The organism is Frankia sp. ACN1ag (assembly GCF_001414035.1).
In the GTDB taxonomy this organism is placed as follows: Bacteria; Actinomycetota; Actinomycetes; order Frankiales; family Frankiaceae; genus Frankia; species Frankia torreyi.
The window spans coordinates 1-57,671 of sequence record NZ_LJPA01000038.1; the positions used below are offsets into that span (position 1 = coordinate 1).

Genomic DNA, 57,671 nt, shown 5'->3' on the forward strand with positions numbered 1-57,671 from the left:
TGCCGAAGGCGGAGACGGCGGCGCGCCGGGGTCGGTCGGGGGTGGTGGGCCAGTCGGCGGGTTCGGTGAGCAGGGTGACGGTGCCGGGGGACCAGTCGACGTGGGGGGTGGGCGCGTCCACGTGCAGCGTCGCGGGCAGGCGGCCGTGCCGCAGCGCCTCCAGCAGCTTGATCACGCCGGTGACGCCGGCGGCGGCCTGGGTGTGGCCGATGTTGGATTTGAGGCTGCCGAGCCGGAGGGGGCGGTCGGCGGGGCGGTCGGCNCCGTAGGTGGCGAGGATGGCCTGGGCTTCGATGGGGTCGCCGAGGGTGGTGCCGGTGCCGTGGGCCTCGACGGCGTCGACGTCGGCGGGGGTGAGGCCGGCGGCGGCCAGGGCCGCGCGGATGACCCGCTGCTGGGACGGCCCGTTCGGCGCGGTCAGCCCGTTGGAGGCGCCGTCGGAGTTCACCGCGCTGCCGCGGACCACCGCGAGCACGCGGTGACCCAGCCGGCGGGCGTCGGACAACCGCTCGAGCACCACCACGCCGACGCCTTCGGCCCAGGCGGTGCCGTCGGCGGCGGCGGCGAACGGCTTGCACCGCCCGTCCGGGGCCAGCCCGCGCTGGCGGGAGAACTCNNNGAACATGCCCGGCGNNGNCATGACGGTGACNCCGCCCGCCAGGGCCAGGGTGCANTCCCCGCCGCGCAGCGCCTGGGCGGCGAGGTGGATCGAGACCAGCGACGACGAGCAGGCGGTGTCCACCGTCACCGCCGGGCCCTCCAACCCCAGGGTGTAGGCGATCCGGCCGGAGACGACCGAGGTCAGGCTGCCGGTGAGCACGTAGCCCCCGTAGCCGTCCGGCGCCTCGACGAGCCGCGGGCCGTAGTCGTGCGGGGTGACGCCCGCGAACACGCCGGTGGCGGTCCCCCGCAGCGTGACCGGGTCGATCCCGGCCCGCTCCAGGGCCTCCCAGGACGTCTCCAGCAGCAGCCGCTGCTGAGGGTCCATCGCGGTCGCCTCCCGCGGGGAGATCCCGAAGAAGTCCGCGTCGAACTCGGCGGCGTCGGGCAGGAACCCGCCGTGGCGGGTGTAGGAGGTGCCCGGCCGGGTGAGGTCCGGATCGTGCAGGGCGGTGAGGTCCCAGCCGCGGTCGGTCGGGAACGGCCCGATCGCGTCCACCCGGGCTTCCAGCAGATCCCAGAGCTGCTCCGGTGAGCGCGCGCCGCCCGGCCAGCGGCCCGCGGCCGCCACGATCGCGATCGGCTCGTCGCCCGATCGGCCCGGACCGTCCGGCCCGGTCGCTCCGACGACCGCGGCCGGCTGGTCGGTGCCGGTCAGCGCCGCGCGCAGGTATCCGGCGAGGCGTCGCGGGGTCGGGTAGTCGAAGGTCAGCGTGGTCGGCAGCGCGACCCCGGTCGCCGCCGCCAGCCGGTCGCGGAACTCCACGGCGCTCACCGAGTCGAACCCGAGGTCGGCGAAGGTCCGGTCCGCCTGCACGCTGCCGGCGGTGTGACCCAGCACGATCGCCAGGCTCGCGCCGATCACGTCGATCAGCACCCGGTCGGCCTCCGGCGCGGGCAGCCCGGCCAGCCGGCGGGCGAGCGCGGAGCTCGGGGCCGCGCCGCCGGCCGCCGGCGGTGTGCCGGGTCCGGCGTTCGCGTCCGTCGGCCGCGTGCCGGGTCCGGCGTTCGCGTCCGTCGGCCGCTCGGGCACGTCCACCTCGAAGGTCCGACGCTGGAACGGGTAGGTGGGCAACGGGACGCGCCGCGCCCGCGCCGGGTACGCCGCGGCCAGGTCCACCGCGCCCCCGGCGACGTGGACCTCGGCCAGCGAGCGGAGGAACCGGTGCAGCCCACCGTCGTCTCGGCGCAGCGTCCCGACCACCGCGGCCGGTGCCGCGCCGCCGCCCGAGGCCGAACGCGCCGCGTCCTCGACGATCGCCCGGATGCCGCCGGTCAGCACCGGATGCGGGCTGACCTCGACGAACGTCCGGTGGCCGGCGGCCAGCGCGGCGCGCACCGCCGCGTCGAAGCGCACCGTCCCGCGCAGGTTCGCGTACCAGTAGCCGGCGTCGAGCCGAGACGTGTCCACCGCCTCGCCCGTGACCGTCGAGTAGAACGTGACGTCGCCCGATCGCGGCGTGATGCCCGCCAGCAGGTCCAGCAGCGGTGCCTCGACGGCCGCCACCTGCGGCGAGTGCGAGGCATAGTCCACCGGGATGCGCCGCACGTCCACGCCGTCCGCGGCGTAGCCGGCGATGAGTTCGTCCAGTGCGGCCGGGTCGCCGGAGACGACGGTCGACGACGGGCCGTTCACCGCCGCCACCGCCAGCACGGCGTCCGGGCCGCCGAGGCGCTCGAGCACGGCCGCCGCCGGCAGCGGGATCGACGCCATCGCCCCGGTCCCGGCGAGCTCCCCCAGCACCCGGCTGCGCCGGGCCACCACGGCCGCCGCGTCGGCCAGCGTGAGCGCGCCGGCCAGGTGGGCGGCGGCGATCTCGCCCTGGGAGTGCCCGATCACCGCGTCCGGCCGCACCCCGTACGAGCGCCACACCGCCGCCAGCGCCGTCATGACGGCGAACAGCGCCGGCTGCACCACGTCCACCCGGTCCAGCGGCGGCGCGCCCGTGGCCCCGGCTAGCACGTCGGGNAGCGACCAGTCGACGTGGGGGGCGAGCGCCTCGGCGCAGGCGGCGATCCGCTCCGCGAACACCGGCGAGGTGGCGAGCAGCTCGCGGGCCATGCCGGCCCACTGCGACCCCTGCCCGGGCAGGACGAGCACGACCCCGCCGCGGTCGGCGGCGCCGTCGGGCGGGCCCGTGACGAGCGCGGCGTCCTGCTCGCCGTCGCGCAGCCGGCGCAGGGCGGTGAGGAACTCCGCCGGGCTGGTGGCGACCACGACCGCCCGCCGTTCGAAGGCCGTGCGGGTGGTGACCAGGGAGTGGCCGACGTCGACCGGGTCGAACGCCGGCCGCGGCGCGGCGGGGGCGGCCCCGTTCGTGCCGTCCACCGGCTCGGACCGGTCGGCCGGCGGCTCGTGATCGGCTGGCGGCTCGTGGGCGGCCGGCAGTTCGTGGGCGGTCAGCAGGTCGTACAAACGCCCGGCCTGCGCGCGCAGCGCGGCCTCGTCGCGGCCCGACACCGGCCACGGCAGCGCCTGCGCTGCCTCGCCCGGACCCGCCCCGTCCGCGATCTCGGCCGGCGGGGTCTCGGCCGGCGGGGTCTCGGCCGGCGGGGTCTCGGCCGGCGGGGGCTCGGCGACGATGAGGTGGCAGTTCGTCCCGCCCATCCCGAACGAGCTCACGCCGGCGACCAGCGGCCGGTCCCCGGCCGGCCAGGAGCCGTGGTCGGTGTGCACCCGCAGCCGCAGCTCGTCGAACGCGATGTCGGGGTTGGGGGTGGCGAAGTTGAGGCTCGGCGGCAGCTCCCGGTGCGAGATCGCCAGCACCGTCTTGAGCAGGCCGACGATGCCGCTGGCACCTTCGAGATGACCGACGTTCGTCTTTGCCGAGCCGACGTGCAGCGGCGCGTCGGCGGGCCGTCCGGCGCCGAACGCGCGACCCAGCGCGGTGGCCTCGATCGGGTCCCCGACCGGCGTGCCCGTCCCGTGCAGTTCCACGTACTGGATGTCGCGGGGCTCGACGCCCGCCGCCCGCGCGGCCTGGCGCAGGACCCGAGCCTGGCCATCCTCGCTGGGCAGGGTCAGTCCGTCGGTGGCGCCGTCGCTGTTGACCGCGCCGCCGCGGATCACCGCGTGGATCGTGTCACCGTCCGCGAGGGCGGAGGAGAGCCGCTTGAGCAGCACGATGCCGCCGCCCTCGCCGCGCACGTACCCGCTCGCCCGCGCGTCGAAGGTATAGCAGCGGCCGTCCGGGGACAGCGCACCGAACCGGTCGGCGGCGTCGGTGCTGTCCGGCACGAGGTTGAGCTGTACGCCGCCGGCGAGCGCGAGGTCGCACTCGCCCCGGCGCAGGCTGTCCGCCGCGAGATGCACGGCCACCAGCGACGACGCCTGGGCGGCGTCCACCGTCAGACTCGGGCCGCGCAGGTCCAGGGTGTAGGAGACCCGGTTGGCGATGATCCCCCGGCTCTGCCCGGTGAGGGTGTGCCGGGTGACGGCGCCCGGGCCGGCGCGCAGCACCCGGGTGGCGTAGTCGCTCGTGATCGCGCCGACGAAGACCCCGGTGCGGCTGCCGGCCAGCGTCGCCGGGCGCAGGCCGGCCTCCTCGACCGCCTCCCAGGCGAGCTCCAGCACCAGCCGCTGCTGCGGATCGAGCTGCGCGGCCTCCCGCGGCGCGATGCCGAAGAACTCCGGCTCGAATCCGTAGACGTCGTCGAGGTGAGCGCCGAAGGCGGCGCCGAGCCGGCGGGGAACAGCCGGGTCGCGGTCGACCGCGTCGCCGCCGGCGCGCAGCAGGCGCCAGAACGCCGCCGGGTCGGGCGCCGCGGGCAGTCGGCACGCCAGGCCCACCACCGCAATCGGGTCTCCCGCTCCCCGGGGGGTGTCGTCAGCGTTCGCGGACACGGCTGATCCACTGCTCATCGCTGGGGCGCTCCTCGTCGTGAACGTTCAGACCCCCGACGCGCCGCCCTCGGACGGCACATTTCTCGGAACGTCTGCCAGCGTAGGAGCACGGACTAACAACTGACTTTAGATCCGCTAAAGGTAATTTCCGTCGTACGGTTACGGGAATTTTCGGGCTACTGAGGGAACGGCTTCCGCGGTGTCGTGACAATCATTCACGGAAGGACCTGTCGGCCGGTTTTCCGGCGGCTTCACGAATACCCGCCCGGCCGCCGCGGAATGCGTCCGTTCCCGCCGCGTCCGTCCCCGTCGTGGAATGCGTCCGTTCCCGCTGCGGCCGACCGGTCGCGCGGCTCGTGGTTGCCGCCGGGTGGGGCGGCCGGCGCCGTGCCGACCGCCCCACCCAGGTGGGTCGGGGACCTACTCGCTCAGGGCCCCCACCGTGTCCAGGACGTCACCGCCGGCCGTGCCGCCCAGCACGTACACCCGGCCGTCACCGCCGGTGGTCGCGGCGGCGTCCGCCCGCTTGGCGGCCGCACCCGTGGGGCCGGCGGTCCACTGGTCGTCGTCCGGGGAGTAGACCTGCACCGCGTCGGTGACGTCGCCACCCGCGTCCCGGCCGCCGACGACGTACACCCGTCCGTCCGGCCCGGTGGCGCCGGCGGCCTGGGTCACCCCGGTCGGCAGGTCGGACACCTGGGTCCAGGATCCGCTGCCACCCGTGCCGGGCGTGTAGGCGTACACGCCGGATGAGGCGCGGCCGGTCGGGCCGCCACCCGCCGCGCTGCCACCGGCGGCGAGGATGCGGCCGTCGGGCAGAGCGGTGAGGACCGGTGCCGTGACGGGGGTCGGCGGCGCATCCGCCGTGGTCCAGCTCGCGGCGTCGGGGTCGTAGATCGCCAGCGTGTCGCCGTCGAGGACGTAGATCTTCCCGTCGGTCGCGCGGGTCGCCCGCGGCTCACCCATCGGCTTGGGCAGCGCCGTCCCGCTCGTCCAGGTGCCGCTGGACGGCGTGTAGACCTCGACGGTGTCCGTCGGGTCGTTCCCGGCACCGGATCGGCCACCGATCGCGTAGATCCGGCCGTCGGTGCCGGTCGCCGCGGCGAGATGCGTCCGCGGGGTCGGCAGGCCGGCCGCGTCCGTCCAGGCCTTCTTGCCCGGATCGAAGACCTGGACGGTGCCCACCGGCGCGGCGGCCGCGCCGGGCGCCGCACTCGGCGAGCCGGTGCCGGTCGGCGACCCGCTCGGCGTGGCCGACGACGGGGTGCTCGGCGTCACCGACGACCCGCCGGTGGGCGAGGAGGTGTCGGTGGACGAGGAGGTGGCGGTGGGCGAGTCGGTGGAGGGCGGTGCGCCGTTGCCGCCGGGCGCGTTCGGCGCGTTGGACAACGGGCCGAACGTCGGTTCTCCGGTCAACGCGCCCGGGATGATCGTCGAGGTGGTGGTCGGACCGCCCGCGGGCGCCGTCGGCGACCCCGTCCGGGTCGAGGTCGGCGTTGAGGTCGGCGTCGAGGTCGACCCAGACGAGGTCGAGGTCGAGGTCGGGGAGGGAGTCGAGGTCGGGGAAGCAGAGGCGCTCGACGGGGAGGCGCTCTGGGTGGGCGAGCCGGTGGCCGAACCCGACGCGCCGCCGGCGCCGCCCGCGACCCCGGCGGTCTCCTGGCCGCCGATCGCATAGATCCGCCCGTCGCAGCCGGTGGTGGCGGCGAGGTGGGCGCGGGGAGCGGGCAGGGCGGTGACGGTCTGCCAGCTACCCAGCGGACCGGCCGTCGACGGGTAGGACGGGCAGCCGCCGCCCGCGGGGCTCGAAGCGGCGGAGCTTGAAGCGGCGGAGCTTGAAGCACCGGGGCTCGTGGTGGCGGCGCTCGCGGTGGCGGGGCTGCCCGTCGGCCCCGGGCCGCCCGGGGCGCCGGTCGGTGTCGCGGCGGCGCCCGTGCCGAGCAGGCCGGGCGAGGCGAGCGCCGCCGTCAGGGTGGCGGCCAGGACGAAGGTGCGTGACGGGCACCGACGTGACGTGCGGGACCAACTCATGGGTTCCCCCTCTTCAAGCCCGCGTCCGCGGACCCGACCGGCGGGTGGATCGCGTGGATGGATGGCGTCGCGGGGCCGGACGGCCCGAGCGACCGGCTGACCGGGCTTGTCGTGGCCGTGGGAACCAGCCGGGTGGGCAGGGGCGTCCGTGCACAGAACAGGCTACGGATTGTGTTCCCTCTGTTTCAGAATGTAAGCTGCCCGTCGCGGGTGGTTGTGGTGAGGCCGCCTCGGGCCGCCCGAGGCCCGCCGCCCGCGGCCGCATAGCCTCTCCCCGTGCCCAGCCAGCCGCCGCCCGTCCCGTCGAGAGTGACTGTCCTGCACGCCCGCGTGCTCGCCCGGCTGACCGGCGCGGCCGAGGCCCGGCGCAGCGAGCGCTTCTTCGCCGACCAGGGGCGGGTCGTGGCCGCTCTCGTCGGCCTGTCCGTGCTCGGGTCGGCGGCGGTCGCCGCGGGGCCGTTCATCCTGCGCCACCTCATCGACACCTCGCTGCCGACCGGCCGGGTGCGCGACCTCGCCGTCCCCGTCCTGCTGCTGTGCGCCGTGCTGGTGTTCGAGTCGACCGTGCTGTCCCTGCGGATGGCGCTCATCGCCCGGCTCGGCGGGGTCGTCTCCGTGCGCATCCGCCAGACCGTCAACGCCCACCTGCAGCGGCTGCCGTTCGCCTTCTTCCCCCGCAGCCAGCAGGGCGAGGTGATGACGGTGATGTCCTCGGATGTCCTGGCCGCCCAGAACGCGATCTCCGCGACCGTGCAGGCGGTCATCTGCCGGCTCGCGGACATCGTCGTCGGCACCGCCGTCGTCTTCGCGCTGGACTGGCGGCTCAGCCTCGCGGTAATGGTGTTCGCCCCGGCCACCCTGGTGATCATCCGGTCCGGGCGGCGCCGCCTGGCCGCGCTGTCGCAGCGCCAGCGGGAACTCGACGGCCAGCTCATGGCGCAGGTGTCCGACACCGCGTCGGTATCCGGGGCGCTGCACGTGCGGCTGTTCGACCGGGTCGACTACGAGCTGCAGCGGTTCGACGCGGCCGGCGCCGAGTTGCTCGCCGCCGCCCGGGAACAGGCCCGGCTCACCTCCCGGGTCCGGTTCCTGGTCAATCTCGGCATCGTCGCGACGATGACCGCCGTGGTCACTCTCGGCGCCTGGCTGGTCTCCTCCGAGCGGACGACGCTCGGCACGGTCGCCGCCCTCGGCGGCGCGTTGCTGGTGTCGTTCGGCCCGCTGTCCTCCGCCGTCGACCTGCGCTCCGAGCTGGCCGGCGCCGGGGCCTCCTTCCGTCGGATCTTCGCCCTGCTCGACGTGCCCGAGGACGAGGCCGCAACGATGCTCGCCGGGCCGCCGACCGCCATCGCCGTGCCCCGGCCGCTGGCCCCGGCCCCGAGCTCGGGCGTGGGTGCGGCCGCGGTACCGGTGGGCCTCGACCTGGCGCTCGACGAGGTGTGGTTCGCCTACGACCAGGCCGTGCCGGAGCCCGCGCGGGCGGCGGACGCCGCGGCGCGCGAGCGCCCCGGCCCCGACGACCCGTCCTGGAACCTGCGGGGGGTGACACTGCGGGTCGCGGCTGGGACGACCACGGCCGTCGTCGGCGCCAGCGGCGCGGGCAAGACGACGATCGCCTACCTCGCCAGCGGGGTGCACCGCCCGCAGCGAGGCCGGGTCCTGCTCGGCGGCGTGCCGCTCGACGCGATCCCGCCGGCCCGGCTGCACGCGGCGATCGGCGTGGTCCCGCAGGATCCGCACCTGTTCCACGNCACGATCGCGGCGAACCTCCGCTACGGCCGGCTGGACGCGACCGACGACGAGCTGCGGGCCGCCCTCGACGCGGCCAGCCTGTCCGCCCTGCTCGACCGGCTGCCCGAGGGGCTGGCGACCCGGGTCGGCGCGCGGGGCTACCGGCTGTCCGGCGGCGAGCGCCAGCGGCTCGCCATCGCCCGCGTCCTGCTGCAGTCGCCGCAGGTGCTGGTTCTCGACGAGGCGACGTCCGCGCTGGACACCGTCTCCGAGGCCGCGGTCCGCACGGCGCTGGACCGGCTCGCCGTCGGCCGGACCTGCCTGGTGATCGCCCACCGGCTGTCGACGGTGATCGACGCCGACCGCATCTACGTCATGGACCACGGCCGCGTCGTCGAGGACGGCACCCACCGCGACCTGCTTGCCGACGGCGGTGCCTACGCCCGCCTCTACCGGCCGAGCGCCGTGTGACCGGCCGGGCCGGGATCGACGGTGCGGTCGACGATGCTGTCCCGTGCCGGGTCGTGGGACGGCGGGCCCCGCGCGGGGCAGGATGGCCAGAAGCGTCGTGGGCGGAACGTGGTTTAACGCCCGCGGGAGGAGCATTCCGGTAGTGGATCCGGTGCGGCCGTCGCCGTCGTGGCACTCCGCCGACCCGGACCGCGACCGGCAGGTCGAGAGGAGACACCCGCATGACCTCCACTGCCGGGAAAGCCACTGCCGCCGGTGGCATGGATGCCGCCGGTGGCACGGACGCCGCCGGTGGCATCGACGCCGGTGAAACCAACGCCGCCGGGCCCACCGCGCACGGCGGCTACTCGCACCGCCAGATCATGGTCATCCTCTCCGGCCTGCTGCTGGGGATGTTCCTCGCGGCGCTGGACCAGACGGTCGTCTCCACGGCGATCTACCGGATCGGCGAGAGCCTGCACGGGCTGACCGCGCAGGCGTGGGTCACCACCGCCTTCCTGATCACCTCGACGATCGCCACCCCGCTGTACGGCAAGCTGTCCGACCTGTATGGGCGCAAACCGTTCTTCCTGTTCGCGATCGCCGTGTTCATCACCGGCTCGGCGCTGTGTACCTTCGCGACGTCGATGTACATGCTCGCCGCGTTCCGGGCGGTGCAGGGCATCGGGGCCGGCGGCCTGTTCTCGCTCGCCCTGGCGATCGTCGGCGACATCATCCCGCCGCGGGAGCGGGCGAAGTACCAGGGCTACTTCATGGCGGTGTTCGGCACGTCCAGCGTCCTCGGACCCGTCGTCGGCGGCGCGCTGGCCGGCCAGGACACGCTGCTCGGCGTCGCCGGCTGGCGGTGGATCTTCCTGATCAACGTGCCGATCGGCATCGGCGCGCTCGTCGTCGTCGCGCGGGTCCTGCACATCTCCCACGAGCGCCGCGAGCACCGCATCGACTACCCCGGCGCCCTGACGCTCATCGTCGCCCTGGTGCCGCTGCTCATCGTCGCCGAGCAGGGCCGCGAGTGGGGCTGGGGCGCGGGCTCCTCGCTGGCCTGCTACGCGATCGGGCTGGTCGGCATCGCCGCGTTCGTGGTCGCGGAGCGGCGCGCGAAGGACGATGCCCTGCTGCCGCCCCGGCTGTTCCGCAACGGGGTCTTCGCCGTCGGATCAGCCCAGTCGGCGATCATCGGGATCGGCATGTTCGGCGGGATCACCCTGATCCCCCTCTACCTGCAGCTCGTCAAGGGGAACTCGCCGACCAAGGCCGGCCTGCTCACCCTCCCGCTGGTCCTGGGCATCATGCTGCTCTCGCTCGTGGCGGGACAGATCACCGCGCGGACCGGCCGTTACAAGATCCTGCCCGTGATCGGCTCGGCGCTGCTCGTCGTCGGGATGCTGTTGCTGTGGCGGCTGTCGGCCGACAGCAGCCTCGTCTACGTCGATCTGGCGATGTTCGTCGTCGGCGCCGGGCTGGGCCTGAACATGCAGACGATCGTCCTGGCGATGCAGAACGCCGTGCCGCCGCGGGACATCGGGGTGGCGACCTCCTCGACGACGTTCTTCCGGCAGCTCGGCGGCACCCTCGGCGTGGCGGTGTTCCTGTCGATCGTGTACTCGATCGTCGGCTCCCGGATCACCTCCGCGTACGCGGACGCGCGCGGCACGGCGGCGTTCGACGCGGCCGCGCGCAGCCATCCCGACCAGCTCAAGGTGCTCGGGTCGGCGTCCTCGGGTGGCTCGGGCAGCCTCAACGACACCTCGTTCCTCCACGGACTCGACCCGGTGCTGACCCACCCGTTCAAGGCCGGCTTCACCGAGGCGATCACAGTCGCCTTCCTGGTCGGTGCCGCCGTGCTGGTCCTCGCCTTCGTGCTGTCCCTGCTGCTCAAGGAGGTGCCGCTGCGAGAGACCGGCGCGGCCTTCGCCGACCAGCCGGCCGCGCCGGACGGGACCGCCTCCCCGGCCCCGAGCGGCACCGGTCCCGAGGCCGCGGCGGCCGGTCCCGAAGCTGCGGCGGCCGGTCCTGAGGCCGCGGCGGCTGGTCCCGCGCGGTCCGACGGTCCGCGCGTCGGCGGCTAGCCCGCTTACAAGTGGCCGCGGCGGACCATCAGCGCCAGCACGCAGGCCGAGGGTGCCATCGGTAGCCACACGGTGACCAGCCGGTAGCCCAGGACCGCGGCGAGCGCGACGGCGGGGGACTGCCCGGCGGCGATGATCGCCGCGGTGAGGGCCGCGTCCAGCGAGCCGAAGCCGCCCGGCGAGGGGACCAGGGCCGAGGCGGCGCTGGCGGCGAAGTACAGCGCGAAGACCGCCCCGACGCCGAGCGGGAGGTGCAGCGCGCGCATGATCGCCCACAGGGTCGCGGCGTGTAGCAGGGGGATGGCCGCCGAGCCGCCCCACAGCAGGGCCGCCCGGCTCGGCGAGCGGATCGTGGAGCGCATCGACCGTAGCTGGTCGACGACTCGTGCCCACACCCCGTGCGCCACCCGGCGGGCCGCCGGTACCAGCCAGCCCAGCAGCGCGGCGACGGCGACGGCCGCCGCGGCCACCGCGACGCCCAGGGCCACCGGGCCGCCGTCCGGCAGCCGGGTGGAGTCCACCGGCAGGAATCCGCCGGCCAGCAGGACGGCCAGCACGGCGAGATGGGTGGTGACCCCGGCGGTGGCGTCGAGGCCGACCGCCGTCAGGGACTCCCGCAGGGAGAAGCCGTGCCGGTGCAGGAAACGCAGCTTCACCGCGCCGACCCCGAACCCGGCGGGCAGCACGTGATTGGCCACGCTGCCCGCCACTTGGGCGGCGAGCAGCCGGCGGACCGGCAGCGACCGCGGCACCGTCCCCTGCTGGCAGGCCGCGCCCGCGACCCAGGTGAGCTGGGCGACGGCGACCGCGCCCACCAGCCAGAACGGATGGGCGCTGGCCAGCGCGTCGATGCCGGTCCGCACGGTCGACCACGACCGCACCAGCCACACCGCCGCCACCAGCGGCGCCGCGCAGGCCAGCAGCGGGCGAACCAGCCAGAACCGGCCGCGGCGGGGCGCGACGGCCACCGCCACGGCGCCGCTCGGGCCGGCGAGGACGAGGTCCCCGCCCGGCACCACGGGCGCGGCTGCCCCGGTCCGGGCGATGACCGCCGCTGGGGCGGCGTCGAGGGTCGCCAGGGGCAGCGCCCCGCCGCCCACTGCCGCCGCCTCCGGTGCCTGGCGCATCACGGTCCTCCCGTCCTGGCGTCGGCGTGGCTCTGGCCCATGTCGACCCGGTCTGCCCCGGTGCCGTCCGGGATGACGCCATCCGGAGCGATGCTCCCCGACATGTTCTCGTCGAGGGCTCCGCGACGCGCCCGTGACAGTTCACCCGAGTGTCGCGTGACCGCGTCGAGATCGGAACCCGAGCCGCCCGCGAGCAGCCCGGCGAGGCGTCCGGCGAGCCCGCCCCAGCTCCAGGCCTCGCGCATCCATTCCCGCCCGGCCAGGCCCATCCGAGCGGCCCGGTCGGGGTCGTCGAGCAGCTCCACGACGGCCCGGGCCACGGCGGCGGTGTTCCGGCCGTCGACGACCTCGCCCGTGCGGCCGGGCAGGACGACGTCGGGCGCGCCGCCCTGGGCGCCGGTGATGACGGGCAGCCCGCTGGCCGCCCCCTCCAGGGAGGACAGGCCGAGTCCCTCCAGGTCCAGGCCGAGCCAGCGGGTGCGAGACGGCATGGCGAACACGTCGGCGGCGTCGAGGTAGGCGGGCAGCTCCTCCTCACCGACCGCGCCGGCGAAATGCACCTCGTCGGCCACCCCCACCTGTCCGGCGAGGCGGCGCAGCCGGCCCTCGGCGGGTCCCTGCCCGACGAGCAGCAGCCGGGCCCCCGGATGGCGGCGCCGCACGGTGGTCCAGCCGCGGATGAGGGTGTCCTGCCCCTTGCGCGGCACCATTCGGGCCACGCAGATCACGACCGGGCGGTCCGACCAGCCCAGGGCCCGGCGGATGTCGGCCCCGCCGGCGCCCGGCCGGAAGCGGCGGGTGTCGACGCCGCCGGTCAGCCGCGCGAGGGTGGTGCCCGGCGGGGAGACGGCGACCAGCCGGCGCCGGGTGAACGCGGTGAGGTACGTCAACACGTCGGCGCGGGCGGCGACGGTGCGCACGAGCGACCAGCCCACCGGCAGCCGGGACCAGGCGACCTCGTGCCCGTGGCTGGACGCCACCACCCTGGTGACGCCCGCCTCGCGCAGCGTCGGGCCGAGCACCCCGTACGGCGCGGCGGTGGGGAACCAGACGGCGTCACAGCCCTCGCTGCGCACCAGCGAGCGCAGCAGGCGCCGGGACCGCGGCGAGGTGAGGATCCGCTCACCGGCCCGGACCACGGGGAAGGGCAGTGTGCGGTCGAACTCCTCGGCGCCGGGCGCCGCCGGCGCGACGACGACGACCCGGTCGGCGGGCAGGCCGGCGGTCAGGTGACAGGCGAACGTCTGGATGCCGCCGAGGACCGGGGGGAACTTGTCCGCCACCACCAGCGTCCGCGGCAGGTCGACGGCACCCGCGGGGCCGGTCGACCGGGAGCCGGGCGGCGCCGCGGGTGCGGGCACGATGCCCGCCGGCGGCGCGGACTCGTCCGGCCCCGCCGGGCGGGGAGTCCGCCTCACGCGGCGTCCGGCCAGCGCAGTTGTGCGGCATGCGGCGGGGGGTGGCAGGCGTCGTCCCGTTCGACGGGCAACGACGGCAGTCGGCGACCATCCATGAGGGGAGATGATTGCAGGCGGCCGGTGTGAGCTGGATGAGTGCCGCGAATGGGATGCGCCCCGCGGCGGTGGGCTGGCGGGCTGTGGCGTGGCGTGGCAGGTCGGGCGGTGGTGGACGGGCTCGCGTGGACGGGCTCGCTCAGCGCACCGCGAAGCCGGCGTCGATCGGCAGCGCGACGCCGGTGACGTACTTCGCGGCGTCCGAGACCAGCCAGGCCACCGTGTCGGAGATGTCCTCGGGCTGGAGGATCTCGATGGGCAGCGCGTTCTGCATCGCGGCGGTGGCGTTGTCCGACTCGGCGAGCAGCTTCGCCATCGACTCGTTCATCGTCATTCCGGTGGCGACGCCGGTCGGGTGGATGGTGTTCACCCGGATCCAGTGCTTGGCCAGGTCGTTCGCGAGTACCTGCATGAGCCCGACCAGGCCGCGCTTGGCCGCCGTGTACGCCTGCGGGCCCGCGTCCGGACTGCCCGTCCCCTTCAGGCCCGCGCTGGAACTGGTCAGGACGATCGCCCCACCGCGGCCGCCCTCGATCAACGCCGGTAAGGCGGCCCGCACCGTCTTGAAGACGCCGGTGAGATTCGTGTCGATGACGTCCTGCCACTCGGTGAACGGGTCCTTTTCCGGCGACAGCCGGATGATGCCGGCGTTCGCGATGACGATGTCCACCCGGCCGAACTCGGTGAACCCCTCCTGGAAAGCGGCGGAGAGCCCGGCGAAGTCCCGCACGTCCGCCTGGCGGGCGACGATCCGCCCGCCCAGCTTCTCGACGAGCTCCACGGTTTCGGCGAGATCGGCCGCCGAGGCGTTCGGATAGTCCATCGACGCGATGTCGGCGCAGATGTCCACGCCGATGATGTCGGCCCCTTCGCGGGCCAGCCGCACCGCGTGCGCCCGCCCCTGCCCGCGGGCGACTCCGGTGATGAAGGCGGTCCTGCCGTCGAGTGTGCCCATCCGGCACTCCTTCCGGAAACTGAATTCCTGGCATCGGTGTAGCGCAGGTCACAAACGTTATTGCGGACACTGATCGTCCGCAAGGGCTGCCGCCGGCCGCCGCGCGATGATGGACCCCGGACGGCGGGTGACACCGCTGGCGGACGGCGACACCGCCGGCGGACGGGGACACCGCCGGCGGACGGGGACGAGGAGACCGATGGTGCAGACGACGACGGGGCAGGCCGTGCGCGGGCGGCCCCGGGATCCGGACCTGCAGGCGCGGGTCCTCGACGCGGCGTTGGCCGAGTACGCTCGGTCCGGCTGGGCGGGCTTCACCATGCACGCCGTCGCCGGGCGCGCCGGGGTCGGCAAGTCGTCGATGTACCTGCGGTGGCCGACCAAGGAACAGCTCCTGGTCGACGCGATCGACGCCTACACTCGCCCGCTCGTCGTTGACCACGACACCGGCTCGCTGCGCGGGGACGTGCTCGCCCTGGCGTCGAGCCTGCTGGCCCACTTCCTCGACCCGATGGGCTGGGTGACGGTGCGCATCGCCGTGGACGCCGCCGTCGAGTCCTTCGATCTGGGCGGCTTCCACGAACGGATCGTCACGAAGCACAACGACGCGGCCCAGCGCATCGTCGACCGGGCGATCGGCCGCGGCGAGCTGCCGGCGGGGGTCGACGGCCGGCCGCTGCTCGAGGGCCTGTTCGGTGGCGTGCTCATGCACGCGCTGGCGATGCCGCCCCACGAGCACGCCGCCGCCCGGGGCGCCCTCGCCGCGCACGTCACGCCGCTGGTCGACCTGCTGCTGCGCGGAGTCGGCCCGGCCGCGACCCCCACGGGGGGCTGACCCAGAACAAGGCCGCGGCGCCGCGACGCGGGCACCAGGCCGTTGGCGATCTCGGCGACCACACGGCGGTGCACCGGCGTGACGAGCAGGAACCCGTCCCCGCCGACGCTCCGACCTCACCCCCGGCGGGACCACCTGACCCGGACCGGGCGGTGCCGGTTGTGCGGCCGCACCGTCCGGGTAGGCACAGAGACAGGGCAGGACAGGGCGGGGCCAGCCGCGGCCCGGGCGCATCGGCTCGTGGGCTGTCGGCCATGCGGCGCGGAAGGAGCACGACGATGGTGGGCACGCTTACCGTCACGGAACGTCGCAGGTGGCTGGACTGGGCGCTGGACATCTTCGACACGCAGGTGCGGGCCGTGCCACCCGGGTCCTGGGCGGCGCCGACACCGTGCGGACAGTGGGACGTGCGGGCGCTGGTCAACCACCTCACCGTCGAACATCTGTGGGTTCCGCCGATGCTGGCCGGTCTCACCCGGGAGGACATCGGCACCCGGTTCGACGGGGACCAGCTCGGGGACGATCCGGGCGCGCGCTGGACGGTGACGGCCCGCCGCAGCCGGGACGCCTGGGACCGGCCGGAGGCCTGGGCGTCTATCCCGATGTTGTCGTTCGGACCCACCCCGGCGGACGAATACGCCTTCCAGCTCACCGCCGACCTGCTCATTCATGCCTGGGACCTGGCCCGGGCGATCGACGCCTCGGGCCGGCTGCCCGGCGACACCACGTCGGCGCGGACCGTCGGCAACAACCGCGAGCTCGTGCGCTGGGTCCACGACAGCCTGCGCCGCCAGATCGACGCCTGGCGAGTCGTCGGCATCTTCGCCACACCGGTCTCGGTGCCGGACGACGCCGACGAGTGGACCCGGCTGATCGCCCTCACCGGCCGCTCACCGCACTGGCAGCCCGGCCTCGACGCCGGCCAGCCTCTCGACGCCGGGCAGCCTCTCGACGCCGGTCAGCACCTCGACGGTGGTCAGCACAGGGGGTAGATGAGGATCGGTGCTCCCGCCCCGCCGGCCGCAGCGGTGGGCGGAGCCGAACAGCTACGCAGCGGGGCCGGGGTCGTCGGCGTGGGGGAGACGCCGCCGCCGGGCACCGGGTGTTTGACGGCCCCGGACGGTGCCGTCGGCGCCGGTTGCGGCGACGCCGCGAGGTCCGACGCCGCGAGGTCCGAGGACGGCCGCGTCGCTACCCCCGCGCCGTCGTCCGCGCCGAGGCGACCGATGGCCGCGGACAACGCCCTCGCCGACCCGGCCGAGCCGCCGCCGTCGCGCCCCCAGCTCACCTGCACACCGGACACCGCGATCAGGCCGCCGACCGCGAACGCGGCCACCGCGCTCATCACGACGACCAGCACGACGAGCAGCCGCAGGGTGCCGCGGTCCGGTGAGCCCGCCGCAGCGCTCATCCGCGCCCCCGGCGACCCGAAGCGCGGGCGGCCCGCGCCGCCGGTCCCGCGCCGGCGGGAAGGCGCCGGCATCGGGTGGCGATCTCGGCGTCCCTGCGCATGGGCCGACCGTAGCGGATCGAGCCGGTTGCGGTGGGACGGTGCGGCGCACGCTGCGGATGTCGGGCGAAAGACGATCCGTCGGATCGGTGCCGATTGATGGTTAGTCCGCGAAATTCGGGGAGACAAAGCCGATATCAGCGCCGCTCGTTCCTCGTCCGCTCCCTGCGACTGCCCCTTTCCGGAGGTATCTGATGGGCCTGCGATACACCCGCCGACCGCGGTACGGACCGTTTCACCTCAACGTCAGCGAGCGGGGGGTGTCCTCGGTCACGCTGAAGCTCGGGCGCGTCTCCTGGCGGGTCTGGTCGCGCAACCGCCGCGGCGGCCTGTCCAGCGTCGACCTGCCGGGGCCGTTCTCCTACCGGCGGGAGGGCCGCAGCCGCCGGCGGGCCGAGGGCTGATCCCGGCGGGCGCACCCTCAGTCGGCGGCGACCCGCGCGGTCGGGGCGGTCTTCGCGGTCGGGGCCACGATCGGGACGGGTTGCCGTTCGGCCAGCAGGATCGCGAGGTCGTCGTGCAGGGCCCCGCCGGCATGGGTTCCCACGGCGGCGATGAGCCGATCCAGAGCCTCGTCCTGGCCGCCGCCCCGTAGCAGGTCCAGGCGATCGTCCAGCGGGAAGAAGCGCCCCTGGGCGTCCCTGGCCTCGATCAGCCCGTCGGTGAACAGCAGTAGCCGGTCACCGATCTCCCAGTGCGCCGTCGTGACGGTGAACCGCTCGGCCAGCCCGAGCGGGGGGCTGGGCGAGCGCAGTTCCAGCGTCGCCGATCCGTCCGCCGAGACGAGCCGCGGCGGGTGATGGCCCGCCGAGCACATACCCAGCCGCCCGTCGGGATGGATGTCCAGGACGAGCGCGGTGACGAAGTCCTCGGGCCCGGCTTCGCGCCCCACCGCCCGGGCGCACGCCGCCGCCACCTGCTCGGGATCCAGCCAGGTCACCGCGGCCTCGCGGAAGGCGCCGAGCACCACCGAGGCCAGCCGGACCGCCGGCAGCCCCTTGCCCCGAACATCTCCGATGATCACTCGGATGCCGTTCGCGGTCGGCACGACCTCGTAGAGATCTCCGCCGACGGACGCCTCCTGCGCCGCCGACAGGTAGCGGGCGGCGAAGCCGGCCCCGTCGAGCTGGCCCGGGACCGCCGGCAGCAGCGCCCGCTGCGCGACCTCGGCGACGGCCTGGACGCGGTGCAGCTTCGAGCGCTGCCGGTCCCGGTACACGCAGATGTAGACCGCGATCGCGGACTGGACCAGGACCAGGATGATCGCGGCGATGTGCGGCTGCGTGCCGAAGCGGTGGTCCCAGAGCCCGGAGAGGATCGCCACGATCACCGTCAGTCCNCCGATGCCGGCGGTGATCAACGGTGGGCAGGCGGCGGCGAGGATCAGCGGCCCCAGGCCGAAGTACCCGGTCAGCGCGACGCCGGGTCCCAGGTCGACGACGAGCGCCAGCGTGAGCACGGCCGCCCCGGCGACGATCAGGCGCAGGTTCTCCGGCCCACCCACCGCATCGGCTCCTGCGGGCGCGGCAGGGTTCGTCCGGGCAGTTCGCATGGCTCATTCTCCCGAGCAGACCAGGCGTTCGACCACACACCCTCGCAACCCGGCCGTCGGGTGACGGAAACCTGCCCAGAAGGTCAGGCCGTAGGGACGGCGCGTTCGCCCGGGTGATGCAGGTGCCAGCGTTCGCTGTCCTCGAGCTGCGCGGCCAGGGAGATCAGCAGGGCCTCGCTGCCCGCGGGCCCCATGAGCTGGGCGCCGACCGGCAGACCGGCGGCGGTGCGCCCGGCGGGCACGTTGACGGCCGGCCAGCCCAGCACGTTCCACGGCCAGGCGAACGGGCAGGCCGCCACGATCGCCTGGTCGGTGGCCCAGTTGGTCTCCCGGTTGAGCTCGCCTACGCGCGGCGGGGGGGTCGCCGTCGTCGGCGCGAGCACCACGTCGATCCGGCGGAAGATCCGGCCGATGTTGAGCCGGGCCAGCGGCTCGGCCGCGCGGGTCAACGCCAGGAACGGGCGCAGCGCCCGGCCGGTCCGGGCGTTGGCCACGGTCCGTGGGTCCAGCAGGGACGGGTCCGGGACCCGTCCGGCCCAGTCGCGGATGCCGTCCATGGACCGCGGCAGGAAGATCGTCCCGAGCAGGCCGTAGGGCGGCTCCACCGGGACGACGTCGTGCCCGAGCCGGGCGAGCACCTCGGCCATCCGTTCCACCGCGGCGCGCACCGCCGGATCGAGGCTCGCCGGCATCCCGCTGTAGGGGCGGTGCAGCGACACCCCGATCCGCAGCCGGGGCGGGGGATGCCCGGCCGCGGACCGGAACGGCTCGACCGGCGCCGGCGCGGAGTCCCGGTCGACGGGCAGGCTGCCGGCCAGGACATCGAGCAGCAGGGCGCCGTCGGCGACGGTCCTGGTCAGCGGGCCGTAGACGGTGAGGCCGTTGAACTGCTCGCGCACGGGCGCGCTGGAGATGCGACCGCGCTGTGGCTTGATCCCGACGAGATGCGTCCAGGCGGCCGGGATGCGCACCGATCCGGCGCCGTCCGAACCGATCGCGCCGGGCACCAGGCCCGCGGCCACCGCTGCCGCCGCGCCGCCGGAGGAGCCGCCGGGGGAGTGGTCCAGATCCCACGGGTTGCGGGTCACCCCGAACGCCGGGCCCTCGGTGAACGGCCACTGCCCGAACTCGGGCGTGTTCGTCTTGCCGACGATGACAGCCCCGGCGGCCTTCAACCGCCGCACCATCTCGCTGTCCCGAGCGGCCGGGGGGAACTCGCCCGCGGCGCCGAACGCCGTCGGCAGACCGGCGATGTCCGTGTCATCCTTGATCGCGATCGGCACGCCGAGCAGGGGGCGGTGCCGGTCGGCCGCCGGTCCGCCGGGGCCGTGGGCCGATCCGCCCCGGCCACCGGCCGACCCGGCGGCGAGCTCCACGTCGGCCGCTGCCGCCTCCGCGAGTGCCTCGCGTACCCGTACCCGGCGGAAGGCGTTGAGCGTGGACTGGGTTGCCTCGATCCGGTCCAGCGCGGCCTCGACGAGCTCGTGGGAGGTCACCTCGCCCCGCGCGAGGCGGGCTGCGAGGGCGGCGACGCCGTCCAGCGGGCCGTCCCGCTCCGGATCGACGAGCATCCCAGGCGCGTCCGACATCAGCCACCCCCCTGCCGCATCGGGCCTTGCTGCCCGCACCGTAACCGACCGCGGACCGCTCGCCCCGCCTCTCGCGCGATACCTCCCATTGTCCGCCGTCGTTACCGGTTTGGCAGAGGCATGGGGAAGGGAAGGGTTTAGTGCACGTCACGTGAGATTCGGGTCATATCGCGCGTTGTCGGACACGTGATGCGAGGGACGCCGTATCACGCACGCCACATCGTGTTATCAACATCGGGGACGGGGTACCGCCGACGGGAGAACGGATCGTGAACATCTCGCGGCGCTACCACGGGTATCCCGGTGGCCACCACCGGGTTGTCTCCCGCGGCCGCCGCGGCCCACCCGCCGGACCGCCCGACCGGATGGACCGCCCGCCGGTCGGCCGAACCATGGCCCGGTAAGGCGGCTCGACCCCTCTCGGGGCCGGCCGGGCCGCGCGGGCGGCGGCGACGGTGCGTCGACGCGGTAACTCGCCGCGCCGAGACCGCCAGGGCCGCGGGGATCCGCAGGCTGTCGAGATCGGAAGACCTCGAGACGAAGTAAGACGATGAGGGAGGAACCACCCGATGTCAGTGGACCCGAACGCGGCCACGCCGGACCCCGCGCCGATCACGCCGCCGAAAGGCGCGGCACCGTCAGCCCCTGGCGGGGCCCGGCCGTCCTCGCCCGAGCCGGAACGGCCGACCAGCGCGCCCGCGCTGAACGGTCACAGCCCCGCCGCTGCGCCTTCCCCCGCCGCCGCGCCTTCCCCCGCTGCCCCGCCTTCCCCCGCCGCCGCGCCTTCCCCCGCGTCCGATGGGGAGGGAGGATCCGGGCCGGGGGAGGCGTCGAGCACCCGGGAGCGGGTGGCGGTGGGCGCGGCCGAGGTGCGCGAGCGCGTCAGCGGCGCGGCCGCGACCCTCGCTCCGCACGTCGCCGCCGCAACCGAGCGGACCCGTGGCGCGGCGGAGAAGGCTGCTGGGACCGTGCGGGAGAAGGTCGCCGAGAACCCCCGGTTGGCCGCCGCGACGGAGCGGACGATCGGCGCTCGCGACCGGGCCGTCGGAACCGTCCGGGAGCGGCTCGCCCAGCACCCGCAGGTGAACGCCACGGCCGAGAAGACCCTCGCCACCAGCGGTAAGGCGGCCCGTTCCGCCGGGCAGCGGGCCCGGAACAACCCGCGGGCCACCGGTGGCGTGCTGGCCGGCACCGCGCTGGTGCTCCTGGTCCGCCGGGCCCGCCGGCGCCGCCGCCGCAGCGCCGACTGAGCACCGCCTGCCCGGGGTGGCTGGGTCGCCCCGTCCCTGCCCTCTTCCTCCGGTCTGTTCCCTCCGGACCGGAAAAGAGTGCGCATACCGGTGTTTATGCCGATCGGGTGCGGGGACACAGGACTCAACCACCTTGGCAGGGAGAATAAAATGGTCACATTCGTCGTCGTCATGATTCTGCTCGGTCTGGTCGCCGGCGCCGTCGCTCGCGTGGTGCTGCCCGGACCCGATCCGATCGGCATTCTCGGCACCATTGTCGTGGGCATCATCGGTTCTTTCGTCGGCGGTTTCCTGGGCTACGTCCTGTTCAACAAGGATGTCGGTGAGGGCGCGCTCCAGCCGTCCGGGATCATCGGCTCCATCATCGGTGCCATCCTGGTGCTGCTGATCTGGCGCAACGTCGGCGGCCACAGCAACAGCCGGTCGCGTGGTCGTAGCCGCCGCTACGCCCGTCGGTGACCGCACTGACCGTCGGTCACGGCGACACCCATCGGTGATCTCCGGGACTGCCGAGAAGCCGACGGCCGCGAGGTCGGCCGGCGCGGGCCCAGCCCGCCCCGCGCCGACCTCGCCCGCCGACCTCGCCCGCCGACCTCGCCCGCCGACCTCGCCCGCCGACCTCGCCCGCCGACCTTGCCCGCCGACCTTGCCCGCCGACCTCGCCCCCGACGTCCCTCCCGCGCCAGTGCACAGCCATCCCGACTTCGCCGCCGGCCCCTCGGTCCCGGCGGCTTTTTGCTGTTCCGGGGCCGGCCGGCGCGGGTGACCCGACGCGCGCCTGGGCGCGTCGCGGGTGGACCGGGCGGGATCATCTCGGGATGGCCGGCGGTTTCACGCGCCCGGCAGGGCGAAGATCGCCGCAAGGTGGACCGGCTCCACGAACCTGCCGTCCGGGGAGGATGTGCGCAGCGCCTCGGTGATCTCCTTCTCGAAGGAAGCTCGCCGGTCTCCCAGGAGCCGCCCGATGGGGAAGGACGTCGAGTACAGATACTGATCTTTAATTCACCGGGTCGGACTGGAGCGGATCCCGCCCGGTTCCGGTTCCGCGGAATCCGAAAATGACCGTACCCCGTGGCCGTGGTGGTGATCACAGATCGTGACGGCGGCTGTGGGGTGTTCAGGGTGGATGCAGGGGAGAGCGCCTACCTGGTCGCTCTGGTGGGTTCCGCGTCCGATCTGTCCCTACACAAGGACCGGATGGCACCGTTCCCCTGCACACCCCTGCCCCCGGCCCCCCTCGCCGGCCACGCGACGTGAGCGTTGACCCGACCCGGACCCGGACCGGACCGGACCGGCAAAGAACCGTGCGGACGCGACAGCNGCGACCGTGACGGTCGCGTCCCGGCAGCACACGNGGACAGCACCAGCACCAGCGGAAGCGCAGCCGAACCGTGCGCCCGCCCGGTGACGGAAGCGTGATGACCGTGGCGCGGTTCCGCGGAACACCTCGATCATCAGCCGAGGGCGGGTCGAGGGCGGGTCGAGGGCGGGTCAGGGGCGGGATTGTGCGCCGGCCGGCAGCCGTCCGCGGGCCGGTCTGGCACCATCCTGATCTGCCCGGAGGGCACGTCGCCGTCACCGGATCGACTGCGGAGCCATCATCATGATCCATCCACCGGCACCGCACGTTAAAGATCAGTAGCCGACGATCTGGTCAGCCGTCCACTTTCGCTCGAACTCGAAGACGATCCTTTCCACGTGCCGGAACGGGGATCGGCGCAGGACGCTCTCGTGGGACTCCGCGGGTGGCACGAAGACGCCGCTGCCGGCGCGACGCACGGTCCCGAGAAACCTCGCCTGGACCTCCTCGATCGCCCGCTGCCAGTCGGTGGCGGGCCGGACGAGGCAGTTGTCGTTGACGATGACGAGTCCGCCGCCCGGGGTGACGATGTCGGCGAGCGTTGCCAGAACACGGTCCCGGTCCATCCAGTGGAATGACCGGCCCATGGTGACGAGGCGAAACCGGCCGATTTCCGGGGGAAGGTTCTCTGCGCGCGCTTCCACCCATCTCGCGTTACGGACGTCCGCCAGGCTCGCCGCTCGTGCCGCCTCCGCGAGCATTTCGGGCTCGGGATCGACACCGAAAAGCCTGCGGGTAGCCAGGTCGGTGGCGAGCGTAGTACGCGGCGGTTCCAGTAAAAAGATCGCCGATCAGGCCGCCAACCTAGCGGCCGTCCGCGGGTACGTCTTTCCCTTCCACGAGGTTCCGCGGAAACCGCGCCACCGGCCCCGTGCCCGGCCCTGGCCCCGTGCCCGGGTCCGCGGTCGCCGGTGGTGGTGTCCGGTGGCAGCGGCTTACCGCGAGCAGATCACCGATCGTCTGCGTCCCTCCCGGGGCCGGGGTCGTCGCCGGGGTGGTCCGGGTCGGGCGTGTGGTCGGTGGTCTCACTGAAGTCGCGAGCCCGCTGGGCGGAGTCCGCGCTCGCGCCGGAGAACAGCCGCGCGTCGTCGGCGGCGTCGGCGCGCGGGGGCTGGGGGCCGTCCGGGGCGTCGCCGGCCTCACCCGGGCCGGTCGAGCCGTCGGGGGTGCGGGGCGTCGGGGGGAGATGACTGCCGTCGCCGTCCCTGGTGGACAGGGTGATCGTGGTGATCGGCTCCCAGCCGCGGCGGGCGCCGTCGCGCTTGCGGAGCCGGTCGCGGGGCATCCCGTCGCGGTCCTCCCGCTCGCGCACCAGGGTGCCGATGGCGCCCCCGTCGCGGTCGCCGGCTCCGTTCTGGTGGCTGTTGGCACCGTAAGGGCCGGCACCATTGTGCTGGTCTGCGCTGTACCGGCTGGCGTCGCGGCGGTCGTCGGTGAGGTGGCCAGGGTCGGCGAGGGGGCCGGAGCCTGGACCGGTGAGGTGGGCGGTGGCGTCGAACTCGATGCGGGTTCGCGGCAGTGCCCGGTGATGGTTGCGCTGCAGCCACAGCACGAGGGCCTCCCGCACGTGGCAGCGCAGATCGAAGGTGGTCGGGCCGTCCTTGCCGCTGACCAGCACCCGGATCCGGATGTGGTCGCCGACGGCGTCGGTCACCTGCAGCACGCAGACCCGCTGGTCCCACAGGTCGGTGGCCGCCAGGACCCGGTGCATCTCGGCGCGCATCTCCTCGAGCGGGACCTCCCAGTCGAGATCCAGCTCCACCGCGCCGAGCACGGCGGACTCCTTGCGGGTCCAGTTCTGGAACGGCGTCGTGGTGAAGTACGTCGACGGCAGGATCATCCGCCGGTCGTCCCAGATGTGGACGACGACGTAGGTCAGCGTGATCTCCTCGATCCGGCCCCACTCCTCCTCGACGACGACCACGTCGTCGACCCGGATGGCGTCGGTGAACGCGAGCTGCAGGCCCGCGAAGACGTTGGCCAGCGAGGTCTGGGCCGCCAGGCCCGCGACGATGCCGACGACGCCGGCGCTGGCGAAGATGCTGGCCCCGGCGACGCGCACGCTCGGGATCGTCATGAGCATCGACGCACCGGCGATGATCGAGATGATGGCGACGGTGATCCGCCGCATCAGCGTGACCTGGGTGCGCACCCGCCGGGCGTGCCGGTTGTCGACGACGTCCACCCGGTAGCGGGCGAGCGCGAGCTCCTCGAAGACGAACGCGAGGACGGCGACGCACCAACCGATCCCGGCGATCAGCAGGATGTCGCAGACGTGGATCGCCGGCTGCGTCCAGTCCTGTTCGTGGGTGGCGTTGAGGCCGATGAGCAGCGCGAGCAGGATCAGGGTCAGCCGGACGGGCCGCCGGCCGCGGTGCGCGAGATCGGCGACGATCTGGGAATGCCGGCCGATACGCAGCGCGACCCGGTGCAGCAGTATGGCGGCGGCCGCGGCGACGATGACCGCACCGACCAGGACCGTCAGCACGGCGATCGTCGACTGCATGTTGGAGAAGGACAGATCGGGCGCGGCGCTTACACGCACAGGCAGGCTCCTCGTCCCTGGGGGGCATGGTTCCCCGGGTGCCCTGCCCCTGATCCGGCGGCTCATGAAGTGATCCGCGCCATAGTCAGGCGGAGGTGTTAACCGCCCGAGGGCATTCGCGTCGGTCCAGGTANCCCGGGATACCACTTCGAGGTAACGGATCGCGGATCGTGTGCGGCTGTGTGNGCTGCGGACGATGATGGAGGCGGAGCGCACGGATCACACGGATCGTGGACGCGATGGAGCCAGGCCGGCGACCGCGCCGGCGGACGGCGCCGGGCCGCGCCACGCTCACCGGAGGCGGGCATGGGTTCCTTCCCGACCATCATCAGGCAGGTACAGGAAAAGGATCTGGCGGCCCTCGCCGCGCTGGATGAGATGATCTTCGGCCATCTTGCCTATCCCTACTTCGTCCTGAGACAGATCTTCGACGTGCACCGCGGCGAACTGCTCGTGCTGGAACAGGCGGGCGGGATGCGCGGGTACTCCGTCGCGGTCCGCTCGACGACCCGCGGCCTGGCCTGGTTCCTGGGGCTGGGGGTCGAACCGGACAGTCGGGGTCGGGGTTTCGGCCGGCGGCTCGCCGACGCCTCTCTCGACCGCCTGCGTGCGCAGGGTCTCGATCGCGTCCGGCTCACCGTGGACGGCGAGAACGCCGCCGCGGTGCGTCTCTACCGCCGGCTGGGCTTCGTGCGGCTCGGCGAGATCGCCGACTACCTCGGCCCCGACGAACCCCGCCAACTCCTGGAACTGGCGCTCAACCCCGTGGACCGGGACAGGCACACGGCACCCGCGGTGGGAGGTCAACGCGACCCACTCGATCCGCGAGCCGAGAAGTTCCGGAGCAATGCAGAACCGATAGTCGAGTAAGTCGCCCGGCAGATCGCTACCGATAGTCGCGCGGAGCGCGCCCGCCGCCCGCCGTGAGCAGTGCGGCCTAGGTGTGGGGTTGACCGGAGCTGGGGGTGGTTGTGGTTGTCGCCCGCGCAATCGGGAAAAATATCCTCCTGATCGGATCCGGGCATCGTGGCCGACCTCGCGTGCTGGTGTGTCGGTCGCCGTCGCGTCCGTTCGGAGTGGGACCGTCCGACCGTGGGATGTGACGGGGAGCAGGTATGTCCGCCACCGGCGCGAACTCGGCGGGTCGCCACCCCCGCCGACCTTCGGACCTTTTTGGCCGTGCTTGTTCGGCCGTGCTCGGTATTTGATAGCTTGAATCCAAGAGGTGTATATCATGTCGGAGCCGCAGATGGCCCAGGTCGATTCCCGTCACCGGCTCGGTACTCGGCCGACCGGTCGCGGCGCCGGCGGGGAGGCGCTTGAGCGGCTGCCCTCCTCCGTCGGTGCGCCGCGCAACGCCGACTTCCCCTGGGACGAGTTCGACACGGCCTCCTACCTGCGCCACAACTATCGCAGCCTCCGTTCGGACGACCGGCAGATCCTCGAACTGGTCCGGGACTTCTTCGCGGACTCGCTGCCGGCCGGCGGGGCCCGCGGGCTCGACGTGGGATCCGGACCGAACCTGTACCCGGCGCTGGCCATGCTGCCGTTGTGTCGCACGATCACGCTGTTTGAGCCGTCCGCCAGCAACGTGGCCTGGTTGCGGGACGAGATCGGCGACTACGGGCGCTCGTGGGATCCGTTCTGGGAGTTGTTGTGTGAACGGTCGCGCTACCAGGAGGTGGGCGATCCGCGCCAGGCGCTCGCCGACCGCGTGTCGGTGCAGCAGGGCAGCGTGTTCAAGCTGCCCAGGCGCGGGTGGGACGTCGGCACCATGTTCTTCGTCGCCGAGTCCATCTCGGAGCGACCGGAGGAGTTCGAGGACGCGGTGCGGCGGTTCGTCGGGGCATTGCGCGTAGGCGCCCCGTTCGCCGCGGCCTTCATGGAGAACTCGGACGGATACGACGTCGGCGGACGCCGCTTTCCGGCCGTCGCCGTCGAGGAGGGCTACATCCGGAGGATTCTCGAGACGGCAGCCACCGACCTGCGACTGGAGCGGATCGGCATCGGCAGCGACGTCCTGCGGGCCGGGTACACCGGGATGATCGTAGCCTGCGGCCGGGTGCGTGCCGCATGAGCCGGGGCCGGCGGTCCCGGGACCGGAGGTGAAAGGTGCGCATCCGACCTCGGCAGTCGCTTCTCGAGCTGTGGCGGGCGACGGTCGACTATTCCTACCGCGACGGGGTGTGGACACCCGCCGGGCGGGCCGAGCCGAATTCGACCAGTGATGCCGAGCAACTGCTGTGCCTGATGTATCCGGCCTCCCAGATCGCCGCCTTCAAACTCGACCGGCCGGACGAGACGGCCCGGGACCTGCGTGAGGCACTCGCCCAGCTCGGGGACGCGGTCGAGATTCCGCGTCGGCTGATCATGGCGATGCGCGCCTACATGGAGCGGTACACGGCCGGCGCCAACACGCCGGTCTTCGCGGGCGGCAGCTACCTGGAGCCGCGGGTGGAAGGCGAACTACTCACCCCGGAGCAGCGGCGGCTGGATGTCGTCGACTCCTTCTCGATGTCCATCACTCTTTCGCTGGCCACGCTGGGCTTTCTCAACGTGTTCGAGAAGGTCGTGCGGCGCCCGGCGCTGCTGGCCCAGATCGCCGAGCTGGAGGAGATGGCCAGCCGTCGGCTCACGGCGGCGATGGTCGGCCTGCTGCGCAGCTTCACGGTGCACTCGTTCGCACCGGACTCGCCCGCGGGCCGCGTGCTGTGCCAGACGGTCAACCAGCGCGGACTGCCGCCCAAGAAGATCGTCGCCGAGCTGCACGAGGCGCTCGCCCAGGTCCGCGCGGGCCTCGCCGAGGTCACCCTCGGTTCCGGCGGCGCCGAGGAGCTCGACAACGAGGAGCATCTGTTCGAGTGCGGCTGGTCCTGGGGGATCATCAGGGACGCGCCGGAGGTGCCCACCGCGGAGCCGCTGGACCAGCCGGTCGGTGTCGCCGTCCGGCGACCGTTCCTGTACTTCACGGTCGTCGCGCTCGACGGCATCCTCGATCTGTTCTCCGAACGGACCCGCATCCTCGACCTGCTGACCGAGGAGCAGCAGGGGTTCATGCGCGCCCTGCAGATCCGCTGGGACCTGACCCAGCAGTACTGGTCCATCCTCGCCGGGTTCGGCGGGGAGCGTTGGCCGCTGGAGGACATCCCCTGGCGGACGACCGACGGGCGTGAGTCGGACTACTACAGCCTGCTCGTCACCTCCGTCACGGTCGAGGCGCTCGTCCAACGCCGGGCCGTCGACCTCGACCTGGCCCGGGTGGGCCGGGTGCTCGAGGAGCTGTCGGCCCGGGGCCGCGTCACGCGCCGCGCGCTCGAGGAGGACCCGGCGGTCGAGATGCACGTCCCGGGGGTGCGGCTGAACCTCTACGGCGCCGAGGACCTCCCCTCCGGACAGCGGGGCCCCGAGGTCGTCTGGCCGGTGGCCGACTTCGCCACGGCCCTGCTGAAGCGGACCATCCGCGTCGCCTCGCTCGCGGGCGGGACGGAGCTGCGGGATCGGCTGCTGCGCCTGACGGACGACGTCTGGGACCATCTGCATCTGCGCCGGCTGACCAGCGGCCCCGCGGCCGGGCTCTGGGACGACGCGAGCGCCGCCTTCCCGCAGCTCAAGCCGGAGGATCAGGCACCCTCGTGGTACCTCACCGAGCGGGTGATGGAGTGCCTCGTGGTCGCGGCCACCATGATCAACGAGGCGCCGCTGCGCAACGACCGACTGATGGTCATGACCCAGGATCTCGCCATCGAGGCCGATCACCTCTACAGCCAGGAACTGCTGCGCGGCGCCACGGACGCGGGCCCCGTGGGCAGGCGGCTCGACCACCTGGGTCGGCGTCTCGAACGGGCCCGCGCCGTCGCCGACAGCAGGCCCGGGACGGCGATCGCGATCCTGTTCGAGGTGCTGGGCGAGCTCGACGAGCTCGTCGCGGCGCGCCGATCCAGGCAGGGCGATCCCGAATGATCCTGTTCGCGACCTCGGACAAGGGCGGCACCGGTCGATCGGTGACGAGCTGCAACGTGGCGCTGCGCTGCGCGTTGCAGGGCAGCGACGTCTGCTATCTCGACTTCGACTTCGGCTCGCCGACCGCGGGCGCGATCCTGCATGTGGACTCGACCACCCGCGGCATCACCGGCGGCCGCGGCCTGCACAGCTATCTGGAGGGCTCGGTCGCCGCACCGGCCGAGCTCGATCTGTGGCGGCACATCGAACGGGCCGAGCTGCGGCCCCGGCCGGCGGGCGCGGGACGGCTGGTGCTGCTGCCCGGAGACGAGGGCGGCGGCGAGTTCCCGACCGACGACGAGATGACGGACCGATGCCAGCGGCTGCTGCGGCGCCTGGCGGAGGAGTTCGAACTCGTCATCGTCGATCTCAGCGCCGGGCGTTCCTACGCGCTGCAGCTCGTCCTCGAGGTCACCGCACGGCCCGCCCTGCAGGCGGTCGTCACCCGCTGGCTGGTCTTCCACCGCTGGACCCGGCAGCACATCGTCGCGGCTGCGGGCCTCGCCTACGGTGAGCACGGCATCGTGGACACCGGCGCGGCCAAGGGGCATCACCGAGACCGGCTGCACGACTCCGTCCGGTTCGTCCGTACCGCCGTTCCCGACCCTGATTCGTCGCAGTTCGCCGGTCTGCTGCCCACCCAGGCGGCATGGTTGCAGGAGACCGATGCGGAGCTGCAGAAGCTCGCCGCGCGACGACGGATCGGGCGCAGCGTCCTGCTCGGCTCGGTCCCGCTGGATCCCGTCCTGCAGTGGCGTGAACAGCTCATCCTCGACAGTGATGTCTGGACGCTGCGGATCGCGAACCCGGAGACCAGCACGGCCCTCGACGACCTCGCCAAGAACGTCCTGGACGACGAGTCCTGGGAAGGGCTGTGACGGGCGTGGGGCGTGACGGGCGTGGGGCGTGACGGGCATGGGGGCGTGACGGGCGTGGGGGCGTGACGGGCGTGGGGGCGTGACGGGCGTGGAGGTTGTCGTCGGGGAGACGAGCGCCACCGATCGGACGGTGGAGATACCCCTGTCCCACCTGTCCGTCGAACTCGGCCACCTGTACATGGAGGAACTGGTCGACGGCAGCGTCGACCTGCCCGCCTACTTCGGCCGGATAGCGACGTGGACCGGCCCGGACCAGTTGGCGGACCTCGCCCGCGTCCCGCGGTCCCGGCTGCGGGCGAGCACCTGCGTCCTCGTCGACGACTACGCCGCCGCGCCGCTCGGGCCCGACGTCGTGGTGCCCCGGCTGATCGCGGCCGCCCGCTGCGCGGGACTGACCATCGACTACATCGCGCGTGAATCGGGCTGCGCCGCGCCGATGGACGGTGCCGCTGCGCTGGCCGGGCCCCGGCCGGCCGCCTCCCTCGCCGATCTGGTCGAGGGTCTGATCGTGGCCGACCCGGCGGCGGGCTTCAACGGCAACCGGCCGCCCGTGCACGAGAACGGCTGGCTGTGCAACGGCGTCCGATCGCCGGCCGGGGGCGCCCGGCAGGCCATGCGGGCACCCGTGGCCTGGCAGCCGCCGGTGGAGAACCGGGCGCACCGGCATTCGATCTTCCTCGACGTGGAGATCTGGCGGGAGCAGGGGGCCGGCCGGCGGTGGTCGTGCCCGTTCCTCGCCACCGTGTGGCAGCTTCTCCGACTCGGCCAGCTACGCGTCCTCGGTCGACCCGCCGCGACCCCGGTCGGCATCGATCCGGACGACCTGCCGGCCACTTGGGCGCAGTTCCCGACGATCGCCCAGTTACCGGGCCACGCGGCCCCGTTTACCGCGTACCGCACCCTGTCCGTGCTCGACGGCCGGTTCCTCCCCGTCGAGCACGCGGTCCGGATGACCCTCGGCCAGGTCGCCGTCGACCCGATCGTGGCCGAACAGACCCTGCGCCGGGCCGGGCGGGAGAACGTGCCGCTGCCGGCGGAGCTGCCCGACCGGGTCGGCCATGTCTTCCTCGGCGGATGAGATGGCGGATGAGAGGGCGGATGAGAGAGCGGAGGGGGCCATCCCGCCCGCCGGCGTCGCCCACGACGGGTCGCGTGTTCTCGTGGGCGAGGTGCGCACAGGCCTGCTCGCCCAGTCCCGGGCGCTCACGGAGCCGGAGGCCACGGCGGTCGTGGCCCTGCGGCCCGGGTCCCAGGTGCGGGTCTCGGCGCGGCCCGTGCCCCACTGCGTCTCGCCGGACCTGACCCTTGGGGTGCACTGCCCCGTGCCCAGTGCCTCCGGGGCCCGCCGCGACGGCCTCGGCACGGTGCTCAGCCGAGCCTCGGTGACCAGCGGCCGGCTGGTGCAGGCCAGCACCCACGTCCGGATCGTCCTGGGCGGTGCGCGGCCGGCCGGGCGCCGCCGGCCCTGGGCCTACCATCTCGCCCACCCCGGGACGATCGAGGTGGGTGGCCGGCTGTCCGCCGACGACCTGGCCGACGGCTTCCTGCTGACCGAGACCGGCGACGGGCCCGGGACCACCCTCGATCTGGGGGCGGTCTGCGGCCGGCTGCTCGACCAGGTGCAGGAAAGCCCGATTCTCGACCAGAAGCCTCCTTTTCGGGCGCGGCGGACGCGGTTCAGGTTCGCGCTCCTCCCGTGCGGCCATCCCGCGGTCGGCGAATCGGCCTGGAGTTCAGGATCCGCCGCCGCCGACACCACTTCTGGCCGTTCACCGGCGTCCGGTCACGTCTGCCGCATCGGATTCGTCGTCGCGGACGAAACCGTACGCACACTGCGTATTCATGGATCCGGCCTGGACCTTGTGAGCATCGTCGGACTATGCGAGGATCTCGCTCTCCACGATTGGCTTCTCACCACAGTCCAGCATGTCGTCGCCGGCAGCCGGGTTCGGGCAGGCGGAGGAGGTCGGTTGCCATCACAGTTGACGCCGGTAATAGATCATCTGCTGCATGTGTGGATGCCAGGCGCGCGGATCGGCGAGGAGCTGCTTCCGGTCTGGACAGGTCTGGAACAACGGCTCGGCTTCTCCCGTCAGTGGGAAAGTCTGGTCGGCTGGATCCGCGATCAGCTTGCTCTCTCGCTCCTCGCCAGCCTGGGCGATGGAGCCCGCTAGGTTCGGGGGAACCGTGAACGACCAGATCCGGGTCGGTACGACATCCGAGGTGTTGCGGAAGTCGACGATCAGCGTCCTCACCGGCGGTCTCACCTGGGTGATCGCCAATCTGACCGGGCAGCAGAAGGAATGGGCACTGCTGTTCTCCGCCTTCGTCGGGTCCGTCGTCCTCATCGTGCAGTTCCTCGTCGACTTCGAGCGACGCATCAAGCTGGTCGAAACCTCGATCGCGGCGCATCATTCAAGCATGGAATCCATCGTGCAGCGCCGTTTCGCCGAGATCAGCGAGATTACTGAGCTGTTCAGTCTGGTCGAGACGTCGGCGATGCGCACCGATGTCGTCGTCCAGTTCCTTCGAAACGCGGTCGCGATCGGGGAGTCACCGCGGCTGCGCTACGAATTTGCCCATGCGGAGATCCATCGGATGTCCGAGTTCCTGCGGGAACTGGAGAGCGGGACCGCGACCTACTTCGGCGAGGACCGGGACTGGCTGCTCGGCCTGACCCGGGAGGCCAGCACATCCATCGACGCCATCAGCCTGCCCTCGGTCGACGGCGGCGTGCACGGCTTCGCCGACGGTTTCTGGGAGAGCGACCTCGGTCATCGCTACCTGGAATGTCAGCGCGAGGCGGCCGAACGACGTGGCGTGCGGATCCGGCGCATCCTCGTGCTGGAGCGGGAGAACGTGCTGGCCGAGGAGAACCTGCACAGCCTGTGCTCCCGCCATTCCAACCACGGCATCGAGGTGCGCACCCTGCACCCGGAGTCGATCCCGCTGCGTGCCAGCCGCGCCCTGCTCGACTTCATCGTCTTCGACGACGTCATCGGATACGAGGTCACGCCCGGAGCCCATGCGGGCACCGCCATGCCGCCGACGATCGTCAACACCCGACTCGTGCTGCGGGCGGACGTCGTGCAGGCCCACCGGCTCCATTTCGACGAGCTGTGGAAGGTCGCCGAACCGTTCGACCCATCCGCCCCGCGAGCCGCCTGAGCCGGCGTCAGCGCTCGCGCGGAGGCAGGAAGCGGTACATCACGTACAGGTCGACGTTGCCGAGCCAGGGGTGGCGGTACGCGGCGGGCAGCGTGCCGACCTGGCGGAACGCCAGCGACCGCCACAGCGAGACCAGCTTCGGGTTGGCGGCGACGACGTGCACCTGCAGTGCCTGGTAGCCCAGGTCCGTGGCGTAGTCGATCATCTCTTCGGCGGCCTGGCGGCTGACGCTCTCCCAGTGACCGCCGGCACGCCCACGGGTGGGGGATGCCGGGCCACCGTAGGGCCCGTGATCCTCGTACGGACCGGCGCCGGCGCGAGGCCCCCCCTGGTCGACCCGCTTCGGATCGACCAGCAGCATCGCCTGCGCCACGTGGTTGCCGAGGCCCGGCAGGCTCGGCGTCAGCAGCGCGGTCGCCACGACGGCCACCGCGCCCGGGAGCCCGTCCGCCGCCTCGTCCGCCTCGGCCTCTTCCTCGATCTCCTCCATGACCAGCACCTCGGCCGGCGGCGGGAGCATCCAGACGGCTCGAGCGGTCTCCTCACCGGTGTCCGGCTCCCAGGGGCAGGTTTCGCCCTCGATCACGACGGCCCGCCAGATTGGCCAGATCCTGTCCCAGTCCTCCTCGGACGCCCGCCGTATGCGCACCTGTCCGATCCTGCCCGTTCACCGCATCGCGCGGGTAACGGCGTTGCGACACTGACGGGCGGGTCAGCCGCGAGGGACGTCCCGCCAGGGCTTGCCGGTGTCGACGCGGACGTCGCCGGGCAGCCGGAGCACCCGTTCGCCCAGCACGTTGCGCAGGATCTGCGATGTCCCGCCCTCGATCGTGTTGGCCCGGGCCCGCAGGAATCGGCGCTGCAGGCTGTCGGCGGGGTCGTCGTAGGAGTCGTAGAGGGTGCCCTCCGGGCCGAGCACGTCCATGCAGAAGTCGTAGATCTTCTGGTTGAGTTCGGCGCCGACGAGCTTGCCGATGGACGCCTCCGGTCCGGGCGGTCCGGCGGTGCGGGCGACCCGGGCACGCTCCCCGGTGAGCCGGTAGGCCTCGGCCTGCGTCCACAGATCGGCCAGCCGCAGCCGCAGCGCCGGGCTGTGCAGGTCGGGCCGGTCCCGCCACAGCTCCAGCGCGTCGGCGATCGTGCCGGAGCCGCGGCCGAGCGCGGAGTCGCCGATCGCGGAGCGCTCGTTCATCAGCGTGGTCATCGCGACGTTCCAGCCCTGGCCGACGTCGCCCAGGCGGTGGGCGTCCGGGACGCGCACGCCGGTCAGGTAGACCTCGTTGAACTCGGCCTGGCCGGTGGCCTGCCGCAGCGGCCGGACCTCGACGCCGGGGGCGTGCATGTCGACGATGAAGTACGTCAGCCCGCGGTGCTTGGGCAGGTCCGGGTCGGTCCGGGCCAGCAGCAGCGCCCAGCTCGCCAGGTGCGCGAGGCTCGTCCACACCTTCTGCCCGTCGACGACCCAGTCGTCGCCGTCGCGCACCGCGCGGGTCGACAGTCCGGCGAGGTCGGAGCCTGCGCCCGGCTCGCTGAACAACTGGGCCCACATCTGCTCGCCGGTGTACAGCGGGCGCAGCAGCCTCGCCCGGAGTTCCTCGTCGGCGTGGCCGTGCAGGGTCGGGCCGGCCATGCCGACGCCGATCGGGTTGTTCAGGAACGGGTCGGGCCGCCCGCCGGCGGCCAGGATCGCGTCGGCGACCGCCTGCAGCCCGGCGGGCAGGCCGAGGCCGCCGAAGCCGACGGGGAAGTGCACCCAGGCCAGGCCCGCGTCGTAGCAGGCGCCGAGGTACTCCGCCGTCGTCGCGGTGGCCGGGTCGAGGCCGGCGACCACCCCGTGGGCGGCCCGCTCGACGCGCGCCCGGTCGTCCTGCGAAGCCCCCGCCGCAGCCAGGGCGTCGGCCGTCTCGGCGCTCATCGCCGTCTCCCGCCTGTCGTCGTCACGTCGTGCCGTAGGTCGCTGGTGTCTGCGTGGGTTGCTGGTGCCTGCGTGGGCCGTGGGTTGCGCCGGCCGGGCTAGTGGCCGTCGGCGTCGTCAAGGACGAGCTGGGCCAGCCGCTCCTGGTGCGCCTCGGCGCCACCGAACAGGGCCGCGTCGGTATAGGCGCGCTTGAGGTACAGGTGCGCGGGATGCTCCCAGGTGAAGCCGATCCCGCCGTGCACCTGCACGGCCATCGCCGCGACCTGCGTGAACGCCGTCGAGCACACCGACTGCGCGAGGCTCGCCGCGATCCGCGGGTCGTCGGTGCCCTCGTCGAGCGCCCATGCCCCGTGGTAGGCCACCGAACGGGCCTGCTCGACCAGCACCAGCATGTCGGCACACAGGTGCTTGACCGCTTGGAACGACCCGATCGGCCGGCCGAACTGCAGCCGGGTCCTGGCGTACTCGACGGAGAGATCAAGCAGGTACTGGGCGGCGCCGACCTGCTCGGCGGCCAGCAGCACGGCGGCGGTCTCCGCGGTGGTGGCGAGGACGGCCGCGGCCTCCGGCGCCGCGGCGAGCAGCCGGGCCGGGACGTCGTTGAAGCTGACGGTGGCCTGCCGGCGGGTGAGGTCCATCGTCGCCGCGGACTGCCGGACCAGGCCGGTGGCGTCGGCGCTCACCGCGAACAGCCCGACGGCGTCCCCGTCTCCGTCGCCGTCCCCGTCGGTGCCCGCGCCCGCGCCGCCGATCGTCGCGGCGACCAGCAGCAGGTCCGCCGCGGCGCCGTCCAGCACGTGCGCGACCGAACCACGCAGCGTGTACCCGGCGGTCGCGGTGCCGTCCGGCGAGGGGGTTCCGTCCGGCGAGGGGGTGCCGTCCGAGGCGGAGGCGCTGCTGTGGCGGGCGGTGGCGGTCACGGTGACGGCGGCCGGGTCGAACCCGCCCCGGTGCAGCGGCGCCGCCAGCGCGGCAGTGGTTCGGCCCGCGACGAGCCCCGGCAGCAGTTCCGCTCGGGCCGCCTTGTCGCTCAGGCCCCCCAGCACCGTGGCACCGAGGATGATCGAACCGAGCAGCGGCCCGCACACGAGCGCCCGGCCCAACTCCTCGATCACCACCGCCTGGGAGACCAGCCCGTCGCCGACGCCGTCGTACTCCTCGTCCGTGGCGAGGCCGAGCACACCGAGTTCCTCGCCGAGCCGGGACCAGACGGCGGGATCGTGGCCGAGCGGCGACGCCATCAGCCGCCGGACCTCCTCCTGCGGACTGACCTGCGCGGCGAACGCGCGTACCGTCCGGCGCAGCTCGACCTGCTCAGCGGACCAGGCGAACTCCGAGCTCATGGGCCACTCCCCGCATGGACGACAGGACACCTCGGATGCCGACGCGACCCCGCCACCGATCCTGCGATCGCCTCCGCGCCCACCGTGCACCCGACCGGCCCCCGACCCTTCGGCGGGGCCCGGAGCCGACGGACGGTCGGGCACCAGGATGACGTGCGGAGTGTGAGCTATGCCGCATCTCGCCATCCGACCTAAACAGGTCGTCCAGACCGCAGTCAACAAGTGCGCGAGATCGTCGGCGGGGTCCGGTCACCTGTGGATTGATCCTCCGTTGAGGAGAGGTGGCGCCCCGCGGCCGCCGCGCCCCGTGGCGGTTACCCGGATGACGCGCTCGACCACGGAATGCTGTCGGAGGTCCAGGCTGTCGGGCCGGATCGACGGTAGGACGACCAACTCGCCCGTTCTACGGCGCCGTTGTCGGTGGGCTGACTGCCGGCCCGTACGCTGCAGTCTGACCGTCGGCCGCGCGGGTCGTCGAACGGGACGGGAGCGAGCAGCGCATGATCGACCGGGACGAGGCGTTCGAGTCGGCTCTGCCCGATCTGTCCGAGATCGATCTCGCCGATCTCGGTGATTTCGGCGACCTCGGCGACCGCTCCCATCCGCGGCTGCGCGACGCCCTGGCGAGGCTCCGCCAGGAGGCCGTGCGCCCCGCCGACGCCATGTCCGGCTTCACCTCGAGCATCCGGCCCGGCAGCGGTCCCTGACCGTACGGGCTCGTTCCGCTACGGTGGGGGCGGATCGATCTCAAGGTCCACCCGCTCGCCGTCGCGTGCTCGAACACTGACCGGATGGTTGGCGCCGAGTCCCGCCTCAAGATTTTCGAGAATGTCCACCTGCAGACCCCGGGTCAAGGTCGCCGGGTCGGTTCTCGAGAGGCTGGTGGCATGGTTGAGGGACGCAATCATGGTGAGGGGATGGCTGTCGCCGAGCTTCGCCCGCAGGCCGGCCTCGACCTCCTGATCGAGTCCTTGGGCGAGGATGAAGTTGTTCGTGTCGTAGTAGCAGTTGGCCAGATTTTCCAGGCAGTAGAAGATGAACGGGTGATCCTGGGGTAGTGACGTCCTCAGCAATTCGACGGTCTGTTTCGCGAGTTGGGTGGCGGCGGCCGCGCTCCCTTCCGACCGGAGGGCCGTGATCAACGCGTTCGCGGCGGCAAGAGTGTAGAGACTGTCCGGTCCGAGCCGACCGCGGGCGCGCCGGAATGTAGCCTCCGCCAGGCTGCGGGCCGCTGAGGTCTCCCTGGCCAGGCACAGGTCGAAGACCAGGCTGACGGCCGTCGCCAGCGCCTCCGGATGGTCCTGTCCTACCAGGTTGTCAATCTTGCCGAGCGTGTAGGCCGACTCCTGACGAGCGCGGTCGCTCTGGCCGCACCACCGCATGGAGATCGCGCGGTTCCGCAACGATCTGAGGGTGTCGGCATGACCCTCGCCCAGGTCCTCGCGGCAGCGTTCCACGGTTTCCTCCAGGAGCGTGAGCGATTCCTGGTAGTGGCCGCACTCGCGGAGATCGCGGGCATGGTTGTCCGCGAGCTGCAGGGTGTAGACGGCTTTCTTGCTGTTCAGCCGAAGCGCCCGTTCATAGATGTCTCGGCTCATGTCGAGGGCGGTGGCAAAATCACCCACGAAGCGCAGGGAAACCGCNAGATTGTTGGCACTCAGGATCCCGTCGGGGTGATCGAGCCAGCCGCGCATCCGGCACCGCTCGTAGGTCTCCTCGTCGAGCGTGCGGGCATCCTGGTACCTGCGGATCCGGCGGAGGTCGCCGCCCAGCGCCATCGCCGCCCGCAGCGTGAGGGGAGCATCCGGCCCGAGAACGCGTTGTAGCCGTTCCCGGGCCGACTGGTCCAGCTGGCGGGCCCGTTCCGGCTCGTCCAGGTCCCGCAGGCTGTCAGCGAGATTCAGGGTGAGTTCCAAGGTCCGCTGGTCGTTCTCGCCCAGGCTGACGTTCCAGGCGCGCAACGTGTCGTCGGCGAGGTCCCGGCAGCCGCTGTGGTCACGCTGCATGTACAGGCTGCGGACGATGTTGAGGACCAGCTTGGAGACGTCCCGTGAGGTGGAATCGGCGGCTCCCGCCGGCCCGAGATGGGGGCGTAGCAAGGCATAGCGAGGCCAGGTATGCGGCTCGTCGGGATCGCCGGGATCCGCCGCCGCCAGCAACGCCTGCACCCGCTGACGGACGCCCGCCTGCTGGTCCGGAGAGAAGTCGTCGCGGATCGCCGCCTGCACGAGCCGGTGCATCTCCAGGCTCTGATCCCGCTCGTCGACCCGGGCCAGCGCGTGCTCGGTCATGTTCCGGACGGCGGTGGCCAGCGTGAGTGGATCCCGGAACTCCTGGTCCCGGGGGTCCTCCAGATCTCGCAGTTCCTCACCGGCGAAGAGCCGCAGGCTGATCGGTTCCGGGCCGAAGAAGGCACACAGCTCGGCGAGCCGCGCCGCGAGGGGGGCCTGCGTGCGTAGCCGGTCGACGGACAGCAGCCAGGTCCGGGCGATGGGGCCCGGATAGCTGGGAATCTCGCCCTTCAGCAGCAGTGGACCGGGACTGCTGTCGAGGAGCTGCAGGTAGCTCTCGGCGCTCATCCCGGTCTCGGCATGCCAGGCGGCCGCATGCTCGAGGGCCAGCGGCAGGTGGCCCAGCGCGTCGGCGAGCCTGGTCGCGACCTCCACCGCCAGCGTCGGAGCTCGACGGCGCAGCAGGGCGACGCTCTCTTCCTGACCAAAAACCCCGATCTCCATCCGTTCCTGACGGCCCTGCCAGCGCTGGTTACGGGAGGTGATAAGCACATGCCCCGGCCCGAGGGGAATCAGCGGGGTGATGTCGTCCGGGCTGTCGGCGTTGTCGAAGACGAGCAGCCATCGCCGGTACGGATCGCCGCGGCGCAGGGCGTTCAACACGTCGTCGACCGGCTCGTGCCGCGGGCGCGCCGGCAACCCGAGCTGCCGGGCGAGGGCCGCCAGCCCACTGCGCAGCAGCGTGGACTGGTCACAGCGGATCCAGCAGACCAGATCGTACGAAGTCGCGAAGCGGTGTACGTACTCCGTGGCGAGCTGGGTCTTGCCCACGCCGCCGAGGCCCTGCAACACCTGGGTGTGGGCCGGGACGGTGCCGACGCCGACGAAACGGTTCCGAAGCTCGGTGAGGAGCTCCTTCCGGCCCACGAACGCGAGGTTGCGGGCGGGCACTCCCGCCCAGACCTGCGGTGGGTCGCCGGGGAAGCGGACCGCGGTGTCCGCGCCGGTCCTGGTGCGCAGGGGTGCGGTACGGCGGTCGGGCCGCCCCACCGCGGCGAGCAGCGCCCGCCGCGCGGTGGTCTCGCTCAGGCCGGCGAGGTCGGTGTAGTCCTGCTCGCCGAACTGGGCGGGGAGCGGAAACTCCTCGATACGTACGGGCAGGAACAGGCGGGCGAGGCCATTCGGATCGCGGGCGGTCGCCTGACGCCAGCGCTCCTGCCCGGAGGAGCGGAGATAGGCCCGGGACAGGACGGCCACCGTCCGGGAGCCTCCGCCGGGTGCGGTTGCGGCCGGGCCATCGCCGGTCCAGCCTGGTGGCACGCCGGTGGTCGTCTCCAGTGTCACGGCGAAGCCGACCGCCGCCAGCTCCACGGCGATCCAGTCGGCCCAGGTGCGATCCTCGGCGGCATAGTTGACGAGGATCTCCGTCGGGATGGGGATCTGGGTGCGTTCGAACAGCGCGAGAATGCGTCGGCGCTCCCGCTCGTCCTGCGGGGCAAGAGCGCTTACCTTGCCGTCGGAAAGACAGGACGCGAGCCGCTCGTACGCCGCCAGCAACGTCCCCTCCTGCTGGGGGCGGTCACCGAAGACGGCCNGGATCTCCTCGTACGCGTAGTAGGGCTTGTACGGTATCTCGACATCACCCCAGTAGCGTTCCCGCCCGCGGCCGTCCATGCCGTGCAGGAAGGTGTCGAAGGTCGCTCGGGCGAGGTCGCGGCCCAGCTCCAGCTTCTTCTGTTCGCCGTCCTCGACCCGCATCGGAACCGGGAGGATACGGATTCTATGGGCATCGTCCGCCCCGTCGATCGATCGAGCGGCGGCAGCCGCCCCCTCGATGCTCTGCGTGCTGAGGGTGAAGCAGTTGACGACGATGTCGGGTAGCTGGACGGTGCAGATCCCGGCGGTGTCACTCAGCCCGGTCCGGCTGTCGACGAGTATCCACTCATAGGACGCGCGCATGTTCCTGGCAACGGCGTCGATGAAGTCTGCGCCGCCGTGCGCATCGTAGAAGGTGCTCCAGTCGAAGGTGCTCAGGCGCTGGGAGTACGCCGGATCGTGGCGGCCGGAACAGACGAAGTCGATCGTTCCGTCGTCCGGAAATATCGTGTCCAGTGATTCCGCGTAGGGTGTGATCGCGGTGGCGCGCTCGAACCAGTCCTCGTCGCCGGGGACCGGTGGGGACATCACCGTTGCGGTGAAATCCCAGATCATGTCCATCACGCCACGGGTCGAGCGCAGCTCGGGGTCGTGGAGAAAAGGGTGAAAGTATCGCTGCAGACCGGGCGCCTCCAGATCCCAGTCCACGACGAGGACGCGCCGGCCGTTGCTGGCGAGCAACCAGGCGATGTTGGCCAGCGCCATCGAGCGGCCCGTTCCGCCCTTGTACGAGTAGAACGTGACGATGGTGCCCGGCGGTGTTCCTGCCACCGAACCTCCTACGGGCTCTGGAGGAACGGTCGGCGGCGGGGCTGGGCGTCACGGGTACGCAACGATGCATGAGAGGAGAAGATGCGAGCCTGCAGGTCTGCGAGCACCTGGACGAGGGTCCTCCCGAACTCGTCGTGTGAGCTGACGTTCATGCGAAGGAAGTCGTCCTGCCGAAGCACGTTGTTGCGCAGTGCCTGGGCCAGGCTGGCCCTCAGCTCGGCGGCGTTCTCGATCGTCTCGGCATCGTGCGGATTCCAGGGTACCAGGACACCCGTGGTGGGCTCGTTTCGTCCGTCATACTCGATGAGCGCGGTATGAAAGGGCTCCAGCATCGCGGTCCACACATCGATGATGAAGACGACGACCTCGTTGCGTTCCTTGGAGGTCTCGAGCAACCCGCCGATGCCGGTGTGCAGCTTGACGATGTTCGAGACCATGTCCTGGCTCGCGGCGACGGACTGCGCCAGAACGCAGACCCGCTGGCGGAAGTGCGGGTGAAACGGCGTCCACTCATCGAACTGACCGCCGTAGTAGTCCAGGCGCCGGCGCAGTGCCGCCAGCTCGTTCGCCGAGGTCACGGCGAGGACGAAGGTAACCCGTTTGGGACCGCCGCCGGGATCGCCGACGGCCGCGCGGGCCGCCGACGCGGCCATCCGGTGGGGAGCGCCGGGCTTCTGGGAAGCCCAGGCGTTGCCGGCCGATCCGTCGGCCGTGGATGCGGGTGCGGTGAACTCCTGCGCGCGCGGCGAGTCCGGCTCCTGTGGGGTGGCCAGCTCGGTGCCGCGAGCCAGGCCCGGTGACGGTTCCCGCCCTGCGGGCGGCTCACGTCCTGGTGATGGCTCACGTCCTGGTGATGGTTCAGGCCCTGAGGACGGTTGAGGTCGTGGGGGTGGCTCGGCTCGACCTTCCGTCGGTGGCGCCGTACTCGTCCGCTCGCGGCCGGTCAGGATGAGCACACCGTTGCCTTCGGTGGGCCGGGGTGCGGAGGCGGACGAGTGGGCCGCGATCTCCGCCGGCTCGAAAGCGTTGCGGACCGCATCGAAGTCGGGGACGGCTGCCATGGACGGGAGGGGGGACTCTTCGGCCAGAAATATGATCCGGTTGGCCAGCGCCACCAGGAACTCCTGGTACTCGTCATAGTTCCGCTTCAGTTGCAGGAGATATCGCAGACCGTGTGTGGCGTAGCCCTCCCCGAGATCCCTATGACTGTACTGCAACCCGGAGAGGATTGCGGGCGTTGGCCGCAATGGCGTCCAGATCACGGGGAGCAACGCCGGCGGGCGGATCGCCCCGTTGGCTTCCTGTGCCCGGAGCCGGTCGTCGAAGACCTGCCACTCCCGGCCGCAGTTTTCGCTGGCGAAGAGGCTGCGTGAGCAGATCGCCACGAAGGTCCGGCATCGCCGGAGGGCGTCGCTCAGCTCATTCGGCCAGGCCGCACCCGGCCGGATGTTCGAGGTGTCGAGAAAGCCGACGTCATCCAGGCTGGGATGGCCGCAGCGGGCCCGGACCTCCCGTCGAAGATCCAGAAAGAATCTGTTGAGAAACGGGCCGTCCTTGATGTCAAGCCGCGCGTAACTGAGGAAGAAGTACAACGGAAGCGCAGTCATCGGGCCGGGGGACGTCCGAAGCGGCGGGCGCTGGCGTGGGCCTGGGTCGCCCACCGGATTCGGGCCGCGATGCGGCCCGGTGCGGGTGGGCGTTCTCGGCCGGCTATCTGGCACTGTGTCGACTGGCTGACCCATGACCCACGGACGATCTCCCCCGGTTCCACTGGTCCCCTCGTTTCCTACCTGACCGGCACCGCACCCGCCGGTCCAGCCGGTGTCGGGTATCGATGAGTGAGAAGAGAGTCTACGTCGTGGGAGGTGGCAGGAGACCTGGCACCGGTACGCCGGAAACCAGGTAAGTACGGTTTCCGAAGGGCCCGGCGGCGGTATACGGCCCGTCGGCCGCGCGCCGTCGGCTTGTCGCCGCGACGCCGGTTCCCGCCGGCCGGCGCCTACTGTGTTGCTTTACAGGCGCCGGCTCGCCGGTCAGGCTAGATTGGAAGACCGGGGCCCCTTGAGGAGGGCGCGGATGGATCGGTCGTTGACAGATTTCGAGTCATGGCTACCCGACATGACCGGGGTGGCGCTTGACACGATCGGGGCGGTGGACAGCCCTGGACTCCGGCGGGCACTGGCGCGCCTGGATCGCGAGGCGGCGCAGGTCTCCGCACCGCCGACCGGCTTCAACTCGAGTCTGGCTTTCACCTCTGCCCTGTCGGCGCTTTAGACAGGGGCAGGGTGCAGATCTCTGACGCCGACGCGAGGCGACCGCGGCGGATGGAGTGGCCGTATGGCTCGCTTCCCGACAAAGAGCTGGAAGGCTCGGGTTGGCGACCCGAGCCCTTCTCGCAGTTCGTTCTCAAGGTGCACAGCCGCTGCAACCTTTCGTGCACCTATTGTTACGTCTACCATCAGGTTGATCAGAGCTGGCGCAGTCAGCCCGCGGCGATGAGCCACCGGACGGTTGCCGCGACGGCCGGGCGAGTGGCGCAGCATGCTCGGCGGCACGCTCTGAGCGCCGTCCACGTCGTCCTGCACGGCGGCGAGCCGCTCCTGGCCGGGGCCGACCTGCTCGACCACGTGGTCACGGCTTTTCGGGATGCGGTGCCCGCCGGAACGCGCGTCGTGTTCAGCCTCCAGACGAACGCCGTGCTGCTGACCGAGCGCATGCTCGATCTCTGCCTGGGCCACGGCATCCGCGTGGGCGTCAGCGTGGACGGCGGCGTCGACCACCACAACCGACGGCGGATCCGACGGGACGGGTCGGAAAGCCTCGCGGACACGCAGGCCGGACTCGCCCGGCTGACCGGGCAGCGGTTCCGTGACATCTTCGGCGGTCTGCTCTGCGTCATAGATCTGGCAAGCGACCCGGTGGAGGTGTATGAAAGCCTGCTCGCCTGGGACCCGCCGGCGGTCGACTTTCTGCTGCCTCATGGAAACTGGCTGGTCCGACCGCCCGGGCGGGGGGCGGACGAGCGGGACACGCCGTACGCGGACTGGCTCGAGTCGTTGTTCGACCGCTGGTATTCCGCCTCGGAACACGAGACGGAACTCCGCCTCTTCGACGAGATCATCGCTCTGCTGCTCGGCGGCCGCAGCCGGGTCGAGACCGTGGGGCTGACCCCGTCGACGGTGGTCGTGGTCGAGACAGACGGCTCGATCGAGCAGGTTGACGCGCTGAAGTCCGCCTACCAGGGAGCCGCGTCAACCGGGTTGCACGTCGACCGGGACGACTTCGATGCCGCTCTGCGGCATCCGGGCATCGTCGCCAGACAGATCGGTGCCGCGGCGCTCGGCGAGGAATGCGCCGGTTGCCCGATCCATCGGGTCTGCGGTGGTGGGTACTACCCCCATCGATACCGGCCGGGTACCGGCTTCCGGAACCGCTCGGTGTACTGTCCGGATCTGTTCCACCTGATCTCGCATATCGGAACCCGGATCGGCGCGGATCTCGAGCGCGCCCGACGCCGCACAGAGTGAGCGTGAAACTTCATCGGCTGGCCGCCGCTGATTTCGATGAGCTGGCGGTGGGGGGCGGCGGGGCGGAGGTTGTCCACCGCCTCCGGGCGACGCAGCTCAGCAAGCGGCTGTTGACTCTGCGTGCGGTCATGGACGACGCCGCCCGCCTGGCGCCGACGGCCGGCGGCCGGCTCGCACGCAGCTTCGAGGTGCTTGTCGCCGCGCAGCGCGCCGCGCCGGACATGGTGGACGAGCTGTTGCTCTCGCCGGGCTTCGGGCTGTGGGCGATGCACTGCCTGCGGCGGATGCGCGGCGCCGTGTCCTCACCCATCCCGCTCGAGGACGATCTGGCCGGGCTCGGTGCGCTGGCCGTCGCCGCGGCCCTGCGGGCCGGGCTGGAGGCCGAGGTCCCGGTACTGATCCGAGACGACGAGCTGGTTCTGCCCACCCTTGGCCGTTACCGTGGCGCGTCTTCCGGCTGGGCCCAGGCGCGGACCGCCGGTGGCGCACTGACGTTGCGCACAGCCGGCTCACCGCAGGAGCACCCGGTCCTGATCGCCCGGGCAGCGGGGGCGGCCGAGCGCAACCTGATCCGCGACGCCGGTTCCGACTGGGAGCCGATTCCCACTCTCGACGCGCAGGCGGCGGGCGAGCGGATCGAGCTGCGCCTGGACTTCGTCGATCCCGCCCGCCTGCTGCTCGACCTGCCCATGACGTCCGAGATCGTCCCGGAGGCGCTCGACCTGTGGCGCCAGCGGCTTGCCGAGGGCTGGCGGATCCTGTGCCGGTGCGACCCACGCGCGGCGCGGGCGATCGCCGCCGGGCTCACGACGGTCTTCCCGTTGCGGCCGACGAGCGGCGCGACCGAGCTCAGCGCCTCCGTCGGCGAGGCGTTCGGGGCGGTCGCGATGACGCTGCCCAAGGACGGCCTGTCGTGCGCGGCCGCCCTCGTCCACGAGTTTCAGCACAACAAGCTGTCCGCACTGCTCGATCTCGTCACCCTGGTCGAGCCCGTCGAGGGACGGCTGCTCTACGCGCCCTGGCGCGCCGATCCCCGCCCCCTGCCCGGCCTCCTCCAGGGTGCCTACGCCTACCTCGGCCTCACCGGATTCTGGGACTTCCAGCGGCGGGTGCTCCCCGAGCCGGCCTACGCGCATTTCGAGTTCGCCCGGTGGCGGGAGGAGGTGTGGCGGGTCCTCGTCGCGATCCGACTGTCCGGTGCGCTGACCCCGCCTGGACTGCGTTTCCTCGACGGCATGCGGACGGTGGTCTGGCGCCACCGGCAGGCCGCGGTGCCAGCGGAGCCGCGGATGCTGGCCCGGCGGATCAGCGCCGACACCTGGACGGCCTGGCGGCTGCGCAACGCCGAACCCGCCGCCGACCGGGTGGCGGCCCTCGTCCGGGCCTGGGCCGCCGGCCGCCCGGCGCCGACCGGGATGCGGGTGCCCACAAGCATCCGGGCCGGCAACCGCGGCCTGGTCGACAGCACCCGGCTCAGTCTGGCGCATCTCCGGCTGCATGAGCCGAAGCTCTTCGCAGCCGTGCGTGAGGGCGTTCCCGGTGTGCTCGAGGAGAACTTCTCGTTGGCCGATCGGGCGTATGCCTGCGGCGACTTCCCGGCCGCCGCGGCCGCCTACAAGCAGCAGATCGCCGACGATCCGGATCACCTCGGGGCCTGGGCCGGTCTCGCGCTGTGCCGCCGGGAGACCGGCCGACACGGCAGCCGGGTGCTTATCGCCCACCCCGAGCTCGTCCGCGCGGTGCACCGGGGGGTCGAGGAGCTGAGCGGGGACCGCGTCGACCCGGATGATCTCGCGGCCTGGCTACCCGAGCCGGCCCCCGACGGGACCCCTGGGGGAACGGGGTTATAGCGGCGGCGGCTCGAAGTCGAAGTCCAGCCGCTCGCCGCGCAGGCCGGCCCGCACGTCCGGATGCTCTTCACCGAGGACCCGCCGGTAGCGGCGCACCGTGTCCTCGGTGAGGGCCTGGCCCTCCTCCGTCCGGCCGACGGTGGCGAGGTCCAGCGCGACGTTGGTCGCGCAGACGAGCGTGTGCGGATGATCATGACCGAGGAGTTCCCGGAACCGGGGGAGGGCCGCCTCTCCCATCTTCACCGCCTCGTCGGTCCGCCCCAGCGCGGAACGTGCCGTCGCCAGGTTCGCCACACAGGTCAGGGTGAAGTGGTGGTCGGCGCCCAGCCTGGCCTCCAGACCAGCGAGCGACTCGGCCAGCAGGGTCTCGGCCTCCTCGATCCGGCCGAGCTGCCGGTGGACGAGGGCGAGGTTCAGGCCGCAGCCGTAGGTGTAGGGATGGTCGGGGCCGAGCACGTCGCGATAGCGACGGACGGTCTTCTCGATCCGGACGGTCGCCTCGTCCGGATCGCCCGCCACTCGCTGCGCGTTGCCGAGGTTGATCCCGGCGGCGAGGGTGTCCGGGTGCTCGGAGCCGTACTGCGGGCTGTTGGTGTACCGGGCGTGCACCTCCCGTGCCAACTCCAGCGCGGCGGCGAAGTCTCCAGCCTTGCGGCGCGCAACCGAGAGCTCCTTGGCGTGCTGGAGCACGTGCCAGTGCCCGGCCGGCAGGATCCGACGCTGCACCAGGTCGAGGTAGATCAGGTACGCCTGCTCGGCCAGCTCCCGGGCCTCCAGGTACTGCCCGGCATGGCGGAGATCGCGGGCGAGGGCGGCCATGGAGAACACCACCCACACCGCGTCGTCGCGGGTGTACGCGGCGCGCCGGTCGGCGAGGTTGCGCTGATCTGCTTCGAGGGCCCGGACATACGAGCTGGTGAGGGTGTAGTCGACGGCGAGGTTGTTGGCGGCGAACAGGGTGGCCTGGTGTTCCTCGCCGAAGACCGCCCGGTGCCGGGCGAGGGAGTCCTCGTCGAGCTCGCGGGCGGCCTGGAACTCGCCGAGGGAACGCAGGTCCGCACCGTAACCGTTCAGGACGAGCAGCGTCTCCTCGTGCTCCGCCCCGAGCACGTCCGTGATCGCCTCCAGGGTGGGGCGCCGCAGCTCGTAGGCCTCGCGATACCGGCCGAGTGCCCACAGGATGTCAGCCTTGATTCCCTGCAGGATAAGGACGTCGGGATCACGATCGCCGGAGTCGGTGACCCAGCCGGCCAGCGCCCGATCCGCCTCGACGAGGCCGGTGGAGAAGTCACCGATCTGGTAGAGGTACCGCACGACGTGTTCGATCAGCTGACGCGCCGGCGGCTGCGGGGCCCGGTAGACCTCGGAGGGCACGATGTGCGGCAGCAGCCGGCTGAACAGCGGCCAGTTGTCCTCCTCCGCCTCGCCCGGGTCCGCCCCGATGAGCAGCTGGTGCACCTCGTCGCGCACCCGACGCTGGTCCTCGGCCGGCAGATCGTCGCGGATGAGCTTCTGGACGAGCCGGTGGACCTGCAGCGTCTTGTTGGTGGTGTCGAGGCGGGCCAGGGCGTAGCGGCCGAGCTCCCGGATCGCGCGGCTGACGACCAGCCGATCCTGCATGGCAACGCCGAACTCGGACTTCAGGATGTACTTGCCGCGGTCGAGGATCTCCAACGAGATCGGTTCCGGGCTGAAGAACGCGCAGCGGCGGAGCAGCTCCAGGGCGAACGGCGCCTGCTCCTGCAACTTGCTCACCGACAGACTCCAGGCCGCGGCGACCGGCCGGGAGTAGTCGGCGGGCGCGTTCTCGGCGAGCAGCCGGCCGCCGGCCTCGCGCAGCAGCTCCAGGTACTCCTGGGCGCCCATGCCCGTCTCGGCCTGCAGGGCGCCCGCCTGCTCCAGGGCGAGTGGCAGGTCACCGAGCGCGTCGGCGAGTTCGTCGGCGTCGGCTCGTGAAATACCCTCAACCCGGCGGGTGAGGAACTCCAGGCTTTCCCGGCGGTCGAAGACGTTCACCTCGAGCGTGTCGACGTGACTGAGCCAACTCCGGTTGCGCGAGGTCACGATGACATGGCCTGGACCGTGCGGAATGCTGGGACGGATCAGTTCTGGCTGCTCGGCGTTGTCGAAGATCAGCAGCCAGCGGCGGTAGGGTTCCCCGCGGCGCAGCGCGTCCAGCACCTGGGTGACGGCGTCGTCGACCCGCAACGGGGCGGTGTCCGCCAGCCCCAACCGGGGTGCGAGGGTGGCGAGGGTGGACCGGACCAGCGAGGGCTGGTCGGCGGGCACCCACCACACGAGGTCGTAGTCGGTCTGGAAACGGTGGGCGTACTCGATCGCCAGATGGGTCTTGCCCACCCCGCCGAGCCCCTGTAGCGCGTGCGGCAGGACCGCGGTGACGTCACGTGTGTCCGAGGTGATGCGGGCGCGCAGATCGGCGAGCAGGCCTTCCCGGCCGGTGAAGTTCTTGTTCCGTTGCGGCACGTTGCCCCACACGGCCGGCACTCGCCGACCGGTGTCCTGCACCGGAACCGACTTCACCACCGAATCCACCATTCCCCCGCGTTGTTCGACGCGAGGTGGTTCGTTTGTCGACGTCATACCTCGCCCATACAAACAATCTTCAGCTTACCGAGCGCCTGGATCTTACCTCTGGAAGGGGCTGGGTGGGCACCCCTGGCCGGGCTGCGTGTCGCTCCGCGCACTCCCCGAACTTTTCTACCATATAGTGATGAAAAAGACGGTTGTCCGGTTCTTGCCAGGCGACATCTGGACGACTGGGGAAAGTCCAGGTCAAGGGCCGGCTTCCGGTGTGCGTTGCGGCGGGAGCCGCCCTGGCGATGCTGGCTGCGCTGTCTGAGCGATGTCCAGGGTGTGTGCCTGGGGTGAGTGTTCGGGGTGAGTGTCCGGGGGGTGAACGTCGAAGCGGGCGGATGCGGAGCCCCGGGGGCGACTGCCGCGGCGGCGGCCCTGGTCGCCGCGGTGTCAGCCTGGCCGCAGCCCAGGCCGCCACAGCGCGGGTGCCCGCGCCGGAGGGCCCTATTCCCGGCAGGCGGCGAATATGGCCGGTGTGGTCCACCGGGCCGTTGTCCACCGCCGCCGATCCGGGGTCGGATAGTATTCACCGAGGTCACCGGGTTGGCAGCGAGGGGCTCTACCACATTGGCTACTGAAGCGGTCGCGGCGGGCGGCGTAAATGCGATTTTCTCGGGCGAGCTCGTCGCGGGGACGGTTCGCCCTTTGCTGGGCGGAGCTGCCAGGGCCGGGCGGAGTTCATGGCTGCCGGCCGAATCTTCTGTGTGCAGTGCGTCGTCCCGGCCGAACGAGGCGCGCAGCTCCCGGCGCTGTAGTGGACGAGTCGCGCGATGACGGTTGTCCCGGGCGCCTCGCCGTTTCCCGGTCTGCGGCCTTTCACGGAGATCGACTCCGCCCGGTTCTTCGGGCGGACCGCCGCCGCCCACGCCCTGTTGGCGAAATGGCTTGAGAACCGCCTGGTGGTCGTGTACGGACCACCAGGCGTGGGAAAAAGCTCGCTGTTGCGGGCGGGAGTGCTTCCACACCTTTCGCCGGAGGTCGCCCACGTGCTGCCGGTGGGTCGGATCACCCCGCTGCCGGGCGCCACCGGCGCCGGTGTTCCCTCGCTCGGCCGGGTGGCCAACCCGTTCGCCGAGACGTTGTTGCGGACCTGGTCCGGCCCGCGGGGGACGTCGACGCTGCCGCCCGCCCTGCGCGACCGGCTGGGCGGAGATGGGCCGAGCCTGCAGGGCCGTCGGCGGCCCGCCGACCCGGACCGGCCGATCCTCGCTGCGGTGGATCAGTTCGAGGATTTCTTCGCGCCGTGCACCCCCTACCTTGATCCGTTGCGGGAGCAGTTCATCACGCTGCTGGGCGAGGCGGTCGCGGCGCTGCCCAACCTGCGCCTGCTCCTGGTGATCCGGCACAATGCCCGGTCCCGTCTCGCCCCCTACGAGACGACGCTCGCCGGCGGCGAGGATGCCGCCGGAGTCCGGGTCGGGGGGCTGGACCGGCACTCCGCGATCGCCGCGTGCGCCGAGCCGATGCGGCGGGCCGGTCGGCCGCTGCCGCCGGAGGTCGTGGCGGCCTGTATCGACGAACTCCTCAACAGCCGGGTGGTGGACGCCGCCGGAACCGTGTCGGTCCTGACCGCGGACGCCGTCCCGCCGGCCTACCTCCAGCTCGTGGCCGCGTCGCTGTGGCGGGACACGGCCGACCGCGGCGCCTCGCTCGGGCCGGACCTCATGGAATCCGCCGCTCGGGTCGACGCGGTCCTGGGGGCCCACCTCACGCAGGTCATCGTGACGGAGGCGGGGCGGCACCACCTCGACGCCGGGGACGTGCGCCGGTGGCTGATCCGTACCTTCGTCACCGAACGCGGGCGTCGGGCGACGGTCGACGAGGGCCTCGTCGCGACCGCCGGGATGCCCAACGCGCTGCTGGCGGCGCTGGCCGAGCGGTACGTCCTGGCCAGCGAGTGGCGTTCGGGCTCCCGCCGGTTCGAGCTCTTCGACGACCGGCTCATCCCCCCGCTGCAGGCAGCGGTGCCGGACTGGCCGGCGGCCGACGCGCCGGCGGCGGAGATCGGTGCGATCGACTACCTTCAGGCGGCCCTGATCAGCCTCGCGGACGGCGATCTTGCGGCCGCCCGGGTACATGCCGACGAGGTGCTGCGGCGCGACGCCGAGGATCCGCGCATCCGGGCACAGGCAGTGATGCTGCGCGCCGATCTCGACGAGGCCCAGGGGCGGATCGAGCAGGCCGAGCGCGGCTACCGGGAGGCCGCGCAGCTCTACGAGTCGCTGCCGGACGCCGAATCGTCGGGCCGGGCGCTGGCCGCGGCCGGGCGGCTGCTGCTGCGGGCCGGGCGGCTCGGCTCCGCGGTCGAGGATCTTCAGTCGGCGTCGGCCCGGCTGCCGGCCGAACTCGACGTGCAGATCGATCTTGCTCGGGCCCTGTGGTACTCGGGCCAGCGCTGGGCCGCCGCCGCGATCTTCTCGACGGTGCTGACCATCGCGCCGCTGACGCCGGCGGCCCTGGCTGGGCGCGGTCAGCTACGGGTCGAGCTGGGGGACGACGCGGCGGCCCTGGACGACCTCGACCGAGCGGTCCGGCTGGGCCCGGGCGGCCCGGACACCGCCGACACCGCCGACCTCGCAGGCCCTGCCGGTGCTGGGGACTCCGCCGAGACCCGGGCCGCTCGTGCGCTGGCGCTGGCGCGGCTCGGACGCTCGGCCACCGCGGCCACGGAGACGTCGGCGGTGCTCGACGACGCCCCGGACAGCGGGCCGGTCCTCTGGCGTGCGGCGGGTGTGCTCCAGACCATCGGAGACGACTCGCGGGCGGCCGACCTCCTCGAGCGGGCTCTGCAGGCGCGCGCGCCGGCGTTGCTCGCCCACCAGCGGGAGCAGGTTCACCGGATGCTGCGCCGCCCGGGAGCGATGGCCTGACCGACCGGCTTCCCGGGTGTCGGGCGGTCGGGCGCCGGGCGGTCGGGTGTTTACCGGGAGCGTGTAGACGGAGACGTCGGCGGCAGGTGACGGGAGGTGGACCTGGATGGCGCTGCACGGGAAGGCGAGTGGGTCGCAGGCGGAGCAGACGGTCGACGTGCGGCCGCAGCTGGTCCGGTCGGGGGAGGACGTCGCCGTCCCGCGGTTCCGGATCCCGCGGGAGTCGATCTCGCCCGAGACCGCCTATCAGATCGTCCATGACGAGCTGATGCTCGACGGCAACGCGCGGCTGAACCTGGCGACGTTCGTGACCACCTGGATGGACCCCCAGGCCGATCGGCTGATGGCCGAGTGCGCGCCGAAGAACATGATCGACAAGGACGAGTACCCGCAGACGGCGGAGCTGGAAAAGCGTTGCGTCAACATCCTCGCGGACCTGTGGCACGCCCCCGACTCGGAGCATGCGGTCGGCTGCTCGACCACCGGCTCCTCCGAGGCGGGCATGCTCGCCGGCCTGGCGCTGCTGCGGCGCTGGCGGGCCCGGCGGCGGACGGCGGGTGCCCCGGCCGACCGGCCCAACCTCGTCATGGGCGTCAACGTCCAGGTGTGCTGGGACAAGTTCGCCCGCTACTGGGACGTGGAACCACGCCTGGTTCCGATGGCGCCGGGCCGCACGCACCTGACCGCCGACGAGGCCGCCGCGCGCTGCGACGAGAACACGATCGGCGTCGTGGCGATCCTCGGCTCGACGTTCGACGGCAGCTACGAGCCGGTCGCCGAGATCGCCGCCGGGCTCGACCGCCTGGCCGCCGGAGGTGGCCCGGACGTGCCGGTGCACGTCGACGGCGCGTCCGGAGGGTTCATCGCCCCGTTCTGCGACCCCGAACTGGTCTGGGACTTCCAGCTCGACCGGGTCGTGTCGATCAACGCGTCGGGGCACAAGTACGGGCTGGTCTACCCGGGGGTCGGCTGGGTGGTGTGGCGCGACCGCGCCCACCTGCCGGACGAGCTCGTGTTCGAGGTGGACTACCTCGNCGGGAAGATGCCGACGTTCTCGCTGAACTTCTCCCGCCCGGGGGCTCAGGTCGTCGCGCAGTACTACACGCTGCTCCAGTTGGGCTTCGCCGGCTACCGCCGGGTGGCCCAGGCGTGCCGGGACAATGCCCGCTGGCTCGCCGACGAGGTGGCCCGGATGGGTCCCTTCGAACTCGTCTCGGACGGCAGCGGGATCCCCGCGTTCGCGTTCCGGCTGCGCGACGAGATCACCGACTACACCGTCTTTGACGTCTCCGAGCTGCTGCGCNCCCGCGGCTGGTTGGTGCCCGCCTACCGGTTCCCGCCGGACCTGACCGACCTCGCCGTGCTGCGGATCGTGGTGCGTCACGAGTTCAGCCGCGATCTCGCCGGGCTGCTCGTCGCCGACCTGCGCCGGGTCGTGGACAGGCTGTCCGGCGCCGCGCGGCGCCTCCCGCCGCCCCCACCGGACGGCGAGGCGGCGTCCTTCCACCACTGACCCCGCCCGGCTCGCCGGGCGGGGTCGGGGTCAGTGGGAGGCGGTGAGGACCGGGCGCAGCGCGTCGAGGACGGTGGCGTCCTCGATGGTCGGCGGGACGGCGGGGGAGCGGCCGTCGGCGATCTCGCGCATGGTCCGGCGAAGGATCTTGCCGGACCGGGTCTTGGGCAGGGCCGCCACCACGTCGACCCGCTGGAACGCCGCCACCGGCCCGATCTCCGCGCGGACGCGGGCGACGAGTTCCGCGGCGAGCGTGTCCGGCCCGATCTCGACGCCGGTCTTCACCACCACCAGCCCGCGCGGTACCTGGCCCTTCAACGCGTCCGCGACGCCGACGACGGCACACTCGGCCACGGCCGGGTGGGCGGCGAGGACGGCCTCCATCGACCCGGTGGACAGCCGGTGCCCGGCCACGTTGATCACGTCGTCGGTGCGGCCCAGCACGAACAGGTACCCATCGGCGTCGAGGTAGCCGCCGTCGCCGGTCAGGTAGTACCCGTCGAAGGCGGACAGGTAGGACGCGGCGTACCGGTCGTCGTCCTCCCACAGGGTCGGCAGAGCGCCGGGCGGCAGCGGCAGGCGCAGGCAGATCGCGCCCTCCGTGCCGGTGGGGACGGGTTGGCCCGCCGGGTCCAGCACTCGCACGTCGTAGCCCGGCATCGGCACGGTGGGGGAGCCCGCACGGGCGGGCAGCGACTCCAGACCGATCGGATTTGCGCAGATGGGCCAACCCGTTTCGGTCTGCCAGTAGTTGTCGACCACCGGGATGCCCAGGGTGGTGACGGCCCAGTCGTAGGTGGCCGGGTCGAGGCGCTCGCCGGCCAGGAACAGCGCGCGCAGCGACGAGCGGTCGTACTCGCGTACCAGGGCGCCCGCCGGGTCCTCTTTCTTGATCGCCCGGATCGCCGTCGGCGCGGTGAACAGCACGTTCACCCCGTGCTCGGCGACCACCCGCCAGAAGGCGCCGGCGTCCGGCGTGCCCACCGGCTTGCCCTCGTAGAGCACGGTCGTCGCGCCGGCGAGCAACGGGGCGTAGACCGTGTACGAGTGCCCGACCGCCCAGCCCACGTCGGAGGCCGCCCACATGACGTCCCCCGCCCGGATCCCGTAGATGTTGCCCATCGACCAGGTCAGGGCGACGGCGTGGCCGCCGTTGTCGCGCACGATCCCCTTCGGCCGGCCGGTGGTGCCCGACGTGTAGAGGATGTAGAGCGGGTCGGTGGCGGCGACCGGCACCGGTGACAGCGGCGCGGCCGCGGCCAGCGCGGCGTCCCAGTCATGGTCCCGGCCGGCGATCATCGAGCAGCGCTGCCGGTCCCGCTGGACGATGAGGGTCGCGGCGGGAGCATGCGCGGCCAGCGCGATCGCCTCGTCGAGGATCGGCTTGTACGGGACCAGCCGCGTCGGTTCGATGCCGCAGGAGGCGCTGACGACGACCTTCGCCCGGGCGTCGTCCATCCGGGCGGCGAGTTCGGCCGCGGCGAACCCGCCGAACACCACGGAGTGCACCGCGCCGAGACGGGCGCAGGCGAGCATGCTCACCACCGCCGCGGGGATCATGGGCAGGTAGATGATGACCCGGTCGCCGCGGCCGACCCCGAGCGCGGCCAGTGCCCCGGCGGCGCGCGCCACCTCGTCGGTCAGCTCGGCGAAGGTGAAGCGGCGGACCGTGCCGGTGACCGGCGAGTCGTAGATCAGCGCGAGCGCGTCGCCCCGACCGGCGGCGACGTGCCGGTCGAGGGCGTTGGCGCAGGTGTTGAGCGCGGCGTCGGGGAACCAGCGGGTGAACGGCGCCTGGTCGGCGTCGAGTATCCGCCGCGGCGGCCGGGTCCAGTCGAGGGCCTGAGCGGCGGCCGCCCAGAATTCCTCGGGATCGTTCGCGGCCCGTTCGTACTCCCGCTGGTATGCGCCCATAGCCGTCATCCTCCCGCGCCCGGCGACCGCCGGGGCGCATTCCCGCCCCCCGAGCGCTGCCGTGTGTGGCACCACCGGACGGGTCACCGCGGTCTGGCCTGACGCCGCTGACCACGACTTCGACCCGGGCCGTGGTGTTACGTTCCGCGCCAAAGTGCATCGAGACAGGGAGAGCAGCCATGACCAGACCGTTGGAGGGCGTCCGGGTCCTCGACTTCTCCGAGCACGGCTTCGTGCCGTCGGCCGCCGCGGCGCTGGGCGACTTCGGCGCCGACGTGGTCAAGATCGAGCGGCTGGCCGGCGACGCCATGCGCCGGATCATCGCCAGCGGCCTGGTGGCCACGAAGGACGGCTACGACTTCCAGTTCGAGCTGTTCAACCGCAACAAGCGCGGCATCGCGTTAGACGTCGAGCAGCCCGCGGGCCGCGAGATCTTCGAGAAACTCGTGCGCTGGGCCGAGGTGTACATCACCAACCAGCTTCCCCGGGTCCGGCGCAAGCTGTGCACGGAGCCGGCCGACGTCTTCGCGCTCAACCCGACCATCGTGTACGCGCGTGGGCACGGCCAGGGGCAGCGCGGACCCGACGCCGAGGCCGGCGGTTTCGACGGGGTCTCGTACTGGGCGCGCGGGGGCGTGGCCCACGTCCTGACCGACGCGGACGCGACGCGTCCGACCAGGCAGCGCCCGGCCCTCGGCGACGGCCCCAGCGGAATGTTCCTGGCCGGCGGCATCTGCGCCGGGCTCGTCCACGTGGGGCGGACCGGTAAGGGCATCGTGGTCGACACCTCCCTGCTCGGCTCGGCGGCGTGGACACTCGGGCCCGACCTGGCCTACACCACCCTGGCCGGCGAGCAGATGCCGATGGCGGCCGACGAGCAGGTGTCGCCGCTCGTGCGCCAGTACCGGACGGTCGACGGCCGGTGGGTGTCCCTGATGATGATCGACGAGGCTCGCTACTGGGAGCAGGCCTGCCGGGCGCTCGGCCTGGACGATCTCGTCACCCGTTACCCCGACCCGGCCGCGCGCCGGGCCGGCTGGCCGGTGATCCATGAGCGGATCAACGCGGTCATCACCACGCTCGACCACGCCGAGCTGGAGGCGAAGCTGCGCGCCCAGGGCTGCATCTTCTCGTTCTTCGCGACCCCGATGGAGGTCGTCGCCGATCCGGCGGTGGTCGAGAACGGCTACCTCATGCAGCACCCCGAGCATCCCGACGTCNGGCTCGCGGCCGCTCCGGTGCAGTTCGACGACGAACTGCCGTCGGCCCGGCGCCCGGGACCGACCCTGGGCCAGCACTCCCGCGAGGTCCTCACCGAACTCGGCTACGGCGAGACGGAGATCCTCCGCCTGCTCGACGACAAGGTCATCGCCGAGCCCTGAGCGCGGAATCCTCAGCGTCGAATCCTCAGCGCGGAATCCTGCGTGCCGGGACGTGATCGGCGGCCGCCACCGGCGATCGGTGCCGCGTGGCCCATGCCGGGATGCGCCGATCCGGGCGTGGGTACGCCCAGGTCACAGGCGTTCCGTGCCACCGGTGCCGTCCGGGTCGGCAAGTCCGTCCCGGGTCCGCATCGTGTCTCCGTCGTGGCCTCCGGATGGCGTCCCGCCAGGCGACGACGAAAAACTGTCGGTGGTGGGGTCCAGGGTGGTGGCACGGTTCGCAGCACTCGAAGGAGTCACCATGCCCACGCGAGACACCATCCCGGCCGGCGCCCCCTGTTGGGTCGACCTGATGACCTCCGACGCCGCCGGCGCCAAGGCGTTCTACGGCGAGCTGTTCGGTTGGGGGGCCGAGGAGCCCGCCGCCGAGTTCGGCGGCTACACCAACCTCACGAAGGACGGCGTCCGCGTCGGCGGTCTCATGCCCAAGCAGCCGGGGATGGACGCCCCCGACGGCTGGTCGATCTACCTGTCCACGCCCGACGCGGAGAAGACCGTCACCGCCGCGACCGAGCACGGGGGCGGAGTGATCGTCGGGTCGATGGCCGTGGCCGACCTCGGTGTCATGGCCGTGGTGACCGACCCGGGCGGCGCGGCCGTCGGCCTGTGGCAGCCCGGCCTGCACACCGGCTTCGGCGTCACCGCCGAGCCGGGCGCGCCGGCCTGGTTCGAGCTGCTGACCCGGGACTACAACGCCGCGGTCCCTTTCTACCGCGACGTCTTCGGCTGGGACGTCCACGTCGCCGCCGACACCCCGGAGTTCCGCTACTCGACCTACGGGCCGGGCGACGCCGCGCACGCCGGGATCATGGACGCGAGCGGTTTCCTGCCGGACGGCGTGCCGGCGCACTGGTCGGTGTACTTCGCCACGGCGGACACGGACGCGACGCTGGAGCGGGTCGCCGCGCTCGGCGGCTCGGTCGTCCTGCCGGCGGAGGACACCCCGTACGGCC

At 72.5% G+C, this 57,671-nt stretch carries 39 protein-coding genes and 10 pseudogenes (1 of these 49 running past the window's edge); 27 read left to right on the forward strand and 22 right to left on the reverse strand.

The window, feature by feature from the left end:
- From UK82_RS40180 to UK82_RS42115, 5 genes and pseudogenes are all read right to left on the reverse strand, one after another.
- Nucleotides 1-262: pseudogene (locus UK82_RS40180) on the reverse strand (polyketide synthase); the annotation flags it as partial.
- A 1-nt stretch (nucleotide 263) separates the two neighbouring features.
- A pseudogene (locus UK82_RS40185) lies at nucleotides 264-616 on the reverse strand (beta-ketoacyl synthase N-terminal-like domain-containing protein); the annotation flags it as partial.
- A gap of 58 nt (nucleotides 617-674) precedes the next feature.
- Nucleotides 675-2,629: pseudogene (locus tag UK82_RS40200) on the reverse strand (acyltransferase domain-containing protein); the annotation flags it as partial.
- 1 nt (nucleotide 2,630) lies between these two features.
- A pseudogene (locus UK82_RS40205) lies at nucleotides 2,631-4,522 on the reverse strand (type I polyketide synthase); the annotation flags it as partial.
- A gap of 402 nt (nucleotides 4,523-4,924) precedes the next feature.
- A complete protein-coding gene (locus UK82_RS42115; RefSeq protein WP_313949839.1) occupies nucleotides 4,925-5,689 on the reverse strand; it encodes a kelch repeat-containing protein in 765 nt (254 codons plus the stop codon).
- Here UK82_RS42115 and UK82_RS42120 point away from each other — a divergent pair.
- The 4 genes and pseudogenes from UK82_RS42120 (at nucleotide 5,682) to UK82_RS25730 (ending at nucleotide 10,806) form a co-directional block, all read left to right on the forward strand.
- Nucleotides 5,682-6,182, forward strand: coding sequence for a hypothetical protein (locus UK82_RS42120; protein ID WP_313949840.1), 501 nt, complete (start codon nucleotides 5,682-5,684; stop codon nucleotides 6,180-6,182). The genes UK82_RS42115 and UK82_RS42120 overlap by 8 nt on opposite strands.
- A gap of 629 nt (nucleotides 6,183-6,811) precedes the next feature.
- Nucleotides 6,812-8,285 (forward strand): ABC transporter ATP-binding protein (locus UK82_RS25725; RefSeq protein ID WP_236706440.1); only part of this gene is annotated, 1,474 nt, incomplete at its 3' end.
- A 1-nt stretch (nucleotide 8,286) separates the two neighbouring features.
- A pseudogene (locus tag UK82_RS40210) lies at nucleotides 8,287-8,737 on the forward strand (ATP-binding cassette domain-containing protein); the annotation flags it as partial.
- A 221-nt stretch (nucleotides 8,738-8,958) separates the two neighbouring features.
- Nucleotides 8,959-10,806 (forward strand): MDR family MFS transporter, encoded by a 1,848-nt coding sequence (locus tag UK82_RS25730; protein WP_052681132.1) that lies wholly within the window; start codon nucleotides 8,959-8,961, stop codon nucleotides 10,804-10,806.
- A 5-nt stretch (nucleotides 10,807-10,811) separates the two neighbouring features.
- Here the strand turns inward: UK82_RS25730 and UK82_RS25735 are convergent, their stop codons facing one another.
- The 3 genes from UK82_RS25735 to UK82_RS25745 form a co-directional block, all read right to left on the reverse strand.
- Nucleotides 10,812-11,933 carry a lysylphosphatidylglycerol synthase transmembrane domain-containing protein gene (locus UK82_RS25735; protein WP_236706441.1) on the reverse strand — a complete coding sequence of 374 codons (1,122 nt, stop codon included), beginning with the start codon at nucleotides 11,931-11,933 and terminating at the stop codon, nucleotides 10,812-10,814.
- Entirely contained in the window at nucleotides 11,933-13,351 is a 1,419-nt protein-coding gene (locus tag UK82_RS25740) for a glycosyltransferase family 4 protein (RefSeq protein ID WP_370657188.1), read from the reverse strand. Before UK82_RS25740 ends, UK82_RS25735 begins: the two co-directional genes overlap by 1 nt.
- 235 nt (nucleotides 13,352-13,586) lie before the next feature.
- Nucleotides 13,587-14,402: a mycofactocin-coupled SDR family oxidoreductase gene (locus UK82_RS25745; RefSeq protein ID WP_044885685.1), complete on the reverse strand. Its 816-nt coding sequence runs from the start codon at nucleotides 14,400-14,402 to the stop codon at nucleotides 13,587-13,589.
- 199 nt (nucleotides 14,403-14,601) lie between these two features.
- Here UK82_RS25745 and UK82_RS25750 point away from each other — a divergent pair, with 199 nt between their 5' ends.
- Both UK82_RS25750 and UK82_RS25755 read left to right on the forward strand, forming a co-directional pair.
- Nucleotides 14,602-15,237: a TetR/AcrR family transcriptional regulator gene (locus UK82_RS25750; RefSeq protein ID WP_044885686.1), complete on the forward strand. Its 636-nt coding sequence runs from the start codon at nucleotides 14,602-14,604 to the stop codon at nucleotides 15,235-15,237.
- 278 nt (nucleotides 15,238-15,515) lie between these two features.
- Nucleotides 15,516-16,229 (forward strand): TIGR03086 family metal-binding protein, encoded by a 714-nt coding sequence (locus tag UK82_RS25755; RefSeq protein ID WP_055409841.1) that lies wholly within the window; start codon nucleotides 15,516-15,518, stop codon nucleotides 16,227-16,229.
- Here the strand turns inward: UK82_RS25755 and UK82_RS25760 are convergent.
- The gene (locus tag UK82_RS25760) at nucleotides 16,214-16,648 is read right to left on the reverse strand and encodes a hypothetical protein (RefSeq protein WP_055409892.1); all 435 of its coding nucleotides are present in this window, start codon (nucleotides 16,646-16,648) and stop codon (nucleotides 16,214-16,216) included. The genes UK82_RS25755 and UK82_RS25760 overlap by 16 nt on opposite strands.
- A gap of 293 nt (nucleotides 16,649-16,941) precedes the next feature.
- Here UK82_RS25760 and UK82_RS25765 point away from each other — a divergent pair, with 293 nt between their 5' ends.
- The gene (locus UK82_RS25765) at nucleotides 16,942-17,151 is read left to right on the forward strand and encodes a DUF4236 domain-containing protein (protein WP_044885689.1); all 210 of its coding nucleotides are present in this window, start codon (nucleotides 16,942-16,944) and stop codon (nucleotides 17,149-17,151) included.
- A 17-nt stretch (nucleotides 17,152-17,168) separates the two neighbouring features.
- On the opposite strand, the gene UK82_RS25770 is transcribed toward UK82_RS25765, so the two are convergent.
- The coding region (locus tag UK82_RS25770) for a PP2C family protein-serine/threonine phosphatase (RefSeq protein ID WP_236706442.1) at nucleotides 17,169-18,086 on the reverse strand (918 nt) is incomplete at its 5' end.
- A gap of 296 nt (nucleotides 18,087-18,382) precedes the next feature.
- Nucleotides 18,383-19,888 carry an amidase gene (locus tag UK82_RS25775; RefSeq protein ID WP_055409843.1) on the reverse strand — a complete coding sequence of 502 codons (1,506 nt, stop codon included), beginning with the start codon at nucleotides 19,886-19,888 and terminating at the stop codon, nucleotides 18,383-18,385.
- A 569-nt stretch (nucleotides 19,889-20,457) separates the two neighbouring features.
- Between UK82_RS25775 and UK82_RS25780 the strand changes: the two genes are divergently transcribed.
- Both UK82_RS25780 and UK82_RS25785 read left to right on the forward strand, forming a co-directional pair.
- Nucleotides 20,458-21,138: a hypothetical protein gene (locus UK82_RS25780; RefSeq protein ID WP_055409844.1), complete on the forward strand. Its 681-nt coding sequence runs from the start codon at nucleotides 20,458-20,460 to the stop codon at nucleotides 21,136-21,138.
- Nucleotides 21,139-21,288: 150 nt separating this feature from the next.
- Nucleotides 21,289-21,597, forward strand: a complete 309-nt coding sequence (locus tag UK82_RS25785; RefSeq protein WP_044885693.1) for a GlsB/YeaQ/YmgE family stress response membrane protein — start codon at nucleotides 21,289-21,291, stop codon at nucleotides 21,595-21,597.
- 1,176 nt (nucleotides 21,598-22,773) lie between these two features.
- Here UK82_RS25785 and UK82_RS31955 read toward each other — a convergent pair.
- Nucleotides 22,774-23,199, reverse strand: coding sequence for a trans-aconitate 2-methyltransferase (locus UK82_RS31955; protein ID WP_236706443.1), 426 nt, complete (start codon nucleotides 23,197-23,199; stop codon nucleotides 22,774-22,776).
- 248 nt (nucleotides 23,200-23,447) lie between these two features.
- Entirely contained in the window at nucleotides 23,448-25,043 is a 1,596-nt protein-coding gene (locus UK82_RS25800) for a mechanosensitive ion channel family protein (RefSeq protein ID WP_044885694.1), read from the reverse strand.
- A 306-nt stretch (nucleotides 25,044-25,349) separates the two neighbouring features.
- Between UK82_RS25800 and UK82_RS25805 the strand changes: the two genes are divergently transcribed.
- The 7 genes from UK82_RS25805 to UK82_RS25835 all read left to right on the forward strand — a co-directional run bounded on the left by UK82_RS25805 (nucleotide 25,350) and on the right by UK82_RS25835 (nucleotide 33,088).
- Nucleotides 25,350-25,913, forward strand: coding sequence for an N-acetyltransferase (locus UK82_RS25805; RefSeq protein ID WP_236706444.1), 564 nt, complete (start codon nucleotides 25,350-25,352; stop codon nucleotides 25,911-25,913).
- Nucleotides 25,914-26,277: 364 nt separating this feature from the next.
- The gene (locus tag UK82_RS25810) at nucleotides 26,278-27,120 is read left to right on the forward strand and encodes an SCO2525 family SAM-dependent methyltransferase (protein ID WP_236706445.1); all 843 of its coding nucleotides are present in this window, start codon (nucleotides 26,278-26,280) and stop codon (nucleotides 27,118-27,120) included.
- 35 nt (nucleotides 27,121-27,155) lie between these two features.
- Nucleotides 27,156-29,003: an SCO2524 family protein gene (locus UK82_RS25815; RefSeq protein WP_055409847.1), complete on the forward strand. Its 1,848-nt coding sequence runs from the start codon at nucleotides 27,156-27,158 to the stop codon at nucleotides 29,001-29,003.
- The gene (locus tag UK82_RS25820; protein WP_055409849.1) at nucleotides 29,000-29,920 is read left to right on the forward strand and encodes an SCO2523 family variant P-loop protein; all 921 of its coding nucleotides are present in this window, start codon (nucleotides 29,000-29,002) and stop codon (nucleotides 29,918-29,920) included. Before UK82_RS25815 ends, UK82_RS25820 begins: the two co-directional genes overlap by 4 nt.
- 79 nt (nucleotides 29,921-29,999) lie before the next feature.
- Nucleotides 30,000-30,998, forward strand: coding sequence for an SCO2522 family protein (locus tag UK82_RS25825; protein ID WP_052681135.1), 999 nt, complete (start codon nucleotides 30,000-30,002; stop codon nucleotides 30,996-30,998).
- Nucleotide 30,999: 1 nt separating this feature from the next.
- Nucleotides 31,000-32,094: an SCO2521 family protein gene (locus UK82_RS25830; protein ID WP_055409851.1), complete on the forward strand. Its 1,095-nt coding sequence runs from the start codon at nucleotides 31,000-31,002 to the stop codon at nucleotides 32,092-32,094.
- Nucleotides 32,095-32,107: 13 nt separating this feature from the next.
- The gene (locus UK82_RS25835; protein WP_052681136.1) at nucleotides 32,108-33,088 is read left to right on the forward strand and encodes a hypothetical protein; all 981 of its coding nucleotides are present in this window, start codon (nucleotides 32,108-32,110) and stop codon (nucleotides 33,086-33,088) included.
- 7 nt (nucleotides 33,089-33,095) lie between these two features.
- On the opposite strand, the gene UK82_RS25840 is transcribed toward UK82_RS25835, so the two are convergent.
- The 3 genes from UK82_RS25840 to UK82_RS25850 all read right to left on the reverse strand — a co-directional run bounded on the left by UK82_RS25840 (nucleotide 33,096) and on the right by UK82_RS25850 (nucleotide 36,349).
- Nucleotides 33,096-33,737, reverse strand: coding sequence for a GNAT family N-acetyltransferase (locus UK82_RS25840; protein WP_044885698.1), 642 nt, complete (start codon nucleotides 33,735-33,737; stop codon nucleotides 33,096-33,098).
- Nucleotides 33,738-33,800: 63 nt separating this feature from the next.
- Nucleotides 33,801-35,003 carry an acyl-CoA dehydrogenase family protein gene (locus UK82_RS25845; RefSeq protein WP_055409853.1) on the reverse strand — a complete coding sequence of 401 codons (1,203 nt, stop codon included), beginning with the start codon at nucleotides 35,001-35,003 and terminating at the stop codon, nucleotides 33,801-33,803.
- Between the two features lie 98 nt (nucleotides 35,004-35,101).
- Nucleotides 35,102-36,349 (reverse strand): acyl-CoA dehydrogenase family protein, encoded by a 1,248-nt coding sequence (locus tag UK82_RS25850; RefSeq protein ID WP_055409855.1) that lies wholly within the window; start codon nucleotides 36,347-36,349, stop codon nucleotides 35,102-35,104.
- A 500-nt stretch (nucleotides 36,350-36,849) separates the two neighbouring features.
- Between UK82_RS25850 and UK82_RS25855 the strand changes: the two genes are divergently transcribed.
- Nucleotides 36,850-37,056, forward strand: coding sequence for a hypothetical protein (locus UK82_RS25855; protein ID WP_055409857.1), 207 nt, complete (start codon nucleotides 36,850-36,852; stop codon nucleotides 37,054-37,056).
- Nucleotides 37,057-37,074: 18 nt separating this feature from the next.
- On the opposite strand, the gene UK82_RS40220 is transcribed toward UK82_RS25855, so the two are convergent.
- The 4 genes and pseudogenes from UK82_RS40220 to UK82_RS25865 all read right to left on the reverse strand — a co-directional run.
- A partial coding sequence (locus UK82_RS40220; protein WP_236706446.1) for a tetratricopeptide repeat protein occupies nucleotides 37,075-37,992 on the reverse strand: 918 nt, incomplete at its 5' end.
- 1 nt (nucleotide 37,993) lies between these two features.
- Nucleotides 37,994-40,137 (reverse strand): annotated as a pseudogene (gene fxsT / locus UK82_RS40225) (FxSxx-COOH system tetratricopeptide repeat protein); the annotation flags it as partial.
- A gap of 38 nt (nucleotides 40,138-40,175) precedes the next feature.
- Nucleotides 40,176-41,007: pseudogene (locus UK82_RS40230) on the reverse strand (KGGVGR-motif variant AAA ATPase); the annotation flags it as partial.
- Nucleotides 41,008-41,015: 8 nt separating this feature from the next.
- Nucleotides 41,016-42,614 carry a TIR-like protein FxsC gene (locus UK82_RS25865; RefSeq protein ID WP_161849169.1) on the reverse strand — a complete coding sequence of 533 codons (1,599 nt, stop codon included), beginning with the start codon at nucleotides 42,612-42,614 and terminating at the stop codon, nucleotides 41,016-41,018.
- A 469-nt stretch (nucleotides 42,615-43,083) separates the two neighbouring features.
- On the opposite strand from UK82_RS25865, the gene fxsA reads away from it, so the two are divergent.
- Genes fxsA through UK82_RS25880 form a run of 3 tightly spaced genes read left to right on the forward strand, consistent with a single transcriptional unit; the run spans nucleotide 43,084 to nucleotide 46,384 of the window.
- Complete coding sequence (fxsA, locus tag UK82_RS25870) at nucleotides 43,084-43,281, forward strand: FxSxx-COOH cyclophane-containing RiPP peptide (protein ID WP_110431453.1); 198 nt, start codon at nucleotides 43,084-43,086, stop codon at nucleotides 43,279-43,281.
- 11 nt (nucleotides 43,282-43,292) lie between these two features.
- Complete coding sequence (locus UK82_RS25875) at nucleotides 43,293-44,534, forward strand: FxsB family cyclophane-forming radical SAM/SPASM peptide maturase (protein ID WP_236706447.1); 1,242 nt, start codon at nucleotides 43,293-43,295, stop codon at nucleotides 44,532-44,534.
- Nucleotides 44,531-46,384, forward strand: coding sequence for an HEXXH motif domain-containing protein (locus tag UK82_RS25880; protein WP_055409865.1), 1,854 nt, complete (start codon nucleotides 44,531-44,533; stop codon nucleotides 46,382-46,384). The genes UK82_RS25875 and UK82_RS25880 overlap by 4 nt, the downstream gene beginning before the upstream one ends.
- On the opposite strand, the gene fxsT (UK82_RS25885) is transcribed toward UK82_RS25880, so the two are convergent.
- The gene (gene fxsT, locus UK82_RS25885) at nucleotides 46,379-48,925 is read right to left on the reverse strand and encodes an FxSxx-COOH system tetratricopeptide repeat protein (RefSeq protein WP_236706448.1); all 2,547 of its coding nucleotides are present in this window, start codon (nucleotides 48,923-48,925) and stop codon (nucleotides 46,379-46,381) included. The two genes, UK82_RS25880 and fxsT (UK82_RS25885), sit on opposite strands and share 6 nt — an antisense overlap.
- An 824-nt stretch (nucleotides 48,926-49,749) precedes the next feature.
- Here fxsT (UK82_RS25885) and UK82_RS25890 point away from each other — a divergent pair.
- The 4 genes and pseudogenes from UK82_RS25890 to UK82_RS40240 form a co-directional block, all read left to right on the forward strand.
- A complete protein-coding gene (locus UK82_RS25890) occupies nucleotides 49,750-51,849 on the forward strand; it encodes a hypothetical protein (protein WP_044885706.1) in 2,100 nt (699 codons plus the stop codon).
- Nucleotides 51,850-51,955: 106 nt separating this feature from the next.
- On the forward strand, nucleotides 51,956-52,883 hold a 928-nt coding region (locus UK82_RS25895; RefSeq protein ID WP_236706449.1), incomplete at its 3' end, for a glutamate decarboxylase.
- 1 nt (nucleotide 52,884) lies between these two features.
- Nucleotides 52,885-53,152 (forward strand): annotated as a pseudogene (locus UK82_RS40235) (pyridoxal-dependent decarboxylase); the annotation flags it as partial.
- A gap of 1 nt (nucleotide 53,153) precedes the next feature.
- Nucleotides 53,154-53,362 (forward strand): annotated as a pseudogene (locus UK82_RS40240) (glutamate decarboxylase); the annotation flags it as partial.
- 30 nt (nucleotides 53,363-53,392) lie between these two features.
- Here the strand turns inward: UK82_RS40240 and UK82_RS25900 are convergent.
- Nucleotides 53,393-55,276 carry an AMP-binding protein gene (locus UK82_RS25900; protein ID WP_055409872.1) on the reverse strand — a complete coding sequence of 628 codons (1,884 nt, stop codon included), beginning with the start codon at nucleotides 55,274-55,276 and terminating at the stop codon, nucleotides 53,393-53,395.
- 179 nt (nucleotides 55,277-55,455) lie between these two features.
- Between UK82_RS25900 and UK82_RS25905 the strand changes: the two genes are divergently transcribed.
- The 3 genes and pseudogenes from UK82_RS25905 to UK82_RS25910 form a co-directional block, all read left to right on the forward strand.
- Nucleotides 55,456-56,496, forward strand: a 1,041-nt coding sequence (locus UK82_RS25905; RefSeq protein ID WP_236706450.1) for a CoA transferase, incomplete at its 3' end; no start/stop codon positions are given.
- A gap of 1 nt (nucleotide 56,497) precedes the next feature.
- Nucleotides 56,498-56,658: pseudogene (locus UK82_RS40245) on the forward strand (CoA transferase); the annotation flags it as partial.
- Between the two features lie 301 nt (nucleotides 56,659-56,959).
- Nucleotides 56,960-57,671, forward strand: the 5' portion of a protein-coding gene (locus tag UK82_RS25910) for a VOC family protein (RefSeq protein WP_044885710.1). The gene runs 80 nt beyond the window's last position; the window shows 712 of its 792 coding nt (coding positions 1-712); its start codon is at nucleotides 56,960-56,962; the stop codon falls past the right edge of the window.

Coding starts and splice junctions, on each gene's coding strand:
- UK82_RS25745 (WP_044885685.1), bottom strand. CDS start 14,402: ATGGGCACACTCGACGGCAGGACCGCCTTCATCACCGGAGTCGCCCGC.
- UK82_RS25735 (WP_236706441.1), bottom strand. CDS start 11,933: ATGCGCCAGGCACCGGAGGCGGCGGCAGTGGGCGGCGGGGCGCTGCCC.
- UK82_RS25785 (WP_044885693.1), top strand. CDS start 21,289: ATGGTCACATTCGTCGTCGTCATGATTCTGCTCGGTCTGGTCGCCGGC.
- UK82_RS25760 (WP_055409892.1), bottom strand. CDS start 16,648: ATGAGCGCTGCGGCGGGCTCACCGGACCGCGGCACCCTGCGGCTGCTC.
- UK82_RS31955 (WP_236706443.1), bottom strand. CDS start 23,199: ATGCTCGCGGAGGCGGCACGAGCGGCGAGCCTGGCGGACGTCCGTAAC.
- UK82_RS25775 (WP_055409843.1), bottom strand. CDS start 19,888: ATGTCGGACGCGCCTGGGATGCTCGTCGATCCGGAGCGGGACGGCCCG.
- UK82_RS25830 (WP_055409851.1), top strand. CDS start 31,000: ATGGCGGATGAGAGGGCGGATGAGAGAGCGGAGGGGGCCATCCCGCCC.
- UK82_RS25810 (WP_236706445.1), top strand. CDS start 26,278: ATGTCGGAGCCGCAGATGGCCCAGGTCGATTCCCGTCACCGGCTCGGT.
- UK82_RS25890 (WP_044885706.1), top strand. CDS start 49,750: ATGACGGTTGTCCCGGGCGCCTCGCCGTTTCCCGGTCTGCGGCCTTTC.
- UK82_RS25900 (WP_055409872.1), bottom strand. CDS start 55,276: ATGGGCGCATACCAGCGGGAGTACGAACGGGCCGCGAACGATCCCGAG.
- UK82_RS25850 (WP_055409855.1), bottom strand. CDS start 36,349: ATGAGCTCGGAGTTCGCCTGGTCCGCTGAGCAGGTCGAGCTGCGCCGG.
- UK82_RS25755 (WP_055409841.1), top strand. CDS start 15,516: ATGGTGGGCACGCTTACCGTCACGGAACGTCGCAGGTGGCTGGACTGG.
- UK82_RS25730 (WP_052681132.1), top strand. CDS start 8,959: ATGACCTCCACTGCCGGGAAAGCCACTGCCGCCGGTGGCATGGATGCC.
- UK82_RS25845 (WP_055409853.1), bottom strand. CDS start 35,003: ATGAGCGCCGAGACGGCCGACGCCCTGGCTGCGGCGGGGGCTTCGCAG.
- UK82_RS25750 (WP_044885686.1), top strand. CDS start 14,602: ATGGTGCAGACGACGACGGGGCAGGCCGTGCGCGGGCGGCCCCGGGAT.
- UK82_RS25805 (WP_236706444.1), top strand. CDS start 25,350: ATGGGTTCCTTCCCGACCATCATCAGGCAGGTACAGGAAAAGGATCTG.
- UK82_RS25855 (WP_055409857.1), top strand. CDS start 36,850: ATGATCGACCGGGACGAGGCGTTCGAGTCGGCTCTGCCCGATCTGTCC.
- fxsA (WP_110431453.1), top strand. CDS start 43,084: ATGGATCGGTCGTTGACAGATTTCGAGTCATGGCTACCCGACATGACC.
- UK82_RS25865 (WP_161849169.1), bottom strand. CDS start 42,614: ATGACTGCGCTTCCGTTGTACTTCTTCCTCAGTTACGCGCGGCTTGAC.
- UK82_RS25765 (WP_044885689.1), top strand. CDS start 16,942: ATGGGCCTGCGATACACCCGCCGACCGCGGTACGGACCGTTTCACCTC.
- UK82_RS25780 (WP_055409844.1), top strand. CDS start 20,458: ATGTCAGTGGACCCGAACGCGGCCACGCCGGACCCCGCGCCGATCACG.
- UK82_RS25820 (WP_055409849.1), top strand. CDS start 29,000: ATGATCCTGTTCGCGACCTCGGACAAGGGCGGCACCGGTCGATCGGTG.